The organism is Xanthomonas sp. BRIP62415, from assembly GCF_003993515.1.
GTDB classification, from domain to species: Bacteria; Pseudomonadota; Gammaproteobacteria; order Xanthomonadales; family Xanthomonadaceae; genus Xanthomonas; species Xanthomonas euroxanthea.
This window is the reverse complement of record NZ_QEZH01000004.1, coordinates 1-57,671: the sequence shown is the minus strand read 5'-3', so window position 1 is coordinate 57,671 and position 57,671 is coordinate 1. Positions and strand designations below refer to the sequence as shown.

Below are 57,671 nucleotides of genomic sequence, written 5' to 3'. Positions count from 1 at the left end.
CGTGCTGCCGCATGAAGTGAGTCTGGAAGAAGGCAACCTGCAGGAAGAGCGCCGGCTGCTGTATGTGGGCATCACCCGTGCCAAGGAGCAGCTGTGGATGAGCCACAGCAAGTTGACGCGCAAGTTCGGCGAGCATGTGCGGCTCAAGCCCAGCCGCTTCTTCGACGAGATCCCGGCCGAAGAATTGCAGCGCGACGGCGCCGACCCGGTGGCCGATGCCGAGCGCAAGAAGGAGCGTGCCAGCGCGGGCCTGGCGGCGATCCAGGCGTTGTTCGACTAGCGGGTGTTGCGTACTACGCAGGCTTGCCAGCGACACGTCTGCACGGCAGGCTGGGTTGCCCTGATGCCGGAGTGCGCCGTGACCGTCGTGATCGAAACCCCGCGTTTGCGCCTGCGCACGCTCGACCCCGAGCGCGATGCCGATGCGGTGCTGGCATTGGTCAACGACCCCGGTTTCATCGCCGGCATCAACGACCGCGGTGTGCGGACCCGCGAGCAGGCGCGTGATCATCTGCGCGAGTGGGCGCAGGCGCACCAGCAACGCTACGGCTTTGCGCACTGGGCGGTGGAGACGCGCGCCGAGGGCGCCTTTGCCGGCACATTGGGCTTGTTGTGCCGCGATACCTTGCCGGTGCCGCATATCGGCTTTGCACTGCTGCCCGAACATCGCGGCAAGGGGTTTGTGAGCGAAGCCGGGCGCGCGGTGCTGGCGCATGCGCGCGATGTGCTGGGGTTGTCGCAGCTGTGCGCGATCGTGTCGCCGGGCAATGTCGATTCGATCCGCGCGCTGGAAAAACTCGGGCTGCAGCGGCAAGGCCTGCGCGTGTTGAGCCAGGAGGCCGATCCGGTGCTGTATTACACGATCGAGCTGGGTCCCGTCGACATGGACAGCCGGGCAGGCCTGCGGCACTCTGGCGGCGACGCTCACCGCTGAACGCGGCCGGCACAACGTAACGAGCAGTCGTCAGCGCAGCCTGGACGGCGCGGAAGAACTCCGGTGCACACCTGGCACAGGAGACTGCGCGCACCGACCGCAGCTGCCTGGCGATGAGCGCCGCCGTGGTGTCCGTCGCCCCAACCAGGACACGTGCATGCCATTGCTGGTCAACGCCTATTCCACGCTGCGCGAGCCGGTGTGGCCGGATTTCCTGCCGCGCGCCGCCGTGCAGCACCGCGACCACGCCGATCCGGAACTGGCCAATCATCTGCACGGTTTTGTCGGCTACGTGAACCAGGCCGGCGACGGCCAGATGACCCAGCCGCGCTATCACCTGATGCGGCATGTACAGCGGGTGCGTCAGCACTTCACATTCGAGGTCGACGATGCGGCGTTCGGGGAGTTGGCGCAGTGGGCCGAGCAAGCCAATGCGGTGTGTTTCCTGGCCGACGGCAGCGTGCGCGATCCGCACGGGCGGGTGCTGATCAGCCAGGGCGAGCCGGCGATCGATGCGCAGGCGCAGGTGCCGTATCCGCCGGATGCCTTGCAGCGGCGTGCGCAGCAACTTGCGCAGCTGACCACGCAAGGCATCCGCGTGCCAGCCGGCCTGCCGCCGGTGCCTGGCGAGGCCGAAGCGCGGGTGCGCGATGCTGCGACGGTGACGCAGCGCATGCTGGGCCTGTTTGCGGTGGCCTTGCGCGCGGAGATGCTGGCCGCCGGCGATACGCCGCCCGCGTTGGAAGAGATGGACGCCCGCCTGCCCGGCGTGGCGGCGGCACTGTCGCCGCAGGAGTGCGCCTTTTTTGCCCAACCCGCGCCGGAGCCGCAGCAGCTCGCCAACTTCGGCTGGCGCTACGAGAGCCTGGCCGTGCTGCAGTGGGCCCTGGGGCTGGCCGACGCGCTGCCGGAGCCGACCGACCTGTGCGATGTGCCCCTGGCTGCCCAGCGCGCGCTGGAGCATGCCGACGCCGCGACGCGGCCGTCGCTGACGCTACGGCCGGTGCCCGAACTGCTGGATGCGCTGGACCGGCACTTGCGCCTGCACTGGGCAGTGCGCCAGGCCGGCCAGAGCGAGCAACCGCCACCGGCCGGCATCGTGCCGGGCGTGGTCTACGAGCGGCACTACGCCCTCAACTGGCTGCTGCACTTCGAAGACGCCGACTGGGACGAGGTGGATACGCCGACGTAAGCGGGGCCGGGGCGCAACCTGCGCCATCACCGTCCGGCAGGGCCCCTCGTCCGGTAGCCGGGCCGGTCGGTGCGTGCACTGCGATCGGCGTGGGCGGCGACGTGCAGCGGGCATCTCCAGGCGCAGACCGTCGCGCTCAGGCGCCCGCCGCCTCCAGGCGCGCCTGCACCGCGGCCAGCGCATCCTGCAGCTCGGCGACCGTGGCTTCTAGTGTTTGTACGCGCGCTTCCAGCTCGCTGCTGTCGGCGTTGCTGCGAGGGCCTGGCGCAGCGCGCGCGGCCGCAGCCTGCAACGCCTCCACATCCAGCTCGCCACTGAGCAGATGCGCATAACGCTCTTCGCGCTGGCCGCTGGCGCGCGGTAGTTGCACGGCCAGGCCGCGCTGGATCAGCCGGTCCAGATGGTGGCGCACGTCGTCGGCATCGTTGAAGCGTGTCAGCCGCTCGCTGCGCGCGAACAGCTCGCCCAGCGTCTGCGGGCCGCGCAGCAGCAACAGACCGATCAGGGCGACCTGCTGGCGGGTCAGGTCCAGCACGCTGCCCAGCCGGTGCTCGTAGCGCTCGGCGCGCGAGGAGAACTGCTGGCGCACCAACCCCAGGGTCTCGAGTTGACGCAGGGCGTGATGCACCACGCCGGTCTGCAGGTTCAGCACCGGCTCGCGTGCGGTCTTCTGGTTGGCGGCCACCTGCGCGGCGTTGACCGTGAGCGGATACGCATCCGGCGTGGTCGCCTCCTTTTCGATCAGGCAGCCGAGCACGCGGGCCTGGGCGGTGTCGAGGACGGGCGGGGAAGGTGTCTCTGTCATGGGGGCGACTCCGGGGCAATCAGCGCACAAGGATATGCCGTTCCTGCATCGGCGTTCTTCAGGCCACGATCCCGCCGGCGATGCCGGCACCGGCAGCGGGAGCGAAGAGGCGGTCAGGTGCGGAGGCGGTCGGTTGCCCGCAGCGTGCGCAGGCGCATGCAGCACTCGCGCATCGCCATGAACCCCGCGATCGCGATGTCTTCTTCCATGCGCCTGCGGCACTGCCATCAGCTGGAGCGGGCGGTGCGGCGCGAACCCGCTAAAATCGCGGTCTTCATTGCCGCTCCTGTTCTGGTGGATGCCATGCGCCCCTCGCTTTACGCACCCTTGTCCCTGCTCGCCTGCACCGCGCTGGCCCTGAGCGCCTGCAAGCCCGCCGACAAGGAGCTGGCCCAGCGCGCGCAGGACGCCGCCGTGTCCGCCAATGCGGCCGCCAGCGCCGCCGCCAAGACCACCCCGCAGCCCGCAGCCGCCAGCGCACCGGCCGGCGACGACAACCTCAATGCGGTGCTGTGGATGCAGCGCTCGGAGGAGTACCGCGCGGTGGCCGAGCAGACCTATCGCGCTGCTGCCGACAAGCTGGACGCTGCGCTGAAGCAGCCCAACTGGGATGCGCTGGTGCCCGAGGAGCGCGGCAATGCCGCCAGCGGGCTGAAGCCGGCGGTGGTGCTGGACGTGGACGAAACGGTGCTGGACAACTCGCCCTACCAGGCGCGCCTGCTGCGCGACGGCAAGGAATACGACGAGCTGAGCTGGGACCAGTGGGTGGCGGAGAAGAAGGCCACCGCGATCCCGGGCGTGGTGGACTTCGCCAAGGCCGCCAACGCGCGCGGCATCACCCTGATCTACATCTCCAACCGCGCGGTGCACCTCAAGGACGCCACGCTGGCCAACCTGCGCAGCGTCGGGCTGCCGGTGGCCGACGACAGCGTGTTTCTGGGCCTGGGCACGGTGGTCAAGGGCTGCGAGCAGAACGGCAGCGAGAAGAACTGCCGGCGCCAGCTGGCCGGGCAGACGTACCGCGTGCTGATGCAGTTCGGCGACCAGCTCGGCGACTTCGTGCAGGTCACCGCCAACACCGGCCAGGCGCGGGGCGCATTGCTGCAGCAGTACCACGACTGGTTCGGCGAGCGCTGGTGGATGCTGCCCAACCCCAGTTACGGCGGCTGGGAGCCGGCGCAGTTCAACAACGACTACGGCCAGCCCTGGCAGCAGCGCCACGACGCCAAGCGCGCCGCGCTGGAGGTGGCCCGATGAGCCGCGCACCGCTGCCGCTGGCCGCGCATGAGCGGCTGATCTTCGCGCTGGATGTGCCCGGCCACGACGAGGCGATCGCCTGGGTCGACCGCCTGGGCGAGTCGGTGTCCTTCTACAAGATCGGCATGGAACTGCTGGCCTCCGGTGAGTACTTCCAGGTGCTCGACGCCCTGGCCAGGCGCGACAAGCGCGTGTTCGTGGACCTGAAGTTCTTCGACATCCCCGCCACCGTGGCCGGCACCATCCGCCGCCTGGCGCAGTGGCCGGTGAGCTATTGCACCGTGCACGGCTGGCACGCCGGCATGCTGCAGGCCGCCGCCGAGGCCAACCACGGCGACATGCGCCTGCTGGCGGTGACCGTGCTGACCTCGATGGGGCGCCCGGACCTGGCCGCGATGGGCATCGACCGCGAGCCGGTGGAGGTGGTGGTGGAGCGCGCGCTGGCCGCACAGGCAGCCGGCATCGACGGGGTGATCGCCTCCGGCCAGGAAGCCGGCCCGATCCGCAGCGCCACCGGCGCCGGGTTTTCGATCGTCTGCCCGGGCATCCGCCCCGGCGGCCCGGTCGGCGACGACCAGCAACGCACCGTGGGCGTGGCGCAGGCCTTCAACGATGGTGCCGATGCCATCGTGGTCGGCCGCCCGATCCGCCTGGCCACCGATCCGGCCGCCGCGGCGGCTGCGATCCAGGCCGAGATTCAAGCGGCGGTGGCGCAGCGCTGACGGAGCCTCCGGCGCGCGCCGGCCATGTCTACGCAAGCAAAATCAATAAGTTAAAGCGATAGAATTAAAGTGTTGCTTTAACGTTAAAGCCTGCGTACGATGCCCCTCGTCCGATGTCAGTCGGAAGCTGTGCCACTCATTGTCCACCGGGCTTGTCCCGGTTTTCGAAGGGATCGGGCCTTGTGCCCGATCCTTTTTTTTGCCTGCCGATCGGTGCATGTGGCGATTGCGCCTGCCGTGGCGTCGCTCAGCGCGGCGCAGCCGCCTTGCAGTAGCGATCGATGAACTGCTGGTGGGTGGGCATGACATCCACGCAGTGGCCGATGGTCTGCGCCACGCTGGCCAGGAAGCGTTCGGCGTCGTGATCGGGTACCTGGTCCACCAGCGGGTGGTAACCCTGCGGCAGGATGCCCTGGCCGACCATCACCTGCACCCAGCTGATCTCGGCAAACATCTCCTCGGCATTGCGGTAGAAGCGCCCGCTGTCGCGAAACAGGTCCAGCGTGGTCTGCAGCTCCGGGGTGATCGGCATCGTGCGGCAGTGCCGCCAGAACGCGCTGTCGTCGCGCTCGGTGGCGTGGTAGTGCAGCACCAAAAAATCGCGGATGCGGTCGAACTCGAACGCCAGCCGGTCGTTGTAGCGCTGCACCAGCACCGGGCTGATGCCCTCGCGCGGAAACAGCTCCAGCAGCCGCGAAATGCCGGCCTGGATCAGATGGATGCTGGTCGATTCCAGCGGTTCCAGGAAGCCGCTGGCCAGGCCCAGTGCGACCACATTGCGGTTCCAGAACTGCTTGCGCCGGCCGGTGGTGAAGCGCAGCGGGCGCGGGTCGGCCAGCGGCGTGCCCTCCAGGTTGGCGAGCAGGGTGGCGGCGGCTTCGTCGTCGCTGATGTGCGCGCTGGAATACACATAGCCGTTGCCGGTGCGGTGCTGCAGCGGAATGCGCCACTGCCAGCCGGCCGCGCGCGCGGTGGAGCGCGTGTACGGCGTGGGCGGGCCGACGTTTTCGCTCGGCACCGCCAGCGCACGATCGCACGGCAGCCAATGAGTGAAGTCGTGGTAGCCGGTGTGCAAGGCTTCTTCGATCAACAGCCCGCGGAAGCCCGAGCAGTCGATGAACAAATCGCCGCTGACGACCTGACCGGAGGCCAGCTGCAGCGATTGCACGTGGCCGGTGTCCGCATGCAGCTGCACCTGTTCGACCAGGCCCTCGAGACGGGTGACGCCGCGCTGTTCGGAGTAAGTGCGCAAGAAGCGCGCGTACTGCGTGGCATCGAAGTGGTACGCGTAGGCGATGTTGGCCAGCGGCGAATTGGCCGGCACATCGCCGGCCGAGGTCATGAACTTGCCGCGCACCGCAGCCACGGTGTTGAGCGTGTAGGCGCCCAGCGGCTGCGCCTTGCCGCGCGCGTGCTGCTTGATCCAGTACTGGTGGAACGGCAGCAGCCCGAGCGGGTGCCCGATCTGCGTGCCGAAGCCATGGATGTACGAAGTGCCGGGCCGCTGCCAGTCGACGAACTCGATGCCGAGCTTGAAGCTGCCCTGGGTCTGGCGCACGAACTCGGCCTCGTCGATGCCGAGCAGATTGTTGAAGGCCTTGATGTGCGGCACGGTGGCCTCGCCAACGCCAACGGTGCCGAGCTGTTCGGATTCGATCAGCTGCACCTTGAAGCCGGGGCCAAGCACGCGCGCGAAGGCCGCGGCCGCCATCCAGCCGGCGGTGCCGCCGCCGACGATGACGATGTTGCGCAGTGGAGCGGGGAGCATGCGGCGTTCGATCCTGTACGAGAGTGGGAACCGCCAACAAGCGAACGGGGCCAGCTGGCCCCGTCCGGATCATCTGCCTGCACAGCGCAGACAGATGGCGTTGGGCTGCATCAGAACTTGGCGCCCACTTCCAGCACGACACTACGGGGCACATAGCTGATTTCGCCGTTGTCGACCACGGTGATGTCAGGCTGCAGGCGTCCGTTGCTGCCGAAGCTGTTGTACTGGTACTGGGTGAAGTTCTTGAAGTTGAAGGCGTTGAGCACGTTGATGCGTGCGTTGAGCTTGAAGTCGCCCACCACCGTGAACTCCTTGTTGGCCTGCAGGTCCACGGTGCGGTAGCCCCAGATCTTGCCACCCAGCAGGAACTTGCCATTGCCCGGCGGGGTCACGCCCACGGCCTGGCAGGTGCCGCCATCGGGATCGGTAAAGCCGTAGCAGGCGATCGTGTTGATCGGCTCGGGCGTGGCCAGCACCAACTTGGCGCCGAAGGTCACTCCCCACGGGCCATCGATCGAGCCGGACGCGACGAAGCGATGCGCCGACACGGCATCGGACTTCACGAACGGGTAGTCGCGAATGGTGGCCTTGTCGAACGCGAATGGCTCGTCGATGGTGCGGTTCTGGCGCGCGCTGGTGTGGGTGTAGGACAGGTTCAAGCCCCAGCCCGATTCCTTGGTGTAGGGCTTTTCGGCCGACAGCAACACCTGGCTGCTGCGCTGCTCCAGACCGTTGTAGCCCAGGATCGTATTGCGGTAACCCGGCACCGGCTCGCCCCAGGGCACGCTGCCGGTGGCGTCGAAGTACGCACCATCCGGGTAGCGGTTGACCAGGCTCATCACCAGGCCGTCATAGGCCAGCACGCGCTGGAAGGTCACGTCGGTCAACCAGTCGCCGACCTGGTTGCTGATACCGATGCTGTACTGGTCGCTGTACGGGGTCTTGAGCTTGTTCTTGAACATGAAAAGCTCGGAGCTGTCACTGGTGCCATCGATCGTATTGAGCTGATCGATGCCGGTGAAATATGCCGGGTTCCACGCCGTGCACGCACGGTCGTCGCGGAAGCAGCTTTGCCCGCTGGCAGCATCGCTGAAGTACACCACCACCGGTGACAGCGCCGCCTTGACCGATTCCAGTGCGAGCTGCTCGAACAGGTTGCGATCGTAGGAGCGACCGGCGCCGCCATGCAGCACCGCGCTCTCGTCGCCGAAGAAGTCATACGAGAAGCCGAAGCGCGGTGCCCAGGCGTCCTTGAAATTTTTGCGGTTGTTGCCGGTGCTGATGTAGTCGGCCACGTTGATGCCGCTGGGCAGCAGACGGTTGGCCCACGGTTGACCCGGGTTGTCGGGGTCGTCCGAATACAGCGCATTGATGAACGGCTGCGAGGTCACGAAGTCGGTGTAGGCCGGGGTGTCCTCATAGTCGTAACGCACGCCGATGTTGAGCATCAGCTTGTCGTTCACTGCCCAGTCGTCCTGCAGGTAGATGCCGTACTGCTTGGACGGCGATTCCACCACCGGCACCTGACCGGGATTGTCGAACGCACGGATATAGCGCACCTGGAAGGGAACCGGCGCAACACCGTTCTGACCGACTTCATAGCTGAACTGCGGGTTGAGCGAACTGGACTCGCGCGACGTCAGCTTGATGTCGCGATAGGTCACACCGGTCTTGATGGTGTGCTCGCCATGCCACTGCAGTGCGTTGAAGGTCAGATCGTTCTGGAACGACCAGCCCTTCTGGCTACGTAGCTTGAAGTCTTCGCCGCTGGCGGCGCCGGTGTTGAGGAAGACCCACTGGCGCGGATCGGCCTGCGTCCGGTCGATGTAGGTATAGATGGAGCCGTTGCCGATGCCGCGCGGTGTCGGCACGTTGCGCGAATCCTCGGTGGTGAGGATGGCTTCGTTGAACCAGCTGTCGGCGCTGTGCTGCCAACGCAGGCTGGTGCGCTTGTCCTTGTTGATCTTGTCCACTGCGCGGACGGGCGCGTTCTGGCCGCCGACGTTGCTGACCTGGGTTTCGTCGCGGTACTGCGTGGCCAGCTCGATGCGGTCGTTATCGGTCGGCTCGAAGTCGATCTTGCCGAAGTACAGGTCTTCGGTGAACGGCATGTTGGACGCGCCGTACTGGTCGCGCAGATTGGACGGCAGCAGGCCGACGAACGGCGCCGCTTCGGCGCTTGGCTGCACGCTCTTGGGCGCCACGTTGTCCTTGCCTTCGTAGGCGAAGAAGAAATGCATGCGATCCTGGATCAGCGGGCCGCCGATCGCAACGCCGTATTCCTTGGTCTGCGAGTCCACCTTTCCATCTTCTTCGTCCGGGCGCTTCTCACGCAGATCCTGATTGGTGAAGCGATAGAACGCCTCGCCATGGAACTCGTTGGTGCCGGACTTGGTGGCCGCGGTGATCGCCGCGCCACTGATCTGGCCGTATTCGGCCTTGTAGTTGGAGGTGATCACCTTGTACTCGCCGATGGCGAGCTGGGGGAACGGATTGCCCTGGGTCTCGTCCTGCCCGGCAATACCGCCACCGGAGACATAGCTCTTCTGGCTCACGCCGTCGATGTACAGGTTGCTGGAACTGGCGTTGGACGCACCGCCGCGCAACTTGGTGTTGCCGTCCTGGTCGATGGTGAACACCATGCCCGGCACGGTGTCGGCGAACTCCAGGAAGTTGCGCGTGGCCTGCGGCAGCTGCTGGATCTGCCGCAGCGAAACCGTATTACCCACCTCCGATGTCTTGACGTCGCGGATCATCGGCGCGCTGACCGTCACCGTGTCCAGCGTGGTCGCATCGCCGGCCGGCGCTGCCGCCGCCTCGGTGCCGAGATCAACGGTGGCGCTGGAGGCCACCGACAGGGTCACCGTGCGGCTGACGCCGTTGGATTCGACGGTGTAGGTGCCCGGTTGCAGGCCGACGATGGTGTAGTTGCCGTTCGCATTGACCGGCGCACGTCGCACCGAGCCGGTGGCGACATTGGTGACGACGACCTCGCTGCCGCTCTGCGCGGAAGCGACCTGGCCGCGCAAGGTGGCGTTGCTGGACTGTGCCATGGCCGGGGTGGTGGCGAACAACGAGGCAGCCAGGGCGCAGCACAACAGGCTGCGTGCCGGCAGGGTGGAGACGGTGCGGTGAGTCTTCATGACTTTCCCCCTCCCAGGGGTAAAGCGCGAACCAGTGAAGTGACTGGCGCGTCGAGGTTGGTGCTTGGTGTGGATGGAACGGGTACAGCGGCAACAGACAGCAGGGACGGCAAACACAACAAAAAACGAATCGCCAATGGGAGCGTGCTGGCTGCAGCATCGCGCGCATCGCGCGCATCGCGCGCCGCGCCACAGCAACACACCGCAATCGGGACGATGCAACAAGCCTGCAGGCGGCCCCTCCCCATTGCCGTGGGGCCGATGCAGCTTAGGCAGCGGGGGTGGCACCGGCGCCGGGACGCCGGATGCCGCCAACGCTGCCGTTACCAGATGATGCGTGCGCTCATGAACAAGGTCCGTGGCGGGGTGGACATCGCGCCGTACTGGTTGATGCGCACGCGCGGGTCGTACACGCCGGCACTGCCCCAGTCGATGCTGTACTGATCGTAGTTGCGGAAGTTCAGCGCATTGATCAGGTCGCCGCGCACCTGCACGGTGACCGCGTCGGTGATGTGCATGTCCTTGGACAACGACAGGTCCAGCTGGCGGGTGCCGAAGATGTCGCCGCCAGCGATGAACTTGCCGCCGGGCGCATCCACCGACACCACGCGGATATTGTCCGAACTGGGGCCGCCGTACTGGTCGTAGGAGATCGCCTCGTTGCGTGGCGGCACCGTGGCCAGGGTCAGCTTGGCCGAGCCGCTGATGCCCCAGAACAGGTCGTAGATGCCGGTCAGTACCAGGCGGTGGCGCGGTACTGCATTGAGGTCCAGGAACGGGTAGTCGGCGATGGTGGCCGCATCGAAGCCGTAGCGATCGTCGTTGCCGCGATTGCCGCGTGCACGCGAGAAGGTATACGCCGCGGTCAGGCCCCAGCCGCTTTCCTGCGTATAGGCCTTGTCCGCCGACAGCAGCAGCTGGCCGGTCTTGGTCTCCACACCGTTGTTGCCGATGATCAGGTTGCCGAAGCCCTGGGGCCGCTGCTCGAACGCCTGGGCGCCGTTCTGGAAGAAATCGCCGTTGGCATAGCGGTTGCCCAGGGTGAAGATGAAGCCGTCCTTGCTGTGGATATAGGACAGCGTGGCCGAGGTGTTCCACTCGCCCAGCTGGGTACGCAGGCCCAATGAATACTGGTCCGCGTACGGCGTCTTCAGATCGTTGTTGAGCAGGTTGATCTCGCCGTTGCGCACGCGCGCATCGACCAGGTTGCCCAGGCTGTCGGGGTTGCTCACATACGCCGGATCGAACGCGGTGCAGGTGCCCGGCGCCGGGACGCAGTCGGTGGGTCCGGCAAAGCGGATCGTGTACTGCGCCAGCGCGGATTTGATCTGCTCCAGGCCCATCACGTCGAACAGGTTGCGGTCGTAGCTGCGGCCGGCACCGCCGAACAGCACCAGCGACTCGTCGCCGCGGAAGTCGTAGGAAAAGCCCAGGCGCGGTGCGAAGTTGTTGTTGTCCTGCTTGCGATTGCGGCCGTTGCTGATGTAGTCGTTGATATTCACCCCGCCCTTGGCCAGCTGCTCGGCGTAGGTGGCGCTCACCGCCGGATCGGTGCCGGGGCCGTTCAAGGCCGCCACCACTTCCGGCGGGGTCACGTTGTCCAGGTACGAGGGAATCTTTTCGCCATCCCAGCGCACGCCGAGGTTCAACTGCAGCTTGTCGTTGACGTCCCAATCGTCCTGGATGTACAGGCCCAGCTGCTTGCTGGTGGTGGTCACCGACGGTGCGGCGCCGGCGAAGGGCAGGTTGAAGCGCACCTGGTAGGGAACGGCCGAGGTGCCGACGCCATCGCCCACTGCGTAATAGAACGACGGATTGGCTGCCGAGTTCTCGCTCTGGGTCAGCTCCACTTCCTTGTACTTCACGCCCATCTTGATGACGTGGTTGCCGTGCCACTCGAGGTTGTTGAAGGTCAGGTCGTTCTGGAAGCTGGGACCCTTCTGGCCCTTGCGCTGGATCGCCAGGCCGCTGGTGGCGCCGTCGTTGAGCAGCACGTCGTCTTCGGCGATGCCGCGCGTGTACACGGTCTGGCTGCCCAAGGTATAGGCGGTGGGATTGAACAGCACGTCCTCGTAGGACACGCGCGCCTCGTTGACGTAGCGCTCGCCGTAATGCTGCCAGCGCAGGTCGAAGCGTTTTTCGGTATTGAGGTTGATCTTGGAGGCGATCGCGGTGGTCTGGCCGCCAACGCTGTCGCGGCTTTCCTCGTCGCGATACTTGCCGGTGAGTTCCAGACGATCGTTTTCACCGATGTCCCAGTCGACCTTGCCGAAGTACAGGTCTTCGTTGAACGGGCGGGTCACCGAGCCCAGCCGGCCCTGCACGCCGGCCGGCAGGTCGTCGCTGAGCGCGCTGAAGCGGTCGGGCACGGCCACCGGATCGGCCGAGACCTCGAAGCCCTTGCCTTCGTAGCTGAAGAAGAAGTGCGCCTTGTCCTGCACGATCGGCCCGCTCAGCGCGAAGCCGTATTCGTCCTGGTGGGTCTTGCGCTTGCTGCCGTCGGCGTTGGGCGCGCCGGCGCGCTCGTCGGGCTGGCGCGCGCGGAAATCGGTGTTGCTGGTGCGCCCGAAGATCTCGCCGTGGAATTCGTTGCCGCCGGACTTGGTCGAGGCCACGATCGCCGCCGAGCCGACCTGGTCGAACTCGGCCTTGTAGTTGGAGGTGATGACCTTGTACTCGCCGATGGCCAGCTGCGGGAACGGATTGCCCGCGCTCTGCTCCTGCCCGGACACGCCGCCGAACAGGTAGCTCTTCTGGCCGACGCCGTCGATGTAGACGTTCACCGCCGAGCTGCCCTGCGCGCCGCCGCGGATCTGGCTGTTGCCGTTGGAGTTGGTCTCGAACTGCATGCCCGGCACGGTGTCGGCGAACTCCAGGAAGTTGCGCGTCAGCTGCGGCACGGTGCTGATCTGCTTCAGCGACACGTTGGTGCCCACTTCGGAGGTCTTGACCTCCTGCAGCGTGGTGGCGGTGACCTGCACCGCATCCAGCGTGGTGGCATCGCCGGCAGGCGCCGCCGCCGCGCCGCCGCCCAGGTTCAAGGTGACCGACGAGGCCACCGACAGGGTCACGGTCTGTTCGCTGCCGGGGCCGGCGTCCACCTTGTAGGTGCCCGGGGGCAGGCCGACCAGCGCGTAGCTGCCGTCGGCGCCGGTGGGCACGCGCCGGACGGCGCCGCTGGCGACATTGGTCGCGGTCACGGTGGTGCCGGCCTGCGCCGCGGCGACCTGGCCGCGCAAGGTGGCGTTGCTGGACTGGGCCATGGCCGGGGTGCTGGCCAGCAACGAGGCGGCAAGGGCGCAGCACAACAGGCTGCGCGCCGGCAGGGTGGAGACAGTGCGGTAATGCTTCATGACTTTCCCCCTCCCAGGGGTAAAGCGCGAACCAGCGAAGTGGCTGGCGCGTCGGTACGGCGTAAAGCGGGACAGCTGGCAACAACGGCAGGGACTGCAAGCAACACACGTTCGGCAAGGCGCGGTGGCGCGTCTCAGGTGGGAGGCGCCGCACGCGGCGCGCTGGATGCGCGCACGATCAGTTCGGGCACCATCTCCGAGAACGCCGGCGGTGCGGCGTCGGGGGGCGGTGCAGGCGCATCGGCCAGTTGCTGGCCCAGCAGCAACTGCAATGCGCGTGCGCCCAGCCCGGCGATATCCACCCGCATGGTGGTCAGTGCCGGCAGCACGTAGCGCGCCATCGGCACGTCGTCGAAGCCGGCCAGCGCGATGTCCTGCGGCACCTTCAGCCCGGCATGGCCAAGCGCGAACAGGCAGCCCAGCGCCATCATGTCGTTGGCCGCGAACACCGCATCCGGGCGGGTGTCCTGCGCCAGCGTCTGGCCGGCGCGGTAGCCGGACTCTTCGTCGAAGTTGCCCGGCAGCACCCACGGCTGCGCGTCGGCATCCAGCGCCAGCTCGTCGCGGTAGCCGCGCAGACGCTCGTGCGCATCGAAGTTGTCGGCCGGCCCGGCGATGAAGGCGATGCGGCGGTGGCCGCTGTCGCGCAGATGCCGCGTCATCATCCGCGCGCCGCCGTAGTTGTCCACGTTGAGCACCGGGCGCTGGCTGGCGGTGCCGGCGCAGTTGAGCAGCACCGCGGGCAGGCCGCCGGGCAGGGCATCCTCGTGCACGCCAGAGTCGCCCAGCGAGGGCGACATCACCACCACCCCGTCCACGCGCCCGGGCAGGCGTTCCAGCGCCTTGCGCTGCGCCTGCGGGTCGCCGTGCGAGCTGGACACCAGCAGGTGGTAGCCCTGCTCGCGCGCCACCTGGTCGATGCCGCGGATCAATTCGGAAAAGAATTCGCCATGCAGGTCCGGCAGCACCACCCCGATGGTGTGGGTGCGCCGGCTGCTGAGGCTGCGCGCGGCGTGATGCGGGATGTAATGCAGCGCACGGGCCACCTGCAGCACGCGTTCGCGCACCGATTCGGCCACGTGCTGATGCCCGTTCATGGTGCGCGAGACCGTTGCCACCGACACCTGCGCTTCGCGCGCGACGTCCTTGATGGTGACGCTGCCGCCTTCGGAGCGTGGCCGACTCATGGCAAAACCTCCAGGACAACGCGGTTGCCGGCGCGCGCCGGGTAGGGGCGCACGGTCCGCTGGCGCAGAACGTTCGTGTCACACATGCACATGAATGACATCGGCCCCAACCGATGGCGACCTCAGAGCGAGATGGCGCGCACGCTAGCAGGAACTGCAAGCGCTTACATGATGCGCTGCACCATTGCGCCAAATGCACGTGGCACAAGGGCTTGGCGACATCGCCTGGACAAGTTTGTCCGCAAGGGACAACAGCAGTCAATGTCGGACACCGGACGACATCGTGCGTGGAACTACGAAAACCTAACATTTTGTACCGTACCCGGGCGCACGGTTGTCGCGCGCCTTGCCGCCAGTGCGTTCAGCCAGCAAGATGCGCCGATCGATCAGGGGGAACAGCGTGCGCATGTCGCCATCCACCGTCCGCGCCGGCCGGTTCCAGTCCATCGCGTGGGTGCTGCTGGCAGCGCTGTGCGTCAGCAGCTGCCAGCGTACGGACAAGACCGCCGCATTGCCGGGCGCCAGCGCCGAGCCGGCTGCGGCGATGCAGTCGATGACCCTGCCATTGCGGCGCAACGACCTGGTCGCCTATGCGCGGATCCGGGTCACCCCTGCGCAATACACCCGGCTGGAAGCGGCCTGGCGCAGCGGGGCCAGCCGTTGGCCGCTGACCGAGCTGCCGTTGCCCAACGAGGTCGGCAGCCTGCTCGGGACTTTGTCGGCGCCCGGCGCCGAGCGCCAGCTGCAGCAGGCCTTCGATGCGCAGCTGGCCGGCCAGGCGCAGGGCATCCGCCAGGCCGCGCAGTCGCTGGGCCAGTTCGGCGTGCAATACCTGCGCAGCCGCAGCGACTACCAGCCCGAGCAGCGCGCCCACTACGTGCAGCTGGTCGATGCCCTGAGCGCCTGGGCCGCCACGGCGCCGCTGGCCGATCGCGCGCGCGCCAAGGCCAGCATCACCGACCTGGTGACCGCCGCCCGTGCCACCGGCATCGGCTCGGATGCCGATCTGCAGCGGCTGGGGATGGAAGAGAGCCTGCGCCGGCTCGGGCCGTTCTGGGCCGCGGCCAAGCAGGTGCTGGAGCGTTACGGCCTGTCGCTGGACGGCAGCCTGGATGCGCTGCGCACCGGCCTGATCAGCCAGGACGGCGACCGCGCCCAGGTGCGGTTGCGCTATCCGCTGGCCGCGCACGACATCGACCTGAGCATCGCCCTGATCAAGCGCGACGGCCACTGGTACCAGCAGCAGACCCAGGACGAGGTCCAGGCGCTGCTCGACGCCGCGCCGCCGGCCACGCCCGTACCCGATGCCGCGGCGACGCCTGACACCCCGGCGGCCGCGCCCGCCACGCCCGCCGCCACCGGGCAGCGCCCGGCTGGGCGATAATGACCGTGATGCCAGACCAGAATCCCCTGCCGTTCCCGGACGGCCAGCCCGCCCCGCCCAGCGCTGCCGCCGCCGATCTCGGCGCCACGGCCGCCGCATTGCCGACCGCCACACCGGTTCCGCCGGAGGTTGCGCCGTCGATCGCGCCCGCCGTCGCCGCCGCCCGCAACGCCAAGCGCCCGTGGTGGGCGCGCCTGCTCGGCCGGCTCGCCGACCCCTGGCTGAGCCTGACCATCGAACCGGACCAACCCAGCCGCTACGACGACGGCACGCCGGTGGTCTATGTGCTGGAGGACTACGGCCTGTCCAGCGCGCTGATCCTGGACAAGGCCTGCCGCGAAGCGGGGCTGCCCTCGCCGCTGGTGCCGCTGCCGGGCGACCCGCTGCAGCGCAAGCGCGCCTACCTGGCGCTGTCGCGGCGCAGCAGCAGCAACTCGCTGATCCCCGAGCAGCGCGGCGGCAAGACCCATTCCGATTCGCTGGCCAAGCTGCTGCAGGCGCACCGCGTGCGTGCCGACCTGGACGTGCACCTGGTGCCGGTGTCGATCTTCGTCGGCCGCGCGCCGGACAAGCAGAGCGGCTGGTTCGCGGTGCTGTTCTCGGAAAACTGGGCGCTGGTCGGCCGCTTCCGGCGCCTGCTGGCGGTGCTGCTCAACGGGCGCACCACCATCGTGCGCTTCGCCCCGCCGATCTCGCTGCGCCAGACCATGGCCGAGGGCCTGCCGCCCGAGCGCACCCTGCGCAAGCTGCAGCGCGTGTTGCGCACCCACTTCCGGCGCATCCGCGAGGCGGTGATCGGGCCGGACCTGTCCACCCGACGCCTGCTGGTGGACCAGGTGCTGGCCGCCGACTCGGTGCGCGAGGCCATCGCCACCCAGGCCAAGCGCGACAACTCCAAGCCGGTCGATGCCTGGCGCAAGGCGCACGCCTACGCCTGGGAGATCGCCGCCGACTATTCCAGCCCGGTGGTGCGCTCGGCCAGCTTCCTGCTCACCCACGTGTGGAACCGCATCTACGCCGGCGTGCTGGTGCACCACCTGGACAAGCTCAAGCAGGCCGCGCCCGGGCACGAAGTGGTCTACGTGCCCAGCCACCGCAGCCACATGGATTACCTGCTGCTGAGCTACCTGCTGTACGAGCGCGGCATCGTGCCGCCGCACATCGTGGCCGGCATCAACCTCAACCTGCCGGTGGTGGGCACGCTGCTGCGCAAGGGCGGGGCGTTCTTCATCCGCCGCTCCATCAAGGGCAACGCGCTGTATTCGGCGGTGCTGAGCGAATACGTCGCCCAGCTGGTGGCCGGCGGCTATTCGATCGAATACTTCGTCGAAGGCGGGCGCTCGCGCACCGGCCGCCTGCTGCAGCCCAAGGGCGGCATGATCGCGATGACCTTGCGCGCTTACCTGCGCCAGCCGCGCAAGCCGGTGCTGTTCCAGCCGGTCTACATCGGCTACGAGAAGCTGATGGAAGGCAACAGCTACCTGGACGAGCTCACCGGCCGGCCGAAGGAAAAGGAATCGATCTGGGGCCTGCTGTGGTCCATCCCCAAGGTGCTCAAGCAGAACTACGGCCAGGTGGTGGTGAACTTCGGCGAGCCGATCGCGCTCAACGACGTGCTGGCCAGGCACGCGCCCGACTGGGACGGCCAACCGCTGCCCGACGACGAAAAACCCACCTGGCTGGCACCGGCGGTGGACACGCTGTCCACCCAGATCCAGACCCGCATCAACTGCGCCGCCGACGTCAATCCGATCAACCTGCTGGCGCTGGCGCTGCTGTCCACGCCCAAGCATGCGATGGGCGAGGCCGACCTGATCGCGCAGATCGAGTTGTGCAAGAAGCTGCTGGCGGAAATGCCGTACTCGGACCGCGTTACCGTCACCCCGCACACCCCGGCGCGCATCATCACCCACGCCGAAGAGATCAACGTGCTCACGCGCGTGTCGCATCCGCTGGGCGATGTGCTGAGCGTCAGCGGCGACACCGCGGTGCTGCTGAGCTACTTCCGCAACAATGTGCTGCACCTGTTCACCGCGTCCTCGTGGGTGGCCTGCTGCTTCCAGAACAACCGCCGCATGAGCCGCGCCGGCCTGATCCGCCTGGGCCGCACGGTGTACCCGTTCCTGCAGGCCGAACTGTTCCTGCCATGGAGCGAGGACCGCTTTGCCGAGCGCATCGAGCAGACCATCGACATGTTCGTGCGCGAGGGCCTGCTGCTCAACGTCACCGACGACGATGGCGGCATCCTGGCGCGCAACACCGGGCAGACCGATGAAGTGTTCCGCCTGCGGGCGATCGGCCATTCGCTGCAGCAGGCCTTCGAGCGCTATTACATCGCCATCTCGGTGCTGGTGAAGAACGGCCCCGGCGTACTCGGCGCCGGAGAACTGGAAAGCCTGTGCCAGCAGGCCGCGCAACGCCTGAGCCTGTTGTACGCCCCGGCCGCCCCGGAGTTCTTCGACAAGACCCTGTTCCGCAGCTTCATCCAGAAACTGCGCGAGTTGCGCCTGGTGTGGCCGGACGAGAACAGCAAGCTGCTGTTCGACGAGCGCCTGGATGCCTGGGCCAAGGACGCCAAGTTCATCCTTGGCCGCGAACTGCGCCACACCATCGAGCGGGTCAGCCCCGAAGCGGTCAAGCCGGATGTGGTGCTGCCGCCGGCCGAGTGAGGCGGCGCTACAGACGCCAGCGTCTCCCTGCGGTAGAAGGCGGCGCTACAGACGCCAGCGTCTCCCTGCGGTAGGCGGACAACGGTAGCGCACCAGCAAGGAAAGGAAGCGCAGGTGCGCACGACGCCTCCCTTCTCCCTCCGGGAGAAGGTGCCCGAAGGGCGGGTGAGGGCAGTCAGCATGCAACCCCCCGGCGCTGCAGCAGACCAGAGTCACTTCTGGCGTCCTCCACTGACGCCCGCAACTTCACACAACAGTTCCGCCCGTTTCATCCTCCGCTTGCGGCCGTGCCGATAGCATCGCGCCACCTTTCATCACGATCGGGTGCGTTGGACCACTGGCGTGCCCGGCAGGAGATTCCATGCGCGCAGCCATCCACACCCAATTCGGCGACCCTGCCAAGGTGCTCGAACTCGGCCAGCGGCCCACCCCGCAACCCGGCAAGGGCCAGGTGCGCATCGCCATGCGTCGCTCGCCGATCCACAACCACGACCTGTGGACCGTGCGCGGCAATTACGGCTACAAGCCCGAGCTGCCCGCCATCGGCGGCAGCGAAGCGGCCGGCGTGATCGACGCACTCGGCGACGGTGTCGACGGCCTGCAGATCGGCCAGCGCGTGGTCGCCGCCGGCGTGCATGAAAGCTGGGCGGAGTACTTCCTCGCCGACGCGTCCGGCGTGGTGCCGCTGCCCGACGCGCTCGACGACGACCGCGGCTGCCAGCTGATCGCCATGCCGCTGAGCGCCTTGATGCTGATCGAATTCCTGCAGGTCGAAAAAGGCGACTGGATCGTGCAGAACACCGCCAACGGCGCGGTCGGCAAGACCGTGGCCATGCTCGCCGCCGTACGCGGCATCAACGTGATCAACCTGGTGCGCCGCGATGCCGGCGTGGACGAGTTGCAGGCGCTGGGCATTGGCAATGCAGTCTCCACCGCGCAGGAAGGCTGGCAGGACACCGCCCGCGCGCTGGCCGGCGACGCACCCATCGTACGCGCGATCGACTCTGTCGCCGGCAGCGCGGCCGGTGAGCTGATGGGGCTGCTGGCCGAAGGCGGCGAGCTGGTCTCGTTCGGCTCGATGACCGGCGAGCCGTTGCAGATTTCCACCGGCGATGTGATCTTCAAGCAGGCCAGCGTGCGCGGCTTCTGGGGCAGCAAGGTCATGGCCGCCACCAAGCCCGAGGACAAGCGCCGCATGATCGGCGAACTGCTCAAGGCCGCCGTCGATGGCAGCCTGGCCCTGCCGGTGGAAGCGGTGTTCGACCTAGAAGACGCCGCCAAAGCGGCAGCGGCCAGCGCCGAGCCGGGCCGCCGTGGCAAGATCCTGCTGCGCGCAGGCTGAGCGCTGCACGCAGGAGTCTGATTGTCTCGCCTTGGCGCTTCCTTCCCCCGCTGGCGGGGGAGGTGCCCCAAGGGCGCATGCGGGAAACGCAGCGACAGTTGGTCAACGTCTGCGGACTCGCAGTCAGGCGGTTACGTGCGCGCAACGCCACGCCAAGGCCACGCTTGCTCCACCAGCCATGACACGCCGCGTCCCCCCTCGCGAATCACATGTCGCGCATTCGCAGCCCCGCCAGCCAATCTGCTCACAGGCACCGTAGAAGCACGCCTGAGCGCGACGGGCCTTCCAGGGGGACGCCTCATCGCGCCCAGGTGCGCTCCTACGCAGGGGAATTGGCCCCAAGAGCGGGCAGCCGCCGCGATCAGCGCGCCGGTGTCGACAAGCGAGCCCAACTGCAGGCATGGCCTCACGCCGGCTCGTCAGGCACCAGCTCCATCTCCAGCCGTGTGATGCAGTCCTTGAGATGCAGCTTGCGCTTCTTCAGGCGCTTCATCTGCAGCTCGTCCTCCAGGTTCGCGGGCACGCGCTGGATCTCCTCGTCCAACGCGCGGTGGGCGCGTCGCAACTCGGCGATCTGCTCGGCGATCTCGGCGGGTGAGAGGGTTTCCACGGCTCCGAGCATACACAACCGCGGCCCGGTCGCGTCACCTGCTTGCCAGGCAGCTTGAGGCTGCGACAACGCCGACGCGCCGCCGGGGAAGCGGGCGGCGCACCCGATCCCCTCATTGCCGCGCGGCCACGGCCGTCGAGAAAGGAGTCTTACGATGCGCCTGCGGTCTTCCCTGCCGGCCCTGAGCCTGCTCGCCGCCGCCAACCCGGCCAGCGCCGCCGACAACGCAATGTCTGACAATTTCGACCTTGTGGATAAGGCAGCGGTGCGCCTATCGTCCACAAGCTGATGAAAGGTCTGGTAACAAGGCAGGATGATGTCACGCCCACGATGTGGAGCGTGGTCAGAGACCTCACAAGCAGTGGCGACCGGAGGACATGCCCAACCACAATGGAGTTTTCACCATTGTCTGAAGTGACCTGTGATCAGCATGGATGCTCAGTCGGTTGCTCTGGATGGCGCCCACCCTGCATGCGGTTGCATGGTCACCACGCGACTCCAGTCGCGTGTCTGATTGGATTCGGGTGCTGAAGCCGGCGGCCAGACGACGGGTCTTGCTGCCTCCGCCCTACCTGCGATAACCGCGCTGCTCAGCGAGCCTCCTGCTCTGCCTGAGTACCTGCTCTCCAGTGCCGCTGGCGGCGCGCCATTGCTACGTCACATATGAATACCTGGTGAGAGCCAGGCGCTAGAATTCCTCCTCGGCCAATTGGCCGCCAAAATCCAAACCCTCATGCAACGACATCCGGACCTGTATCCCAACGACGACAACGGCGACACTCTCTGGCACATCGCCCAGCAAGGGGTGGATCTATCCAAGCCACGCGAGATTGCGTTCTCCGTGGTCTTCCCCACGAAGGAGTCGGCACTGGAGTTCTCGGTGACGCTGCTGCGCTTCGAGCAGAAGGTGCGTTGCTGCCACTACCCGGACAACACGGCGTTTCCGATGGACGTGACGGTGTATCCGACCATGATCCCAACGTACAAGGCGATTTCGGCGTTCGAGGAAGAGCTGGCAACCGAAGCCAAGCCCTTGGGTGGCTTGAATGACGGTTGGGAATTTTCCGTGCACGACAAGGACGTCTGACGCGCGCGGCGTACACGCGCTTGCGATGCGGCCACTGCGCCGCTGGGCGCGGTCGCAGTTTTGTTACCGCAGCGGCGCTTTACCGCGTCAGCGCTGCGACTGCGGGACGCGGCGCAGCTGCGAGACGTCGTAGCCCATGGCGGCGATACGTTGGACGGCCTGCTGATAGTCGGCCTCGGAGACCTGCGGCGTGCGCGCCATATACCAGACGTAATCGCGCTTGCTGCGTGCCACGATGGTCTGCGAATAGTCTGCATCGCGCCAGGCGATCACGTACTCGGCCTTGAACGGCCAGAAGAATTGCATGCTCCACAGCGCGCCATTGCCCTCCTTCGCCACCCGGCCGATCGGATGCATGGACTTGAGCGGTGCCTGGAAGCTGCCCTTGCGAAAGGTAAAGGTGGTCTGGATGCGGCCGTCCGGGCGCAGTGCATAGCTCTCCACCGCATCGTAGGCCTTGCGCTCGGGCCGGGTGGGAATGTGCGCGATCACGTACCAGTCGCCCATGAAGCGTGGCACGTCCACGCTGTCTGCGCGCGGCAAGGCGGAACGCGACTCACCGCCGCTGGCACTTCCGTGGGCCGCGAGCGTCAGTAACAACAGCATCGAACCATGTCGCATGACAATCTCCAGCTAAAAGAAACACGTACATGCCCTACGGAGTTGCCATGCGTGCGGATGCAACCCCATGCGATGCAGTTCCGCACTGGCGCACGCCGGCCTGCCGTGCCAGTGAGGCGACGGTAACGTCCAACATGTCATGGCCGCGTTGAAGCGTGAGGCCGACGCGTCGCGCACGCCAGGAGATGCTCGATCAAAGACTTGAGCGCTGGGGCGACGATCGGCCGCAGTAAGGATCACGACGTGCTTTGAAAGCATCGCGGTGACAGGACGTGTCGTTCAGTGCCGGCGGTGGAGCCATGACGCGCTGGTGGACGCTCCGGGAAGCAGAAGCGCAACGGCAGTCACCAGGGCGACACCGCGTCTTCGCCATATGGATAAATCGTCGCGATCCTTCCGTCGGCATCATGCTGCAACGGTGCCATCTTGATGCTGCGCAGATGTGTCTGCCCGCCCGACAAGACAGCGTCGTGATAGAACAGATACCACTGGCCTTCGAACGCACAGATGGAGTGATGCGTGGTCCAGCCGATCACCGGTGCGAGCAGCACGCCCTGGTAGACGAATGGCCCGTACGGGGAGTCGCTGGTGGCGTAGCAGATCAGGTGGGTGTCGCCGGTGGAATACGACAGGTAGTAGCGGCCCGCATGGCGATGCACCCAGGGGCCTTCGAAGAAGCGGCGGGCGTGGTCGCCGGCGCGGAGCGGGGCGCCGTGTTCGTCGAGGATGACGATCTCGCGGGTGGGCTCTGCCAGTTGCGTCATGTCCTCGCGCAGGCGGGCGACGCGCGGGCCGAGCGCAGGCGCAGCGTCGTCAGGTTCCTGATGGGTCGGCGCGTAGACATTATTGCGGTAGTGCTGCAGCTGGCCGCCCCAGATGCCGCCGAAGTACAGGTAGTGCGCGCCGTCGTCGTCGGCCAGGACGGCCGGGTCGATCGAGTAGGTGCCGGCGATGGGTTCGGGCTCGGCGACGAACGGGCCTTGCGGGCCATCGCCGACCGCCACGCCGATCTGGAAGATGCCGTCGGCACGTTTGGCGGGAAAATACAGGTAGGTCTTGCCGTCGCGCTGCGCGGCATCCGGTGCCCACATCTGTCGCTGTGCCCAGGGCACGTCGCGCACGTGCAGCACCTGCCCCAGGTCTTCCACCGGCGCGTGCGGATGCGCCATGCGCAGCACGTGGTAGTCGGCCATGTCGAAGTGCGAGCCGTCGTCGCTGAAGGCAACGCCGGCATCGATGTCGTGGGAGGGGTAGATGTACAGCGCGCCGTCGAACACGTGTGCGGACGGGTCGGCGGTGTAGAGGTGGGTGACCAGCGGTGCGGAAATGGCGGTGCGCGCCAGCGCCTGCAGTGCAGCGGTGTGCAGTTCATCGGACATGCGCGTACCTGTGCATGAGGTGGAAGGAGGGAGTCAGGGCGAAGCGAGTGGTGCGGCCTGACGGCGCAGGCCCAGCTCGTGTTCGATGCGGGTTTCCAGCGTCTTGTCGATCTCGTACAGCGCCAGCAACGCGGTGCCGAGCAGGAACGGGATGGACGCATACACGCTGATGGCCAGGCGAATGCCGCTCGTCACCGCAGCGCCTTGCAGCGGCAGGGCGGCGTCGTAGCCATAGAAGGCCAGGATGCCGGCCACCAGGGCGCCGCCGACGCTCAGGCCGATCTTCAGCCCGCACAACATCGCCGAGAAGATGATCGCGGTGGCGCGGCGGTGGTTCTTCCACTCCGAGTAGTCGGCCACGTCGGCGATCATCGCCCACAGCAGCGGGATGGTGATGCCGTAGAAGAAGCCATGCAGCACATAGGAGGCGAACACCCAGCCGATCGCCGCCGGCGGATACACATAGAACGCCAGCAAAAACAGCGTGGAAACCAGCAGCGCGCCGCCGAACACATTGCGCTTGCCGTAGCGGTCGGCCAGGCGTTTGGAAAAGCCGATGCCCACGATCATCGCCAGGATGCCGCCGGCGCTGAACACGCTGAAGGCCGAGGTCGGTGCGTCCTGCGGCCATTGCAGTGCGCTCATGCCAGCGCCGGTGAGCACGCTATTGATTGCAGCGATGAAGCGGTTGAAGCCGGCATTGTCGAGGAACTGCGCCAGCGCGCCGGCGTCGAGGTAGTACTTGAAGTAGTAAATGTACATCCCGCCCTTCATGGCGAGATTGATGAAGACCAGGATGGTCAGCGCCAGCATCACCAGCCAGGGCTTGTTGCGGACCAGATCGCCCAGGTCCTGGCGCACGCTGCTGCGTTGTTCGCTGATCGGCAGCACCCGCTCGCGGGTGGTGAAGAAGGTGATCAGGAAGCACAGCGTACCGACGGCGGCGAACAGCGCCATGGTGTTGCGAAAGCCCTGCGCCTTGTCGCCATTGCCCAGGATCAGCACCAGCGGCAGCAGCAACACCTGGATGATGAACTGCGCGAAGGTCACCGCCAGGAAGCGATACGCCGACAGGCTGTTGCGCTGCTCCATGCTGCCGGTGAGCACGCCGCTCAATGCCGAATAGGGCAGGTTGTTGGCCACGTATACCAGCATCAGCAGCGTGTAGGTGGCGAAGGCATAGGCGATCTTGCCCTGCTCGCCGAGGGCGGGCGTGTTGAATGCGGCCAGCGACAACGCACCGAACGGCACTGCCGTCCACAGGATCCACGGGCGGAACTTGCCCCAGCGCGTGCGGGTGCGGTCGGCCAGGATGCCGATGATGGGCGTGAACACGAACGCGCCAAGCATGCCCACCACGAAGATCAGCGTGGCGGCTACGCCCGCCGGGATGCGGAACACATCGGTGTAGAAGAACGCCAGGAAGGTGACCAGCGTCTGGAAGATCAGGTTGGCGGCCAGGTCGCCCAGGCTGTAGCCGATCTTTTCGCGCAGGGAGAGCTGTTGTGACGGATCGTTCATGAGGCGGGGCGGGCTCGAGAAGTGCTGCGGGAAACGCCGCGGCGCGCGCCATGCCGCCGACCGCGATCGGTCCGGATCGCGCCGGCAGGCATGGCGCCTGAAGTGTCCGGCAAAACCGCGCGCGCCGTCGCCAGGGCAGCGGCAGCGGCATGCGGTGCGCGTGCCATGCAACAAGGCCACGCGCGCTCCACGGGTCGGCCACACCCGCCTGGCCTCTGTGCGGTCGTGTCGATGACCACGCTCAGAACGTGCCGCGGATGCCGAGCATGACCGTGCGGCCGGGCTCGTACAGATCGTAGGTGGCGTTGGGCCAGGCGTAGGTGGTGCGCAGCGGCTCGTCGGTGAGGTTGGTGACGTTGAGGGTGAGCTGCGGCTTGGACGGCAGCCAGTCCAGTGCATAGCTGGCCGACAGGTCCAGCTGGCCACGCGCATCGGCGTTGAGGCGCGCATACGGAATGCCGTTCTGGTTGGCGCCGGAGATCACCATGTCGTCGTTCCAGGTGTAGGACAGGCGCACCGAGGCGGCATCCTTTTCCCAGTACACGGTGCCGTTCCACAGGTTGGGCGCGACGCCGACCGCCACTGCCGGAATGCCTTCGCCTTCGGAGGATTGGGTAACGTGCGTGTAGTTCACGCTGAAACCCATGCCGTCGACCAGCTTGTCCAGCGGCTGCACCCAGATCGCCTCGGTGCCGCGGATGTTGAGCACGCCGTCGGCGTTGACCTGGGTCTGCACATCCACGGTGGCTGCATTCGGGCCGCCGCGCTGGTCCAGGCCGGCCTGCTGGATCGGCAGCAGGCTCTCGTACGGCACGCCCAGGTCGTTGAAGGGAATGCGCCGCACGCCGTTGACGGTGAAGCCGCTGATGCGCTTGTTGAACAGCGTCAGGCCCACATAACCTTCGCCGCCGGTGTACCACTCGCCGCCGAAATCCACGTTGGTGGACAGATACGGCGCCAGGTTCGGATTGCCCTGGGTTGCGGTCTGCGCGGAGGGGTCGCTGAAGTTGGTGTTGGGCAGCATCGCGCTGGGATCGGGGCGGGTGAGCGTGCGCGAGCTGGACAGGCGCAGCACCACGTTGTCGGCCACGTCCCAGGCGGCGTTGAACGAGGGCAGGGTTTCCTTGTAGTCCGAATCCAGCACCTGGATGCGGCGGATGCCGTTGATGGTGACCGGGCCGGTGATGGTCTGGTCGGTGGTCACGTAGCGCACGCCGGCGTTGAAGCGCAGCGTGCGGTTCCACACCTCGGTTTCGGCGTTGGTTTCGATGTAGAAACCCCAATTCTTTTCGCGGATGCCGCCGGCCGAGGCACCGGTGTTGGCGGAGTTGGTTTCCGGGGCGGAATCGCGTAGCGCGTAGTAGTTGGTGTCGCCCAGGAAGCGGTTGAAATCGGCGGTGATGAAGCCATCCGGGCCGGGGCGCAGATAGCCGGCCAGGGCCGCATTCGGAATTGCCGAGCCGGGGCCGCCGTTGCAGATGGTGCCGCCGCCGCCGCGGCAGACCACCTGCTCCCAGGCGATGCTGTTGTCGAAGCCGCGAATGGTGCGCTCGGCCTGGTCGTAGGCGGCGCCGATCTTGATGTTGCGCTTGTCTTCGCCGAATTGCAGGTCGGCACGTCCGCCACGTGTTTCGGTCACGCGTTTTTCGTTCTGGATATTGACCCGTCCCCCGTTCCAGCCCCAGCCCAGGTTCGGGTCGTTGAGATCGAGCGGGCTGCTGATCGACGGGCGGTCGTCGCCCTCATTGCGGTAGTCGACGGTGGTGAACGGCGAGGTGACCAGGATGCTGGGCGATTCGCGATCCAGCCAGCTGCGCGTGGCATTGGCCTGCACGTTGAGCTTGATGTCCTGGTCCGCGCCGAACAACAGTTCCGCACCCGGGTTGACGCTCCAGAACTTGACCTCTTCCCGGTACGGGCGCGCTTCCAGGAAGTACTGCGCATTGGCGAAGGTGGCGCTGGTGACCACGTTGTTCTGGTCCAGCTGCATGCCCAGCGGAATCATGTTGCCGTTGCGGCCGATCAGATTCATGCTGATGCGCTCGGTGGTGCGCTTGGCTTCCGAATACAGCGTATCCAGGTAGAAATGCATGCTGTCGGAGGGGCGCCATTCCAGCGACATCACCGAGGCATCGCGGTCGCGGTCGCCATTCATGTAGACGCTGCGGCCCAGCCGCGGAATCAGCGCGTCGCTGATCTGGTCGATGCTCAGGCCCGGGTTGCGCGCCAGCAGCCAGGCCGCATCGATGGTCTCGCCGGTGGTCAGGCTGCTGCCGGCGGTGGCCGGCACGCGGTCGGGAATGCGCCAGTTGCCGCCGCCATTGACGTTGCAGGCGGCCGGCTGATTGGTGGCCGGCGTGCCCGCAGGCGGGGTAAGGCCGCACTGGGTGTAGGTCAGGCCGGGGTTGGTCCAGCCCACGCTTTCGAAGCCACGCACGCCCAGCTTGCTGCGCACCGAGGCCACGCCGAACAGCGCGCCGAAGGTGCCTGCCTCGTTGGTCCAGCTGCCCATGAAGGCGCCGCGCGGGGTGGTCTTTTCGCTGGTGCTGTTCCAGTCGGCCTGGGCCTGGTAGGTGAAGTGCACCCCGGGGCGATCGAACGGGCGCGCGCTGCGCATGTCCACCACACCGGACACGCCACCTTCGAGCATGCTCGCGGTGGGCGTCTTGCTCACGGTGAGCTGGGTGAAGAATTCGGTGGGAAACAGGTTCAGATCAACTTCGCGGTTCTGGTTCTGCGCGTTCAGGCCGATCGAGGCGGTGGCGATGCTGGCGCCGTTGAGCGTGGTCTTGGTGAAGCTGGTGCCCAGGCCGCGGATGGCGATGTTCAAGCCCTCGCCATTGACGTCGCGCGAGAGCTGCACACCGGGGATGCGGTTGAGCGACTCGGCGATATTCATGTCCGGGAACTTGCCGATGTCCTCGGCAAACACGGTGTCGGCAAAGCCCACCGAGTCGCGCTTGGCATCGGTGGAGAACTGGATGCTGCGTCGGTAGCCGGACACGGTGACGGTGTCGAGCTGGGTCACCGCATCGCCGCCGGCAGCGGTGGCCGGTGGCGGTTGTGCGGCAGGCGCGGCGCTGCTGGCATCGCTGGACTGCGCCCAGGCGGCAGTGCTGGCCATGCCCAGCAGGATGGACCCCAACGCGCAGGACAACGCGGTTCGTGCGTAGCTGTTCTTCACCGTAATCCCTTCCCTAACAGGTGAGCAGATGTCCCACGCATCGCCCCTGCGCAGGGAGTGCCGCTGCCGATGCCCGGCGCGGCGATGGTGCGGTGGGGAAGAACGGGCGATCAGTGACGCCGGATGGTAGCGCTACCAAATTCAGAACATCACGCTGCAGGGCAGCATAGGCGGCGGGGGCATCGCGGCGGCGGGCAACAACGGCGCTGATCGAGACCGTGCCGGCTGCACAGCACGCACTGGCGTGCTGCACTGCGCGATGGTTTTTGCCCGATGGCGTGGTAATGGTAGCGCTATCACCCGTGGCGCAAGGCCACCTTCGTGCAGGTGCAGTGCTCGATGAATCGAACCGAAGAACACGGCAGCCAGAGGCCGGGCTACCCCGGGCATGCGGCAGTGCCTAGCAGTGGTCGCTGCGCGTGCCCCGCGCATGCTGCGCGCAGCAGCGCTGCGGCGCGCGGGCACATGAGCCAGTTGCCGCACGCCGCAGCGCCCGCCGGCACGCTGGCGCGCCTGGGCCGCATGCGGTGGCGCGTGTGCGCACTGCTGCTTGCCGCCACCACCATCAACTATGTCGACCGCCAGGTGCTGGGCGTGCTGGCGCCGTTTCTGCAGACGCAGATCGGCTGGAACGAGATCCAGTACGGCTATATCGTCACCGCCTTCCAGGCCGCCTACGCGCTGGGCCTATTGTGCAGCGGTGCGGTGATCGACCGCTTCGGCACGCGCGTCGGCTACGCGCTGGCGATCGGCATCTGGAGCCTGGCGGCGATGGGGCATGCGCTGGCCACCAGCGTGGTGGGCTTTGCGATCGCGCGCTTCTTCCTGGGGCTGGGCGAGTCCGGCAACTTCCCCGCTGCGTTGAAGACGGTGGCCGAGTGGTTTCCGCGTCGCGAGCGCGCCCTGGCCACCGGCATCTTCAATTCCGGCTCCAACATCGGTGCCATCGTCGCGCCGTTGCTGGTGCCGCTGATCGCCACCGCCTGGGGCTGGCAGGCGGCCTTCCTGTTCACCGGCGTGCTCAGCGCCACCTGGCTGCTGGTGTGGTGGCTCAGTTATCACCCGCCGGAGCAGCAGCCCGGCCTGTCGGCGGCAGAGCTGGCGCATATCCGCAGCGATGCGCACGAGCCGGTGCAGCGGCGGCTGTCGTGGCTGCAGGTGCTGCGGCACCGGCAGGCCTGGGCGTTCGTGCTGGGCAAGTTCATCACCGACCCGATCTGGTGGTTCTTCCTGTTCTGGCTGCCCAAGTTCCTGCATGCCGAATACGGTTTGAGCCTGTTGCAACTGGGCGCGCCGTTGATCGTGATCTTCGTGCTGGCCGACATCGGCAGCATCGCCGGTGGCTGGGTCGCCGGGCGCTTCATCGCGCGCGGCTGGAGCGTCAACCGCGCGCGCAAGACCGCGATGCTGATCTGCGCCGTCTCGGTGGTGCCGATCGTGTTCGCTGCACGTGCCGATAATCTGTGGCTGGCGGTCGGCCTGATCGGCCTGGCCACCGCCGCGCACCAGGGCTGGTCGGCCAACCTGTTCACGCTGCCCTCGGACATGTTTCCGCGGCATGCGGTGGCCACGGTGGTCGGCATCGGCGGCTTTGCCGGTGCGGTCGGTGGCATGCTGATCGCCACCTTCATCGGGTTCCTGCTGCAGGCCACCGGCAGTTATGTGCCGGTGTTCCTGATGGCAGGCTCGGCCTACCTGCTGGCGCTGGCGGTGGTGCACGCGCTGGTACCACGCCTGGAGCCGGCGCAGCTGCCGGCAGCGGCCTCACCGGCCGCCACCGCATCGTCCTGAGGGAAGCATCATGCACTTACGCACACTGGCAGTCGGCGTGTTGTTTGCAGCGAACATCGCAAGCCTGGCGCAGGCCGCGCCGCTGGCCGCCGGCGCCCCCAAGTTCCTGGGCAGCGCCTACAGCCCGCAACAGGCGCCAGGATTCGCGCAGTACTGGAACAAGCTCACCCCGGAAAACAGCGGCAAGTGGGGCAGCGTGGAAGCGGTGCGCGACCAGATGGATTGGAGCGGGCTGGATACGGCCTATCGCTTTGCCAAGGCCAACGGAATGCCGTTCCAGATGCATGTGATGGTGTGGGGCAACCAGCAGCCGGAGTGGATCAAGTCGTTGCCGCCGGCCGAGCAACGCCGCGAGATCGCGCAGTGGTTTGCTGCGGTTGCGCAGCGGTATCCGGACATCGACCTGCTGGAAGTGGTCAACGAACCGCTCAACGACCCACCCAGCAAGGACGACACCGGCGGCGGCAATTATCTGCAGGCACTCGGCGGCAATGGCGCCAGCGGCTGGGAATGGGTGCTGCAGTCGTTCCGGCTGGCGCGCCAGCACTTTCCGCGGGCGCGGCTGATGATCAACGACTACAGCATCACCAACAGCGCCCAGGCCACGCAGAAGTACCTGCAGATCGTGCAGCTGCTGCAGCGCGAGCAGTTGGTCGATGCGATCGGCGTGCAGGAGCACGCCTTCGAAACCACCCCGAATGTGGCGATGTCGGTGCATCGTGCCAATCTCGATACATTGGCCGCGACCGGCCTGCCGATCTACATCACCGAGTTCGATCTGGACGGCCCCAGCGATGCGCAGCAGCTGGCCGACTACCAGCGCGTCTTCCCGGTGTTCTGGGAGCACCCGGCGGTGCGCGGCATCACGCTGTGGGGGTTCCGCCCCGGCCTGTGGCGCGACAAGGAGGCGGCGTACCTGATCCGTGCCGATGGCACCGAACGGCCTGCGCTGACCTGGCTGCGCGATTACGTTGCCAGCCGTCCCGGCACGCGCGCGCCATGAAGCGTGCAGTCGCTGGATTTCGTTTTCAGTCTCTTTTGGTGCATTGATTCCATGTCCACGCCTTCTCCCCTGACCTTGCACGACGACCGCCTGCTGCCCGCCGACCCTGGCACGCGCGCGATCGCACGGCGCCTGTATGCGCAGGTCGCCGCGCTGCCGATCATCAGCCCGCACGGCCATACCGACCCGGCATGGTTCGCCACCGATGCGCCATTCGCCAATGCCACCGAGTTGCTGCTGGTGCCGGACCATTATGTGTTCCGCATGCTCTACAGCCAGGGCATCGCGTTGGACGCATTGGGCATCCCGCGGGCGGACGGGTCGCGCGCGGCGGTGGACCCGCGCGCGGCGTGGCGCGTGTTCGCCGAGCACTACACGTTGCTGCGTGGTACGCCGTCAGCGTTGTGGCTCAACCATGTCTTCCATGACGTGTTCGATTTGCGCATCCGGCTGGATGCCGGCACCGCCGATCATTACTACGACCACATCACCGCCGCCTTGCAGACAGCGGCGTTTCGCCCGCGGGCCTTGTTCGAGCGTTTCAACATCGAGGTGATTGCCACCACCGAATCGCCGCTGGACACGCTGCAGCACCACGCGGCCATTCGCGCCAGCGGCTGGAAGGGACGCGTGCTCACCGCGTACCGGCCGGACCCGGTGGTCGATCCCGAACACGAACAGTTTGCCGGCGCGCTGCAGCAGTTTGGCGCGCTCACCGGCGAGGACGTGCTGAGCTGGCAGGGCTATCTGCGTGCGCATCGGCAGCGCCGCGCGTTCTTTGCCGCACACGGCGCAACCTCCACCGACCATGGCCACCCCAGCGCGGCCACTGCCGATCTGCCGCCGGCCGAGGCGCAGCGCCTGTTCGACACCGTGGTGCGCGGTGCGGCCACGCCGGCGCAGGCCGAGCTGTTCCGCGCGCAGGTGCTGACCGAGATGGCGGCGATGAGCCTGGACGATGGCCTGGTGATGCAGCTGCATCCGGGCTGTTTTCGTAATCACAACCGGCAGCTGTTCCAGACCTTCGGGCGCGACAAGGGCGCCGATATTCCGATGCGCACCGACTACGTGCACGCGCTCAAGCCCTTGCTGGACCGGTTCGGGAACGACCCGCGCCTGCACCTGATCGTGTTTACCCTGGACGAGACCAGCTACAGCCGCGAGCTGGCGCCCTTGGCCGGGCATTACCCGTCGCTGTTGCTGGGCCCGGCCTGGTGGTTCCATGACGCGCCGGAGGGCATGTGGCGCTTCCGCGAGCAGACCCTGGCCAGCGCCGGCTTCTACAACACCGTGGGTTTCAACGACGACACCCGCGCCTTCCTGTCGATCCCGGCACGCCACGATGTGGCGCGACGCGTGGACAGCGCGTTTCTCGCCAGGCTGGTTGCCGAGCATCGCCTGGATGAGGATGAAGCGGTCGAGGTGGCGATCGATCTGGCCTACCGCTTGCCCAAGCGGGCCTACCACCTGTGAAGGTGGGCGAGGCAGCAGGCAGCGATGCCCACCCGTGTGCACGAGGGGCGGACATGCCGTGGGGGCATAGATGGCAGAAGGGTGCCGCGCCATGACGCGTGCCGGCAGGCAGGCACCGGTGATGCGCGATTTGAGGCGCTGCGCAGGTGTTGCACGTGTGGCGATGCTCTGCATCTTCATCGTCATGCCCGCGCTGGCAGCACCACCGGCGCCTACCGAACTGCCACGTGAGCGCATCTCGCTCAACGCGCAATGGCGCTTCCACCGCGGCGATCCCCCTGGCAATCGCCAACTCCTGGATTACGACGTCCGCCCGCAGGTGCTACGCAGCGAAGACGGCAAGGTGGCCGATGCCCGGCCCGAGCAGGCGCAGCACCTCGATGCCACCGCAACACGCGTGCTCAAGCCGTGGATCCTGCCTACGGCCAATGCGTTGATTGCAGACCCGGCAAACAGCCACGTGCGCCCGCCCGGGCATCCGGGCAGCAGCGTGGCCTTCGTGCAGCCGCAGTTCGACGACAGCGGCTGGGAGCGCGTGGATCTGCCGCACGATTGGGCCATCGCCGGGCCGTTCCTGGCCGATGGCCCGTACGGCGGCATGGGGCGCCTGCCGAGCTGGGGCGTGGGCTGGTACCGCAAGACGCTGGACATTCCGGCCAGCGATCGCGGACGTTCGCTGTTTATGGATCTCGATGGCGCGATGGCCTATGCCACGGTCTGGCTCAACGGCAAGCTGGTCGGCGGCTGGCCGTATGGCTACAGCTCCTGGCGCGTGGACCTGAGCCCGCACGTGGTGTTTGGCGCCAGCAACCAGCTGGCGATCCGCCTGGACAACCCGCCCGACTCGGCGCGCTGGTATCCCGGTGGCGGGCTGTATCGCAATGTATGGCTGACCAGGACCGCGCCGCTGCATGTCGCGCACTGGGGCACGCAGCTGACCACGCCGCAGGTGTCGGCCGACAGGGCGCAGCTGCAGCTGGCAGTCACGCTGGACAATGCCGCCCGCAGTGCGGTGCAGGCGCAGGTGAGCACCGCGATCTATGTGCTCGACGCTGCACGCGGTACGCGCAGTGGCGAGCCGGTTGCGCGCATTGCCGCCATGCGGGTTGCGGTTCCCGCGGGCGGGAGCGCCCGCGTGCAGGGCAGCACGCAGATCGACCATCCACGTCTCTGGGGCCCGCCGCCCACCCAGCGCCCACATCGCTATGTCGCAGTGACCGAGGTCCGCCACAATGGCCAGCTGGTGGATCGCTACGAAACACCGTTCGGCATCCGCAGCATCGTGTTCGATGCCGAGCAGGGCTTGCTGGTCAACGGCGAACAGGTGCCGATTCGCGGCGTGAACAATCATCACGACCTCGGCGCGCTGGGCGCGGCGTTCAATGTGCGCGCCGCCGAGCGGCAACTGCAGCTGCTGCAGCAGATGGGCGCCAACGCCATCCGCATGAGCCATAACCCGCCCGCGCCGGAGCTGCTGGAGCTGACCGACCGCATGGGCCTGCTGGTGATGGACGAGGTGTTCGACAGTTGGGAGATGAAGAAAACCCCGCTGGATTTCCACCTGGTGTTCCCGCAGTGGCACGAGCCGGATCTGCGCGCGATGCTGCGGCGCGACCGCAATCATCCCTCGGTGATGCTGTGGAGTGTCGGCAACGAGGTGGGCGAGCAATACACCGGCGAGCAGGGCGCGGCGATCGCACGCACACTGCACGCCATCGTGCATGAGGAAGACCCCTCGCGCCCGGCCACGGTGGCGATGAACTACGCCTCGCCCGAGATGCCACTGCCCGCTGCACTGGATGTCATCAGCCTCAACTACCAGGGTGAGGGCATCCGCGACACACCGGAATTCGCCGGCACCGAGCGCATCCGCAAGCAACCGCAATACCCGGCGTTCCATGCGACGTTTCCGCACAAGGCCATCCTCAGCAGCGAGACCGCCTCGGCCTTGAGCAGCCGCGGTGTATATCTGTTTCCGGTGACGCCGGACGCCAGCGCGCCGGTGCGCGATGGGCGCGGCGGCGATTCGGTCGCGCACCAGGTCAGCGCCTACGAACTGCACGCGGTGGACTTCGGCTCCAGCGCCGACAAGGTGTTCGCGGCCCAGGACCAGCATCGGTATGTTGCCGGCGAATTCGTCTGGACCGGTTTCGATTATCTGGGCGAGCCCACGCCGTACTACAGTTCGCGCAGTTCCTACTCCGGCATCTTCGATCTGGCCGGTTTTCCCAAGGACCGCTACTGGCTGTATCAGTCACGCTGGCGCCCCGACCTGCCGATGGCGCATCTGCTGCCGCACTGGACCTGGCCCGGCCGCGAGGGCCAGGTCACGCCGGTGCATGTGTTCACCTCCGGCGACGAGGCCGAGCTGTTCGTCAATGGCGTCTCGCAGGGGCGCAAGCGCAAGGGCCCGCTGCAGTACCGGCTGCGCTGGGACGATGTGGTCTACCAGCCCGGCGAGCTGCGCGTGCAGGCGTACAGGCAGGGCAAGCCCTGGGCCAGCGACCGCGTGCAGACCGCTGGCAGCGCCGCGCGCATGCAGGTGATGCCCGACCGCAGCCGCATCCGTGGCGACGGGCAGGATCTGAGCTTTGTCACCGTGCGCCTGTTCGATCGCGCCGGACGTCCTGCGCCGACCGCTGGCGACCGCCTGCGTTTCCGCATCGAGGGCCCGGGCGAACTCGTCGCTACCGACAATGGCGACCCCACCAACCTGGAGTCGTTCGCCGCGCCGCAGCGCAACGCCTTCAACGGCCTGTGTCTGGCGATCGTGCGCGGCAAGGCCGGCGTGCGGGGCACGATCACCGTCCATGTCGAGTCCGACAGCTTGCAGGCGGCCAGTGCGCAGGTGGTGGTGGAGTGATGGGGCTGCTGCTCGGCAAGTGTGTGGCACGTGCAGGTGAGCTGTCGCGTGCGGATGGCGATGCGGTGCCTGCACGCAACAGATGCGATGGACGCAAACGTGCTCCCGCGTTCGCTAGCGTGGTTGCTGGATTCACACGCACCTGGCAACGCATAAGCTGCGATCCCGCATTGGCGCGCATCGCCAGTCACGGTCAGCCGCGAAGAGAACAGAAAACGCATCCGATCAGGACGCCTGTCATGCAAGAAAACAGTACGCGCGCATCAACCTGCCTGGGCATTGCGTTCGCCGTCATCAGCGCCGTCACTGCACTGCCAGCCTCCGCTGCCTGCGACACCCGCAGCACGTCGCTCCGGCGCGCCTACGCCGACGGCTTCCTGATCGGCACCGCCGTCAATGCCGACATCGTCTCCGGCAAGGATGCCGCTTCTTCCGCGCTGGTCGCCTGCCACTTCAATGCCGTCACCGCCGAAAACGTGATGAAGGCCGAGGTGGTTGCGCCACGTCCGGGCGTGTTCGACTTCAGCGCTGCCGACGCCTTCGTCGCCTACGGCCGCAGCCGCGACCTGTTCGTGATCGGCCATACGCTGGTCTGGCACAACCAGACGCCGGACTGGTTCTTCGTCGATGCACAGGGCAAGCCCAACACCGCCGATGCGCAGCTGGAGCGCATGCGCGCGCACATCGAGCGCGTGGCAGGGCGCTATGTCGGCAAGGTGCAGGCCTGGGACGTGGTCAACGAGATCATCGACGAAGACGGCAGTTACCGCGATACCAACTGGGTGCAGCGGGTCGGCGACGGTGACACCGTGGTGCGTAACGCCTTCGCCTTTGCCCAGCGCTATGCACCGGATGCGCAGCTCTACTACAACGATTTCAACGCCTGGCGGCCGAGCAAGCGCGACGGGATCGTGCGCATGGTCAGGATGCTGCAGCAGGCCGGCATCCGTATCGACGGCGTCGGCATGCAGGGACACTGGGGGCTCAACTACCCCAGCCTGCGCGACATCGAAGACGCCATCGATGCCTACGCCGCGCTCGGCATCAAGGTCATGATCACCGAGCTGGACATCGACGTGTTGCCGCTCACCAGGGAAGGCCAGGTCATCGGCACCGGCCTTGCACACAAGCAGTTCCAGCTGCCGGAATTCAAGCGCTTTCTCGACCCGTATCGCGATGGCCTGCCAGCGCAGGTGCAGGCGCAACTGCGTGATCGCTACGCCGAATTGTTCGCGCTGTTCTGGCGCAAGCGCGACAAGCTCGCCCGCGTCAGTGTCTGGGGCGTCACCGACGGCATGTCATGGAAGAACGACTACCCCGTGCCGGGGCGTACCAATTATCCGCTGCTGTTCGATCGCAATCACCAGCCCAAGCCGGCAGTGGATGCGATATTGGCGGTGCCGGCGCATGCTGGCGAGCGCTAGCATGGTCGCCAGCGTGCGCAGCAGACCTGCACACGCATGGTGGCATCATGGCCCGACTTCCTTACTGGACTGACCGATGCGCTTACCGCCCTATCTGCTGTTGGCCGTTCCGCTGCTGGCCATTGTCGCTGCCTGCACGAAAAAGGAAGCCCCACCGCCGCGCTTCACGGCGATCGGGCACCTGGAAACCTTCGACCAGCGCTTCGGTAAGGTGGTTGCGGCCGACGCGCGCATCGAGAAGCTCACCGAAGGCTTCACCTGGTCCGAAGGCCCGGCCTGGGTGCGCAATGGCGGCTATCTGTTGTTCACCGATGTGCCGGAAAATAAGCTTTATCGTTGGTCCGAAGACGGAGGCTTGTCGGTGTTTCTGTCGCCCTCCGGCTATAGCGGCCCGGAGCAGGCGACCTTACGCGAGGCCGGCGCCAATGGTCTGTATGCCGAACCTGGCGGCACCGTGCTGCTGGCCGATTCCGGCACGCGCATCGTCGCCAGGCTCGACCCGGTCACGCGCAAGAAGACACCGCTGGCAACGCAGTTCGAAGGCCACCGCTTCAACAGCCCTAACGATCTGGTCCGCCGCAGCGATGGCGTGGTGTTCTTCACCGACCCGCCGTATGGCCTGAAGGGCATGAACGACTCGCCGGTCAAGGAACTGCGCTTCAACGGCATCTACCGCCTGGACACCGACGGCAGCGTGCACCTGCTGGACGACGGCCTCAGCCTTCCCAACGGCATCGCCCTGTCGCCCGACGAGCGCACCTTGTATGTGGCCAACTCCGATCCGCAGCGCCCGATCTGGATGGCCTACGCGCTCGACGCCAACGGTGCGGTGACCGGCAAGCGCGTGTTCGCCGACGCCTCCGATCTGGTGGCCAAGGACGCGCCCGGCCTGCCCGACGGCATGGCGGTCTCCGCCGACGGCCACCTGTTCGCCACGGGCCCCGGCGGCGTCATCGTGTTCGCCCCCGACGGCCGCAGGCTGGGCCGCATCGAAACCGGCGAGGCCATCTCCAATTGCGCCTTCGGCGACGACGGCCACACCCTCTACATGACCTCGCACGCGATGCTGACGCGGGTGCGCGTCAAGGCGCAGGGCCTGGAGTTTGCAAGGTAGCACCCGATAGCCCACCACACCCAGTCGCCGCTCTTGTAGGAGCGGCCCTGGCCGCGATGGAGCGTGACCGATCGCCCAGTACGACAAGTCGCTTTCCCTTCGAGCCAAGACTGCGATCCGGCTCGGATGCTCCCCACCTCGCTTAGCGTGTGGCTTCCGCCCCGCCCAACACCAACACATCATCCAGCTCCGGCCCGCCGCCACGGTTGCCGCTGCCCGCAACGATGTACAGATCGTCACCGACGGCGGCAACCTGGGTGCCATGCCGCCCTTGCGGCAATGCTGCCAGCGTCGTCCAGGTGGACGCGGCTGGGTCGTAGGCTTCCACCTCGTCGTGCGCCTTGACCTGCCGCATGCTCTCGCCACCGATGACCAGCAGGCGGCCATTGCGTGCGATGGCCGCAGTGCCTGCGCGCTGCGTCGGCAGCGCAGCCGGTGCTACCGACCAGGTGCCGCGCTGGATGTCATACACATCGACGTCGGGGATCGTTTGCGCCAGGGTATTGCCGCTTTCGTGCGCCGACCTGCGGCCACCGGCGGCATACAGTTTTCCGTCGAGCACCACTGCATGGAAATGATCGCGGGCACGCGGTGCGTCGGCCAGCTGCGTCCATTGCTGCGTTCTGGTGTCGAACGCATCCAGCCATGGCACATAGCCGCTCATATGGCCGCGCGTGTTGCCGCCGACCAGGTACAGCACGCCGTCGTGCTCCACCGCGCCTGCCGCGCCGCGGCGGCGATGCTTGGGAATCTCCGGCCCCACCTGCCAGTGGTCGGTGCGGGGATCGTAGATCAGCAGATTGCTCAGCGACGCTTCCTCGGGATAGTCGCCGGTAAACCCGCCCACGACGTACAGCTTGCCCGACGACACCACCGCCTGCGCGTGGCTCACCATCAGCGGCGGCGCACTGCCTTGCGACCAGCGGCGCGTGCGGGTGTCGAAGATCTCCAGCGGGCGCTGATCGCGTCCGCCGACCAGATACAGGCGATCGCCAATGGCCACCAGGCTGTTCTCATGCCGCGCATGCGGTTGGTTGCGTGTGCTCAGCACCTGCCACTGGGGCGACTGTGTCGATTGCGCCGACGTGGTTGCCGGCGCCGCTGCGTCGGCAGCCTGCGCAAGCACGGGAAGCATGCCGATTGCGGCAGCGAGCAGGCCCGCGTGGAACGAGGTCTTCAACAGGCGCATGCAGCACTCTTGCGATAGCCGTGGCAGGCCAGTGTAGCGACACATGCACGGCGATCCACCTTCCCAAGCAGGCTGATCTGCGGTCGCGCCTGGCGCGGCGGATGTCGCTTGCCGGTGCATGCTGAGCGAGAGCTCGCCTTGGCGACCGCGCAAACGCGCGCCGCGTGGCGTGCCTGCATGTCGCCGAGTCACGTCCATCGGCGTGTGGCGTGCGCAGGCCCGGCTGCCAGCCTCTTCACATGCAGCAGCACGGCGCATGCGAACACTACGGCAACTCGATGCGACAGGAGCAACCCGTGCCACGCACACCAGCAAAGCAGGCGATTTCCACACTGCCACCCAGGAACGTTGCCAACGCAGCGGCACGCGGACTGCGCTTGCGCGAGCAGCACGGGCGTGGCGGCACCGCGATCGGCGTTGCGCGCGCGCGCGACCTGTCGGCACAGACGTCGCTGTCCACGCAGACCATCCGGCGCATGCATGCGTACTTCGCGCGCCACAGCGTGGACAAGAATGCCAAGGGCTGGGCCGATCGCAGTGCACCGTCTGCAGGCTACATCGCCTGGCTGCTCTGGGGCGGCGACGCCGGCCAGCGCTGGGCAGCGCGGCTGTACCAGCGTCTGCAGGATGCAGCCAGCGCGAAGACCAAAGCAGGAAAGGGCACAGGCACCAGCAGCACGGCCGCCGCTGGCGCCAGTGGTACGAAGACACGCACCGCCGGGAAGACCGCAGCAAAACGCACCGCAAGGAAAACCGCCGCAAAGAAGGCCGCAAGGAACACAACCGCAACGGCCTCCGCGAAGAAACCTTCGGCGAGAAAAGGCGCAGCCGGCAAAGCAGTGGCCGGTAGCGCGGCGACATCAACGTCCAGGTCGTCGACCGGTGCCCGCAAGGCCACCGGCACGACGGCAGCCAACAAGGCGGCTGTAAAGAAGACCGCAGCAAGGAAGACCACAGTCAAGAAAGCGACGGCGAAGAAAAGACCTGCAAAGAAGACTGCGACTAAAAAGACCGCCGCTCGCCGACCTGCGGCCAGCAAGAGCGCCTCCACGCGCAGTACTGCGAAGAAAGGCGAGGGCAAGGCCTCAGCGCCATGGAACAAGCCCAACCCGAAGCGTACCCCGCGCTCAAGTTCGCTTTCTCCAGCGCAGAAGACGCAAGCCAGACAGCGCGCCAAGGCAGCGGGCCGGCCCTATCCCAACCTGGTCGACAACATGGCCGTGGCACGTAAGGGCAGCGCTGCCAAGCGGGCAGGCGGAGCGGGCGCTGCGAAGAGAACCGGCACGCATTAGCCGCAACCGGGTGTGGGGATGGCCGCCCCTGGCTGGCCCGGAGCGCCGGTGAAAGCTGCGCGCGCAGTGTCTATAGTGGACAAGCTCGCCCGTGCAGATGCGATCCGGAGCTCCGGAAGAGCACACGCACACTCGCCTCATCCTGGACAAGGACGCTCGTGAAGATTTTTCTACCCGTGTTATCGGCCCTGCTGTACGGCGTTGCGCTATGCCTGCCTGCATTGCATGGCGGCAATGATCACCTGGGTGGCTTCGTCATCCTGCTGCTTGGCTGGATGCAGGTGGTCGATGGCCAATGCGTGGCCTGGATGAGCAATCCGTTGTTCTTCCTGGCGTGGCTGTGTTACCTCTTCAAGGTGGACAAGGTGGCGGCGGCGCTGTTGGTAGCGGCGTGCCTGATCGGGCTGGATACCTTTCGCGCAACCCGGTTCGACAAGAACGAGGCCGGCCACCAGGTCATGATCGACCACGTGGGTATCGCGTTCTATGTGTGGGAGTTGAGCTTTGTTGCGCTGCTCGTCGTGGTGCTGATGCGCCTGTTCGGCACCGCTGGTGCCGTGCAGGGGCGGCAGGAAAAGTGATGCGCAAGCAGGCCGAAGACGCCTGGGCAATGCGGATATTCGTCCGGCCGGTACGCCGCCGCCGGCATCAGTGCAGCAGCATCGACAGCAGCCACGTGCAAAGACAGACATACGCCAGCAATCCCAGGCTGGCGGCCAGGGTGGTCCGCATGATTGCCGACTCCTGACCCACCAGCTTGACCGCAGCGGCGGCAATGGCGATCGACTGCGGCGAGACCAGCTTGGCCATCACGCCGCCGGCGGTATTGGCCGCCACCAGCAATGCGGCCGGCACGCCGATCTGTGCCGCCGTCACCGCCTGCAGATGCGCAAACAGCGTATTGCTGTTGACCACCGAGCCGGTGATGAACACCCCCATCCAGCCGATGACCGGCGACAGCAGCGGGAACACGCCACCGGCCTGCGCCAGCGCCAGACCGATGCTCGACGATGCGCCGGAATAGTTGGTGACATAGGCCACCGCCATCACCAGCGACACGGTGGCCAGCGGTCTCCACATCTCCCTCGCCGATTGGGCCAATTCGCCGGTTGCCGAGCGCAGGGTCAGGCGCGGCGACAGCAGCACCGTCAGCACTGCGGCGATCAGGATCGCCGTGCCGGACGCGTTGAGCCAACCGACATTCCACACCGCAGGCAGCGTACGCACGCTGGCCACCAGTGGCGGCACTTCCTGCACGCGTTGATCGAGCAGGCCGATGGGCAGATGCAAGACCGTGGCGGCAAGCGCGCCGTCTGCGGCAAACAGTGCCTTGAACGCAGGCAGGCTCCATACCAGGATCGCGCCGGTCAGGATGTAGAACGGCGACCACGCACGCAGCACCTGGGCAAGCGTCCAGCGCTGGGTGGAGCACGGCGGCGCCTGTGCTTCGCGGTAGATGCGCCTGGGCCGCCAGAACCGCATGAACAGGGCCAGCCCCCCCATGCCGGCCAGCGGGCCGACAATGTCCACCAGTTCCGGACCCAGCAGGGACAAGGTCACCGTTTGCACGCCGCTGAACACCACGCCGACAAACAGCAGCACCGGCCAGGTCTCGCGCACGCCACGCCAGCCATCGAGCATCGCCACCAGCCCCGCCGGCACCAGCAGTGCGCAGACCTGCACCAGCGCGATCAGCATCAGCGACATCTCGTCCAGGCGCACGCCGCCCTGCTGCGCGCCCACCAGCACCGGGATGCCGATCGCCCCGTAGGCACCCGCCGCGCCATTGGCCAGCAGGCACAGCATTGCCGCCTTGAGCGGACGGAAGCCCAGCTCCACCAGCAACGCCGCGCAGATGGCGATCGGCACGCCAAACCCGGCCGCACCTTCCAGAAATCCGCCAAAGCAGAACGCGATCAGCAACACCTGGATGCGCTGGTCTTCGGACACCGTGGCAATGCTGCCGCGGATCACCTCGAACTTGCCGCTGCGGATTGCCAGCTTGTACAGCCACACCGCCATCAGCACGATAAAGCCGATCGGGAAGATGCCGTTGGCAATGCCCAACAGCGCGGCGCCCACGATGCTGGCCATCGGCATGCCGAACACCAGCGACGACACCGCCACCGAGACCAGCACCGCCAGCGACGCGGCGGTCAGCCCCTTGAGCCGCAGCAGCGTCAGCGCCAGCAAAAAGAACAGCACCGGCAAGGCCGCCAGCAAGGCCGAGAGGTTGGCGTTACCGAGCGGGTCGTAGAGTTGTTGCCACATGGTTGGGCCTGCGCGGGTGGTGAACGGGAAAGGGGACGCTTACGGTGTCGGAACAAGATTGGCGCACGGCGAGCCCGCACTGAAATCAGCGAGGTTGCGCAGGGTGATTTCGGAGATCTCCTGCAGCGCCTCGGCGGTGAAGAATCCCTGGTGCCCGGTGACCAAGACATTGGGGAAGGTCATCAGGCGCTGGAACGCCTCGTCGTCGATGATCTCGCCCGAGCGGTCCTGAAAGAACAAGGCGCTTTCCTGCTCGTAGACATCGATGGCCAGATGGCCGAGCTGGCGGGACTTGAGCGCGCGGATCACCGCATCGGTATCCACCAGTCCACCGCGCGAGGTGTTGACCAGCATCGCCCCCGGCTTCATCGACGCCAGCGCCGCATCGTCGATCAGGTGCTGCGTGGCCGGTGTCAGCGGGCAGTGCAGCGAGACGATGTCTGCACGTGCTAGCAGCGTCTCCAGTTCCACCCGCTGCCCGATCGCAGCGAAGCCGGGTGTGGGATAGGGGTCAAAGCCCAGCACGTCGCAGCCCATCCCGTTGAAAATACGTGCAGTCGCCAGCCCGATCTTGCCCAGCCCGACCAGGCCCACCGTCTTGCCATGCAAGGTGCGGCCGAGCAGGCCGTTGAGCATGAAGTTGCCCTCGCGCACGCGGTTGTAGGCGCGGTGCGTCTGCCGGTTGAGCGTCATGACCAGCGCCAGGGTGTGCTCGGCCACCGCTTCGGGCGAGTAGGCCGGCACGCGTGCCACGAACAGGCCAAGTGCGGTGGCCGCGGCAAGGTCCACATTGTTGAAACCGGCGCAGCGCAGCAGCACCGCGCGCACACCGCCGGCGTGTAGCGCCTGCAGCACAGCCGCATCGAGCTGGTCGTTGACGAACACGCACACCACCTGGCACCCCTGCGCCAGTGCGGCCGTCTGCAGATCCAGCGTTGCCTCGAAGTAAACGAACTCGGCTGCACATTCCGCGCCCAGGCGCAGTTTTGCTTCGTCGAGAAAGCGCTTGTCGTAAGGGCGCGTGCTGAAGACAGCCATTTTCATGCGGAAAACTCCATAGGTGCGGGAATACGGTAGCTCACCCAACCGGGCCTCTTCCACCGCGTTTGGCCAATCGCTGCGACCACGACCAGCTCCAGTGGCGATGCGGACATCGAACCGGCGCCGAGGTTCGTTACTGCACAGCGCGCACCCACACTACGCGAGTGCGCTTGTGTGCGACGGTCTGGCGCTGGCGCGCGCGCGTGATGGTGACCGGTAATGCGCACATCGTGCAGGTCACGGAGGCGGACGCGTTCGCTTGCTTTCGCCACGGCAGCGGTCGGAGCAGTACTTCACCTGGTCCCACACACGCTCCCACTTCTTGCGCCAACGAAACGGCCGCCCGCAGTGCATGCAGGGTTTCTCAGGCAACTCGTGTTTCTTGCGCATGGCCATGCGGCGCGTGAGCCTAACCGGAGGTGGGTGGAGCGTGGATGAGGCCAAGCATGTCATGTCGCGCGGTGCCCTGCAGATGCCGGTGCAGGCAACACGCTCCGTGCCGCTGGCGACCCACGTGCAACGCGGCCTTGCTTCGCTGCCCCGTCTCGGAACAGACATGTTGCTCTCGCGTGCGGACGGCACAGGCAGCCTTCTGTCTCCAACGCAAGCAGGATCGGGCAGGCTTCCTGCTCCAATCCGGACCAGGGCAATAGCGCACCTGCTCCCGTGCAAGGGGAGCAGATACCGCAAGCGCCACACCAGGGCGCTTGGCCCATACGGGTCACCTTCGGCGTGATTTCACCGCAGCCAGCGCAGGTGCCACGCGGCTGATCAACAGCACGCCGCGTCCCACCGTGACCTGCAGCGCATCGCCAACCGCGAAACCGCAGTGTTCCAGCCAACGTCCGGACAGCCGCAGCTTGGGCACCGCGCAGCCGACGACATCCTCGGCCCGCCGCACATCGTAGTGCTGGCAGCTCATGGTGACCCGCTCGGGAATACGGAAGCCGGGCTTGCGCAAGGGCGGGGTGGGCGCTGGCGATGGATCTGCCGCCGACTCCATGTCGGTCACGGCGGACACCGAGCTCTGCCTTGATCCGGTACGTGCGACAACAGAGCGCTTGGCCGGCGATGCAGGGCGTGCATGGGCGGTTACGTGGGGATGGGTCATATCGAACTCCTTGTGCGATAGGAAGTCCGCCACCTCGCTGCTAAACAAGGGTGGCGAACGATGCGCGGTTAGCAGACCGGTCACAAGGAACCGGCAGACCTTGCGGTCTCCGCGCACCGCCCGCCGTAAAGCGAGCACGCCTGCCCACGCGACACGTCGGGCAAAAGAAAAGCGCCGACATCGTGCAATGGGCGCTGGTGCGCCTTGTGATTACAGGCTGCTAAACCCGGCTGCGGAATGTGCCGCAGCACAGGGATCTTGCTACTCGCCAACACAGCGAGTCAAGACAGGACGGCACGGCGCTCAACCGATCTGTCGGATATGGCGTATCGTTGCGTCCAACGGCGACTTCGTTCTCCCACTACGAGAAAGCGATGACTTCCAGTGCCCAGACGCCAGACCGTACGATTCCGCTGCTACCGGCTCGCTCCATCGAGCGCACCGTCGCCTTCTACCGGCGGCTGGGCTTCGTTGGCGATGCGCATCCGCACGATGCAGGCTACGCGATCCTGACCCGTGGCGAGGTGGAACTGCATTTCTTCGCGCACCCGGACCTGGATCCTGCTGCCTGCTATGCGGGGTGCTACATCCGGGTTGGCAATGTCGAGGCGGTCTACGCCGCCATGCGTGCGGCGGAGCTTTCGCTGCACGGCATCCCCCGGCTCGATCCTGTCGGCGACAAGCCCTGGGGAATGCGGGAATTTGCGCTTGTCGACGAGAATGGCAACCTGCTCAGGATTGGGCAGGTGATCGGCAAGTAGGCATTCAATCGCCCGCTGCATCTGCGCGCCTGCCTATCCGCAACAGGCCGGGGATCGGGTAGCTCAATGGGCGGTGTTCTGCGCACTGCTGCCCGCCAATCGCCCCCTGCAGACATCGGACCTTTGCATGCGATGTCATCGGGCGACGCAGTGCGATGCATCACCCCAAGTCAATGGCCCGCTGTATCTCTGCTGGTGTTGCTTCGCCCAGCGCAGCGTAGGCAGCGTGCAGCGCCTGCACGAAACGCACATCGCCGGAAAGCGACGCGAACACCGCATCCACGGTGAGGAATGCCGCGATGTCATGGGCGGCATCGCCGGTGGCCGAGCGGCCGATGTCGCTCAACTCTTCGCTCAGCGGATCGACCAGTGCCGCTCCATGACCAGCCTGCCTGCGCACGAACTGCAGCCAGGCCGCTACCGGAATGCAGAGCCGGTCGATCCGCCGCCCGGCAGCCAGCGCGTCGCCGATGACGCCGAGCAGGCGTACCGGGATCTTCTGCGAGCCGTCCCAGGCGATCTGGGCGAGCAGGTGGCGGATGGCGGGGTTGCCGAAGCGGGCCAGGATGGCGTCGATGTACTGCTGCGCATCGAAACCTTGCATGGGTTGTAGAGTGGGGGCGATGTCTTCGCGCATCAGGGCTTCGACGAAGGCGGCCAGTGGCCGGTGGCGCATGGCGTCGGCGACGGTTTCCAATTCGAGCAGGCTGCCGAGATAGGCGAGTGCGGAGTGCGGGCCGTTGAGCAGGCGCAGCTTGGCGCGTGCATAGCCGGCGATATCGTCGCTGAGGATCACGCTCGCCCGCTCGAAGGCGGGGCGGCCGTTGCAGAAGCGGTCTTCGATCACCCACTGGCTGTAGCGCTCGCGCTGGATCGGCCAGGCGTCGTGCAGGCCGGTCTGCGCTTGTACTTGCGCGCGCAGTGCGTCGTCGGTGGCGGGGGTGATGCTGTCGACCATCGACCGTGGGAACGTTGCGTGCTGGCCGATCCACGCCGCAAGCGCTGGATCGTGTTGCTGGGCGAGCCGCAGCACCGCGCGGCGCAGCAGGCTGCCGTTGTCGGGCAGGTTGTCGCAGCTGAGCACGGTGAACGGCGCAATACCCTGCTGCCTGCGCTGGTGCAGGCCGGCGACGAGATAGCCGATGGCGCTGCGCGGTGTGCCGGGGTGGGCGATGTCGTGCGCGATGTCGGGGTGCGCAAGGTCGAGCGTGTCGCCAGCCAGGCAGTAGCCTTTTTCGGTGATGGTGAGGGTGACCAGCCGCACGGCGGGATCGGCCAGGCGCGCGAGCACGGCGGCCTGTTCGTCGGCGGCGCACAGCACCTCGCGGATGGCGCCGATGATGCGCAGTTGCGGGTGCTCGTCGAGCAGGGCGAGGGTGTACAGGCCGTCCTGTGGGCGCAGCGCGTCGCGCACGCCTGGGCTGTGCAGGGAGACGGCGCAGATGGCCCAGCTGGGATCGTCTGCGAGCAGGTCATCGATGTAGACGGCCTGGTGGGCGCGGTGGAAGGCGCCTGCGCCTAGGTGGACGATGCCGATGGTGGTTGCAGCTGTGCCATAAGCGGGCCTTAAAACTACTGGCGGCAGGGTGGCAAGGGTGTCGAGCGAAAGACGTGGGGCTTGCATTGTGGTGTCTGCGCATTAGGGATGTGTGGTGGAGTCGCCTGCGGCGTACCCTCACCCCAACCCCTCTGCCGAGGGGAGTGGGGCTTAGGGCAATCGCGGCCGGAGGGTTTCTTTGCCCACGTCCGCAGAGCGAGGGGCTTTGCAAGGCGCTACTTGTCGGTGACGGTGAAGCGTTGCCTGCTGCGGATGTCTGCGCTGGAGGCGCCGATCTGCACCTCGTAGGCGCCTGGGTCCACCGCGTAGGCCTCGCGCTGCTCGTCGTAGATGCGCAGGGCGTCTTGTGCCTTGATGGTGAAGCGCAGCTGGCGTTGTTCGCCCGGCTGCAGGGTGATGCGTTGAAAGCCGCGTAGCTCCTTGCCGGCGCGTTCGCGTTGCGGCGTGAGCGGATGCAGATACAGCTGCGCCACTTCATCGCCGGCGCGTTGGCCGGTGTTCTTCAGCGTGACCGTGGCCGTGAGCATGCCGTCGGCCGCCAAGGTGGTGCGATCGAGGCGTAGATCGGAATAGGCGAACTGTGTGTACGACAGGCCATGGCCGAACGGGTACAGCGGCTTGCCGGCAAAGTAGCGATAGGTGCGCCCGCGCATGGCGTAGTCGTCGAAGGCGGGCAGGCGCTCGTCTTCGCGGTAGAAGGTGATCGGCAAACGGCCGCCGGGGCTGGCCTGGCCGAACAGCACATCGCCCACCGCGCTGCCGCCGCGCTGGCCGGGGTACCAGGCCAGCAGGATGGCGGGCACATGCTGCTGCGCCCAGTCGATGGCCAGTGCCGAGCCGGTGGTCAGCACCGCGACCACCGGCGTGCCGGTGGCCTGCAGCGCCTGCAGCAACTCGCGCTGTGGTTTGGGCAGGCGAGTGTCGGTGCGGTCGCCGCCGGCAAAGCCGGGATAGTTGACGTCCATCTCCTCGCCTTCGACATCGCCGGTGAGCCCGCCCACGAATACCACCACCTCGGCATTGCGTGCGGCGTCCACCGCCTCCCGCAGCGGCGGTTTGGCGCCGGGCATGCGCCAGGCCAGGCGCACGCCGGCATCGCGGGTGGCCTCGTAATACTCCACGCACAGGTCGTAGGCCCTGCCGCCTTCCAGCGCAACGCTGGCATTGCCGCCGCGCATGCGCGGCGCATCGCTCCATTGATCGATCAGCAGCTTGCCGTCCAGATACAGGCGCACGCCATCGTCGGCGGCAATCTGCAGCTCGTAGCTGCCCGACACCGGCGGCAGCAGCTGGCCATGCCAACGGACGCTGAAGTCGTCCTTGGCCAGCGCACGCTCGGCCTGCAGTTCACCGCGGCCCACTGCATCATCGGTGGGTGCGTTGCGGTCCCAGCGGAAGGCGATGCGCGGGTCGATGCGGGTCAGCACCGGCTGGCCGGCCAACGCACGTCCACGGAAGTACTCGCCGGTGAGGCCGTTCTGCTTGGCATCCGGCGACGGGCGCAGATAGCGCGTGTCGATCGGTGCGGCGGCGTTGGGATCTTCGCGCCCCTCCACCAGGTCGCTGCCGCGCGCGTAGACCACCTGCGCCTGCGGTGCGGCATCGCGAATGCCCTGCAGGATGGTGACCGGCGCGGCAGGCGTCCCGTAGTAGTTGCCCAGCAGCGACATCGGGTCGTCGGCGGTGGGGCCGATCACGGCGATGCGCTTGAGCGTGGGTTTGAGCGGCAGCAGGCCATCGTTCTTCAGCAACACCAGCGATTCGCGCGCGGTGCGGCGCGCCAGTGCATCGTGCTGCGGCGATTGATTGGCCGAGGGCGGAATCTGCGCCCACGGCACCTTGGCCGGCGGGTCGAACATGCCCAGCCGCATGCGCGTGGTCATCAGCCGCTTGAGCGCGGTGTCGATGCTGGCTTCGTCGATCAGGCCCGCCCGCACCGCCGCCGGCAACGCGGCATAGGTGTCGCCGCAATCCAGGTCGGTGCCGTGCTTGACGCCGAGTGCGGCGGCGGCCTCGGGCGTGGGCACGATCTTGTGGTTCTGCCAGATGTCGCGGACGGCGGCGCAGTCGCTGACGATATAGCCCTCGAAGCCCCAGTCGCGGCGCAGGATGTTTTCCAGCCGCGTGCTGGCGGAGGCGGATTCGCCGTTGACGCGGTTGTAGGCGCCCATCACCGCGGCGACCTTGCCTTCCTGCACCAGGGCCTGGAAGGCGGGCAGGTAGGTCTCAAACAGATCGCGTTCGCTGGGATGCACATCGAAGTGATGGCGGTCCGCCTCCGGGCCGCTGTGCACCGCGAAGTGCTTGGCGGTGGCATCGAGCTTGCGGTACGGGCCCTGTTGCGCCTGCAGGCCCTGCACGAAGGTCACGCCCATGCGCGCGGTCAAAAACGGATCTTCGCCGTAGGTTTCCTGACCACGGCCCCAGCGCGGGTCGCGGAAGATGTTGATGTTGGGCGACCAGAAGGTGAGCCCCTGGTAACGCTTGTGCTCGCCGCGTGCCAGGAACGCGTGATGCTTGGCGCGCGCCTCGTCGCCGATGGCGGTGGCCACCTCGGCCATCAACGGCGTATCGAAGGTGGCCGCCAGGCCGATCGCCTGCGGAAACACGGTGGCGCCGCCGGCACGCGCCACGCCGTGCAGCGCCTCGTTCCACCAATCGTATTCGGGCACCTGCAGGCGCGGGATCGCCGGGGTGGCGTTCTGCATCTGCCCGGCCTTTTCCTCCAGCGTCATGCGCGCCACCAGGTCGGCCGCGCGCGCGTCGAACGGGCGCTGGGTGTCCAGGTATGGCGGCGGCGTTGCGGCCTGCGTGCCGGTGGCGGCAAGCGCCATCGCCAGCAGTAAGCCGCGTGCGAGTGCGCGCTGTGGGGCGGTGGCGAGGTGGGCGGGGTGGGAATGCATGGTCAGTCCTCCTGGGTGCGGTGCGGTTCCAGCTGGGCAAACGGCCCGATCATGCTGCCGACGAAACCGCCGGCCTGTGCGGTGCTGAGCATGCCTGCATCGTCGTTGCGAGAGTGGAGCCAGTCGAAGGCGACAGCGGCCTGCGCTTGTGCCGTCGCGGGCGCGGGGATGGCGATGACAGCAACCAACAACGCGTCGCGCGTCAGCATCAGATAAGTGCGGGCGGCGCGCAGAAGCCGCAGTGTCGGCCTGGCAGATGCGGGTTTCGCACAGCCGCCAGGCTCGCCTGGCCGCTGCACAGCGCCTGCATCTGCCGCGTCTGCGCGCGTCGCACAGGCGCCCATGACGGCCCGCATCACCAGTCCCACATCGCGCCGTCTTCCAGCCGCGCCACCGGCAACTGCTTGGGCACGTACGGGTACTTCGCCGCCAGGGCTTCGTCGATGTCCACACCATGCCCGGGTGTTTCGCCGCAATGCAGGCGTCCATCGCGGAACACGTAATCGTGCGGGAACACCGCATTGGCCTCGTCGGAATGGAACATGTATTCCTGGATGCCGAAGTTGGGCACCCAGGTGTCGAAGTGCAGGGCCGCGCCCATGCACACCGGCGACAGATCGGTGGCGCCGTGGAAGCCGGTGCGCACCTGATGCAGCGCGGCGAAGTCGGCCAGCCGGCGCACGTGGGTAATGCCGCCGGCGTGGACGATGGTGGTGCGGATGTAGTCGATCAACTGCTGCTCGATCAGGTGCTTGCAATCCCAGAGCGAGTTGAACACCTCGCCCACCGCCAGCGGCGTCACCGTGTGCTGGCGAATGATCTCGAACGCGCGCTGGTTTTCCGCCGGCGTGGCATCTTCCAGCCAGAACAACCGGTACGGCTCCAGGTCGCGGCCCAGGCGCGCGGCTTCGATCGGTGTGAGCCGGTGATGCGCATCGTGCAGCAACTCGATCTCATCGCCGTGGTCGGCGCGCAGCTGCTCGAACAACTTCGGCACCACACCCAGATAGCGCGGCGTGGACCACACGGTTTCGGTGGGCAGTTCGCTTTCGGCCGGTTCGTACGGCTTGCCGCCGCTGGAAATGCCATAGGTCTTCTTGATGCCGGGCACGCCGCACTGCGCGCGGATCGCGATGAAACCCCGCTCGCGAAAGCGGCCCACCTCATCGCTGGTTTCGGCGATGTCGCGGCCATTGGCATGGCCGTACACCAGCGCGCCCTCGCGCGAGCGCCCGCCCAGCAGCTGATACAACGGCAGGCCGGCCATCTTGCCCAGGATGTCCCACAGCGCCACGTCCACCGCGGCGATGGCGCTCATCGTCACCGGGCCGCGCCGCCAGTACGCGCCGCGATAGAAGAACTGCCAGATGTCCTCGATGCGGCCGGCATCGCGGCCGATCAGGTTCGGCACCAGGTGTTCCTGCAGGTACGCTGCCACCGCCAGCTCACGGCCGTTGAGCGTGGCATCGCCCAGCCCGGTGATGCCCGAGCGGGTGCGGATCTTCAAGGTGACGAAGTTGCGCCCGGGGCAGGTGACGATGACGCGCGCCTCGACGATCTCGCGATCGCGGGCCGAGCCTTGCAGCGGAGCAGGGGAGTCGGGAGTCTGTGACATCGTGGTCTCGCTCAGGGAGAAGTGGCGGCAGTGATGGGAAGTTCGAACGGGCCGGCCGGCAGGCCGCTGCGGTCGTACAGCGTGCAGACCGGGCTGTCGGCCCAGCAGTAGCGCACGCGCGTGGGGTCCAGGCCGGGAGGAACGCGCAGAGCGATGGCGTGGTCGTGCACGGTGGCGACGGCATAACGACAGGTGCCGGGGGCGGCGGCACAGACCTCGAAACCGATCGGTGCATCGTTGCCATAACTCAGCAACGTGGTGTCCACGGCATCGAAGGCGATGCGCACGCCGTCGCCTGCGCGTTGCGCGCTGCGCGGTACCGGGCCGGAGGGCGCAAGCGCCTGCCCATACACCACCTGCCGCGCCGCGCGCGCCAGGCGCCGGCCCAGTTCCTGCTTGTTGGCCGGATGGATGTCGTAGCGGTCGCCGATGTCGATCGTCACCGCCAGGCCCGCGTGCGCATCGTCGGCGACGAAGCGGCGCTGTGCCTCGCGCAGCTGCGCCCAGCCGCTTTCCACCGGCTGGGTGGGCGGCGCGCCATAGTTGGCCAGCTGCACGATCAGCAGCGGCAATTGCGCACCGAAGCGCTGCCGCCAGTCGCGCTGCCATGCGGTGAGCAAGGCCGGGTAATGCGCGGCATCGCCGGCGTTGGATTCGCCCTGGTACCAAAGCACGCCACGCAGGCCGAGCTGGCCGAGCGGGGCGATCATGCCGTTGTACAAGGTGGTCAGCCCGGCCGCCGACGACCATGGCGCGCGCGGTGGCGAGCCCAGTTGCGGCGGCACGATGCGGTACTGCCAGGGTGCATCCAGCGGCAGCGTGCTGCCATCGGCGAACTGCAGCGCATGCGATTGCGCATCGCCCAGCAACCCGCCACGCCGATAGGTGTTGAGCACATTGAGCACGATGCTGTTGCGCCCGGCGTGCAGGCGCCCGCGCGGCAAGCGGTAGCGGCGCGGCTGATCGGCGCCGTAGCTGCTGCCCACGCCGCGCCCGTTGACCCAGGTCTGGTCCAGTTCGTCCACCGGCCCGAGCAGCAGGCTGGCGTCCTGCGCGGCCTGCGCCTGCGTCAGCTCCACGCTGGTGCGGTACCAGACCATGCCGTTGAAGCCGACCAGCTGCGGCACGCCCCAGTCGTCCCACGCGCCCAATGCCGCCGGTGCGGTTTGCCAGGCGCCGGGCGCGTCCGGTTGCCAGGGCTCGCCCTGGCCGTGCGCCTGCCACCAGGCTTCCCAGAGCGCGGCCCAACGCGGCGCCGCATCCACCGGGTCGACGGCGTATCGCGCCAGCACATCCAGTGCCGGGCCATCGTCGCCGGCGGCGCGCAAGGCTGTCTCGCCGATCCAGGCCTGCAGTTGCGAGCCGCCCCAGGAGGCGTTGATCAGGCCCATCGGCACATCGACGGTCTTCTGCAACTCACGTGCGAAGTAATAGCAGGCGGCAGAAAACTCCTTCACCGTCTCCGGCGTGGTGCGCTGCCACGCGGCAGCACCACCGAAGCCGCGCTGCGGTGTCGGGCTGGACTGCGCCGGCACCTTGAACATGCGGATGCGCGGGTTGTCGGCATCGGCGATCTCGCTGCGTGAGTCCAGCGTGCGATGCACCGGCAATTCCATATTCGATTGGCCCGAGCACAGCCACACATCGCCGATCAGCACGTCGTTGACCTGCTGCGTCACGCCCGTGCCGGCGCGTGCGCTCAAGGTGTACGGGCCGCCGGCGGCGTGCGCAGGCAGGCGCGCTTCCCAATGGCCCTGCCGGTCTGCGCGCGCCTGCACCTGCTGCGCATCCAGTTGCACGCTCACGCGCGCACCCGGGGCCGCATCGCCCCACACCCGGATCGGCGCATCGCGCTGCAGCACCACATGCTCCTGAAACAGCGCATGCAGCAGCGGCGCATCGGCCGCCTGCGCCAGGGGCGGCAGCAGCGCTGCCATGACGGCCAGCAGCGTACGCGCGCTCATTTCGGATTCCCCGGCGCATACGGAAATTTCAATGCCTGGTAATACGCCAGCGGATGCGCCGGCGGCGCCGTGCCGGCAGGCAACGGCCGCCCGGACACGCTCTGGAAGTAGGCGATGCTGGCATCGCGCCACCACTGCGCTTCGTCCTGCTGGATCGCCAGGAAACTTGCCACCTGCTGGTAACGCGGTGCATCGATCCTGCCGGCCAGGCCCTGCCAGGTCGCGCGCATCGCACGCACCTCGTCAACGCCGTGGTCGTAGTGCCACACCAGCTCGTCCCACAGCGGCCGCCCGGAGGCCATGCGGTGCTCCCAGGGCACATGGTGGAACCACAGCAGGTAACGCTCCGGCACGCGCTGCACATCGCCGAACGCGCGCGCCACCGGCCTGGCGTATTGCGCCACCGCATTGCTGCCGCCGGCACTGCGGTCAAAGCCAATCCCGTGACGGTCGGCGCGGTGGTAGTAGACCGGGTCCCAGTCCGGGCGCTCGCTGCCGGCATCCCACGGCGCCGGGCCGTAGTGATGGCCACGCCCCATCAGGTGATGCAGGCCGAGCGGGGTCATGTAGTCCACCACCGCCTCGCGCGAGCGCAGCAGCATGTCGACCACAGGCATCACCACAGCAGTGTCATTGGAGAAGGTCATGCGCACCCAGTCCTGCGCGATCGCCTGCGGCGACACCTGCGGGTTCCACGCCAGCCGCCCGTAGGCGTACCAGTTGGCCTGGTCGAAGACCGAGCCACTCCAGTTGCGGTCCGCCCCGATGTTGGCCACCCCGGCGATACCGGTCAGCCGCGTGCGTTTCGCATCGTTGAAGAGCGTGCCGTCCACGGTTCTGGCAACCGTCGAGCCCTTGCCGCGCGCGTAGGTGTCGGCCTGCAGGGTTTCGGCAAACAGCGTGCCCAGGTAGGCCAGGTGGGTGGAAAAGCCCAGATACTCCTTGGTGATCTGGAATTCCGGCATCAACGGCGTCTTGCGCATCGCGCCGAACAGCGGATGGAATGGCTCGCGCGGCTGGAAGTCGATGGCACCATTTTTGACCTGCACGATCACGTTGTCGCGGAACCGGCCATCCAGCGGCAGGAACTCGCTGTAGGCCTGCTTTGCGCGATCGTCCGGCTGCTCATGCGAATAGACGAATGCGCGCCACATCACCACCCCGCCATGCGGTGCCAGCGCATCGGCCAGCAGATTGGCGCCATCGGCATGGCTGCGCCCGTAGTCCTGCGGGCCTGGCTGGCCTTCGGAATTGGCCTTGACCAGAAAACCGCCAAAATCCGGAATGCGCGCGTAGATGGCGTTGGCGGTGTCGCGCCACCACCGCTGTACCTGCGGATCCAGCGGGTCGGCGGTCGGCAGGCCACCGATTTCGATCGGCGCACTGAAGCGCGCGCTGAGAAACACGCGAATGCCGTAAGGGCGAAACACGCTGGCCAGTGCCGCCGCCTTGTCCAGGTACTGTGGGGTGAGGCTCCAGGCCTTGGCATTGACGTTGTTGAGCACGCTGCCGTTGATGCCCAGCGATGCATTGGCGCGCGCATAGTCGGTGTAGCGTGGATCCAGATACCCGGGCAGGGTCTGCCAGTTCCACAGGGACGCACCGGCATAGCCACGCTCGACCACCCCGTCCAGGTTGTCCCAGTGATTGAGCAGGCGCAGCTGCAGCCGCGGCGACTCGTGCAGATCCAGCGCAGCCAGCGATTGACCGGTCTGCAACAGGCGCAGCAAGTGGAATGCCCCATACAGCGCACCGACATCGCTGCCGCCGACGATGGCGGTGGCGCGATGCCCGTCCACGCGGACACTGCGGATCAGATAGCCGTCGCGGCCCAGGCCGGTGGTCTGCAGGTGCAATGCCGCGATCTGCGGCGCAGCGGCCGCACCCAGCACGATCGCACCATCGCGCGTGACCGTGGCAGACGACAGCGGCGCAGCACCAAGCAGGCCCGACAGCCCGCGCTGCAATTCGTCGCGTGCGGCCTGCAACGTGGGCGAGTCGCCGGCGACGATCAATTCGCTTGTGCTGCCGCGCACCTGCGCCGCGTTGGCCAGCGGGTGGTAGCGCAACCACAAGTCGTAGCCGTCCTCGGCCCGCGCCCCGGCACTGACCAGCACCAATCCACACAGCAACGTCAGCGCCAGCCACCACGGCTGCACCAACGCACCGCAATACGCGACGCAGCGCCGCATTGCATGCGCGCTCATGCGGCATGCTCCATCGACATCCACGTACACGGCGGCGTATCGCCGCTCTGCCTGCTTCCCGGTACCATGCGTCGCATCGTCGTGCACGCAGTGAGCGCTTGCGTTATCGCAGCGGTTTGTGTGCATCGTGCAGGTTCGCCACCCACTTGAAGAGGCCACGCTTGGAGAAGGTCAGGAAATCGGTCCGCCGCACCAGCCGCGCGACCACCATCGACGAGGTGGCGGCGCTGGCGAAGGTCTCGCCGATGACGGTCTCGCGCGTGGTCAACAACAACGGCAGCGTGCGCGATGCCACCCGCGCACGCGTGCTGCGCGCGGTCGACAAGCTGGGCTACACGCCCAACCTGGCGGCCAGTGCGCTGGCCGCCGCGCAGAGCACGCGCATTGCGTTGATCTACAGCGACCCCAGCGGCGCCTACCTGCGTGAGCTGCTGCTGGGCGTGTTGCGGGTTGCCTCGCGCACGCCGATTCAGCTGGTGATCGATTGCTGGGACGACCTGGATGCAGACGCCGAACGCCGTGCCGCGCGCAAGCTCGCCAAGGGCGTGGCCGGGGTGATCCTGCCGCCGCCGCTGTGCGAATCCAAGGCCGCGGTCCTGGAACTGGTCCGCGCCAAGGTGCCGGTGGTGGCGATCGCCTCCAACCATTTCAGCCCGGATGTGGCCTGCGTGCGCATCGACGAATTCGCCGCCGCCAAGGAAATCACCGAGCATCTGATCGCCCAGGGCCACACGCGTATCGGCTACATCGCCGGGCACCCCAACCTGTCGGCCAGCACGCGTCGCTTCGAAGGCTTTCAGGCGGCGCTGGCCGATGCCGGCCTGCGGCTGGATCGGCATCTGGTGCAGCCGGGCGACTACACCTACAAATCCGGCCTGGTCGCCGCCGAAAAGCTGCTGGCGCGCAAGCGTCGCCCCAGCGCCATCTTCGCCAGCAACGACGATATGGCCGCCGCTGCAATCTCGGTCGCGCATCGGCGCGGGCTGGATGTGCCACGCGATCTGTCGGTGGTCGGCTTCGACGACACCTCCGCCGCCACCGCGGTCTGGCCCGAACTCACCACCGTGCAGCAGCCCATCGCCGCCATGGCCGACGCCGCGCTGGACATCCTGTTGAAGACGATACGCGCCAAGGAGCGCACGGCGAAGATGGTCGATCATGTGGTCGCGCACCTGCTGGTCAAGCGGGATTCGGTGGCCGCACCGGCGGCGCCGGATGCAGCGGAACAGCCCTGACGCTGCACGCGGTTCTGCGCGCAGGCCGCCGGTGATCGCCTGCGCGTGCAGGCGGTCACCGGCACGGCATCAACGCGTCAGATACTGGTTGATCAGGTTCTCGTAGGCTTCCTGGCGGCCGCTGAGTTGCTTGGGCGCGTTGCCGGCCGCGTACTGGGCCAGATCCACCAGCGTGCTGCTGCCGTTGGCAAACTCCGCACCCGCGCCGCTGTCGAAGCTGGCGTAACGCTCGGCGCGCCACTGCTCCAGCGGCGAGGACGTCAGCAGCGCATTGGCCACTTCCAGCCCGCGGGCGAACGCGTCCATGCCGCCGATGTGCGCCAGGAACAGGTCCTGCGGATCGGACGACTCGCGGCGCACCTTGGCATCGAAATTCAGCCCGCCCGGTGCCAGCCCGCCCTGGCGCAGCACCACCAGCATCGCGCCGACGGTGTCGTACAGGTCGGTCGGGAACTGGTCGGTGTCCCAGCCGTTCTGCGGGTTGCCGCGGTTGGCATCGATGCTGCCGAGCAGGCCGGCATCGGCTGCCACCTGCAGGTCGTGCTCGAAGCTATGGCCCGACAGCGTGGCATGGTTGGCTTCGATATTGAGCTTGAAGTCCTGGTCCAGGCCGTGCTGGCGCAGGAAGCCGATCACCGTGGCGCTGTCGAAGTCGTACTGGTGCTTCATCGGCTCCATCGGCTTGGGCTCGATCAGGA

41 protein-coding genes, 1 other RNA gene and 1 pseudogene (1 of these 43 running past the window's edge) are annotated in these 57,671 nt (G+C 67.1%); 19 read left to right on the top strand and 24 right to left on the bottom strand.

What is annotated here, in order from left to right; genetic code table 11:
- Both rep and EO141_RS00220 read left to right on the top strand, forming a co-directional pair.
- Nucleotides 1-280, top strand: partial view of a DNA helicase Rep gene (gene rep / locus EO141_RS00225; RefSeq protein ID WP_016904281.1) — the 3' portion only. 1,697 nt of this gene lie to the left of the window's left edge; the window shows 280 of its 1,977 coding nt (coding positions 1,698-1,977); its start codon lies off the left edge, out of view; it ends in the stop codon at nt 278-280.
- 63 nt (nt 281-343) lie between these two features.
- Nucleotides 344-934 carry a GNAT family N-acetyltransferase gene (locus tag EO141_RS00220; protein ID WP_127168221.1) on the top strand — a complete coding sequence of 197 codons (591 nt, stop codon included), beginning with the start codon at nt 344-346 and terminating at the stop codon, nt 932-934.
- A 4-nt stretch (nt 935-938) separates the two neighbouring features.
- Here the strand turns inward: EO141_RS00220 and EO141_RS00215 are convergent.
- Nucleotides 939-1,014: non-coding RNA, sX9 sRNA (locus tag EO141_RS00215), on the bottom strand.
- Nucleotides 1,015-1,091: 77 nt separating this feature from the next.
- On the opposite strand from EO141_RS00215, the gene EO141_RS00210 reads away from it, so the two are divergent.
- Complete coding sequence (locus EO141_RS00210) at nt 1,092-2,126, top strand: DUF4272 domain-containing protein (protein WP_127168220.1); 1,035 nt, start codon at nt 1,092-1,094, stop codon at nt 2,124-2,126.
- A 136-nt stretch (nt 2,127-2,262) separates the two neighbouring features.
- Here the strand turns inward: EO141_RS00210 and EO141_RS00205 are convergent, their stop codons facing one another.
- Entirely contained in the window at nt 2,263-2,931 is a 669-nt protein-coding gene (locus tag EO141_RS00205; RefSeq protein ID WP_127168219.1) for a DUF480 domain-containing protein, read from the bottom strand.
- Between the two features lie 294 nt (nt 2,932-3,225).
- On the opposite strand from EO141_RS00205, the gene EO141_RS00200 reads away from it, so the two are divergent.
- On the top strand, nt 3,226-4,188 hold the full coding sequence (locus tag EO141_RS00200; RefSeq protein ID WP_127168231.1) for a 5'-nucleotidase, lipoprotein e(P4) family: 963 nt from the start codon (nt 3,226-3,228) through the stop codon (nt 4,186-4,188).
- Nucleotides 4,185-4,910 carry an orotidine-5'-phosphate decarboxylase gene (pyrF, locus tag EO141_RS00195; protein WP_016904023.1) on the top strand — a complete coding sequence of 242 codons (726 nt, stop codon included), beginning with the start codon at nt 4,185-4,187 and terminating at the stop codon, nt 4,908-4,910. The genes EO141_RS00200 and pyrF overlap by 4 nt, the downstream gene beginning before the upstream one ends.
- Nucleotides 4,911-5,157: 247 nt before the next feature.
- On the opposite strand, the gene EO141_RS00190 is transcribed toward pyrF, so the two are convergent.
- The 4 genes from EO141_RS00190 to EO141_RS00175 all read right to left on the bottom strand — a co-directional run bounded on the left by EO141_RS00190 (nt 5,158) and on the right by EO141_RS00175 (nt 14,361).
- Nucleotides 5,158-6,678, bottom strand: coding sequence for a tryptophan halogenase family protein (locus tag EO141_RS00190; RefSeq protein ID WP_127168218.1), 1,521 nt, complete (start codon nt 6,676-6,678; stop codon nt 5,158-5,160).
- A gap of 110 nt (nt 6,679-6,788) precedes the next feature.
- Nucleotides 6,789-9,821 carry a TonB-dependent receptor gene (locus EO141_RS00185; RefSeq protein WP_115678155.1) on the bottom strand — a complete coding sequence of 1,011 codons (3,033 nt, stop codon included), beginning with the start codon at nt 9,819-9,821 and terminating at the stop codon, nt 6,789-6,791.
- A gap of 323 nt (nt 9,822-10,144) precedes the next feature.
- Entirely contained in the window at nt 10,145-13,174 is a 3,030-nt protein-coding gene (locus EO141_RS00180) for a TonB-dependent receptor (protein WP_127168217.1), read from the bottom strand.
- A gap of 134 nt (nt 13,175-13,308) precedes the next feature.
- Entirely contained in the window at nt 13,309-14,361 is a 1,053-nt protein-coding gene (locus tag EO141_RS00175) for a LacI family DNA-binding transcriptional regulator (RefSeq protein WP_119129925.1), read from the bottom strand.
- 406 nt (nt 14,362-14,767) lie between these two features.
- Between EO141_RS00175 and EO141_RS00170 the strand changes: the two genes are divergently transcribed.
- From EO141_RS00170 to EO141_RS00160, 3 genes are all read left to right on the top strand, one after another.
- Nucleotides 14,768-15,745 carry a hypothetical protein gene (locus tag EO141_RS00170; protein ID WP_164738978.1) on the top strand — a complete coding sequence of 326 codons (978 nt, stop codon included), beginning with the start codon at nt 14,768-14,770 and terminating at the stop codon, nt 15,743-15,745.
- Nucleotides 15,745-18,414, top strand: a complete 2,670-nt coding sequence (plsB, locus tag EO141_RS00165; protein ID WP_115678152.1) for a glycerol-3-phosphate 1-O-acyltransferase PlsB — start codon at nt 15,745-15,747, stop codon at nt 18,412-18,414. The genes EO141_RS00170 and plsB overlap by 1 nt, the downstream gene beginning before the upstream one ends.
- Nucleotides 18,415-18,775: 361 nt before the next feature.
- Entirely contained in the window at nt 18,776-19,756 is a 981-nt protein-coding gene (locus EO141_RS00160) for a zinc-binding dehydrogenase (RefSeq protein ID WP_127168216.1), read from the top strand.
- A 406-nt stretch (nt 19,757-20,162) separates the two neighbouring features.
- On the opposite strand, the gene EO141_RS00155 is transcribed toward EO141_RS00160, so the two are convergent.
- A complete protein-coding gene (locus EO141_RS00155) occupies nt 20,163-20,366 on the bottom strand; it encodes a YdcH family protein (RefSeq protein WP_164738977.1) in 204 nt (67 codons plus the stop codon).
- A 154-nt stretch (nt 20,367-20,520) separates the two neighbouring features.
- Here EO141_RS00155 and EO141_RS21815 point away from each other — a divergent pair, with 154 nt between their 5' ends.
- On the top strand, nt 20,521-20,655 hold the full coding sequence (locus EO141_RS21815; protein ID WP_256359907.1) for a hypothetical protein: 135 nt from the start codon (nt 20,521-20,523) through the stop codon (nt 20,653-20,655).
- A gap of 444 nt (nt 20,656-21,099) precedes the next feature.
- Nucleotides 21,100-21,453, top strand: coding sequence for a ribonuclease E inhibitor RraB (locus EO141_RS00145; RefSeq protein WP_127168215.1), 354 nt, complete (start codon nt 21,100-21,102; stop codon nt 21,451-21,453).
- An 87-nt stretch (nt 21,454-21,540) separates the two neighbouring features.
- On the opposite strand, the gene EO141_RS00140 is transcribed toward EO141_RS00145, so the two are convergent.
- The 4 genes from EO141_RS00140 to EO141_RS00125 form a co-directional block, all read right to left on the bottom strand.
- A complete protein-coding gene (locus tag EO141_RS00140; protein WP_115678150.1) occupies nt 21,541-22,074 on the bottom strand; it encodes a lipocalin family protein in 534 nt (177 codons plus the stop codon).
- A 344-nt stretch (nt 22,075-22,418) separates the two neighbouring features.
- Nucleotides 22,419-23,453, bottom strand: a complete 1,035-nt coding sequence (locus EO141_RS00135) for a glycoside hydrolase family 43 protein (RefSeq protein WP_127168214.1) — start codon at nt 23,451-23,453, stop codon at nt 22,419-22,421.
- Nucleotides 23,454-23,486: 33 nt separating this feature from the next.
- Entirely contained in the window at nt 23,487-24,974 is a 1,488-nt protein-coding gene (locus EO141_RS00130) for an MFS transporter (protein WP_127168213.1), read from the bottom strand.
- A gap of 241 nt (nt 24,975-25,215) precedes the next feature.
- Nucleotides 25,216-28,158: a TonB-dependent receptor gene (locus EO141_RS00125; RefSeq protein ID WP_164738976.1), complete on the bottom strand. Its 2,943-nt coding sequence runs from the start codon at nt 28,156-28,158 to the stop codon at nt 25,216-25,218.
- A gap of 465 nt (nt 28,159-28,623) precedes the next feature.
- On the opposite strand from EO141_RS00125, the gene EO141_RS00120 reads away from it, so the two are divergent.
- From EO141_RS00120 to EO141_RS00095, 6 genes are all read left to right on the top strand, one after another.
- Complete coding sequence (locus EO141_RS00120; protein ID WP_119132121.1) at nt 28,624-29,949, top strand: MFS transporter; 1,326 nt, start codon at nt 28,624-28,626, stop codon at nt 29,947-29,949.
- Between the two features lie 10 nt (nt 29,950-29,959).
- Entirely contained in the window at nt 29,960-30,952 is a 993-nt protein-coding gene (locus EO141_RS00115; protein ID WP_127168212.1) for an endo-1,4-beta-xylanase, read from the top strand.
- A gap of 51 nt (nt 30,953-31,003) precedes the next feature.
- Nucleotides 31,004-32,425: a glucuronate isomerase gene (uxaC, locus tag EO141_RS00110; protein WP_126943313.1), complete on the top strand. Its 1,422-nt coding sequence runs from the start codon at nt 31,004-31,006 to the stop codon at nt 32,423-32,425.
- A 184-nt stretch (nt 32,426-32,609) separates the two neighbouring features.
- The gene (galB, locus tag EO141_RS00105; RefSeq protein WP_127168229.1) at nt 32,610-35,288 is read left to right on the top strand and encodes a beta-galactosidase GalB; all 2,679 of its coding nucleotides are present in this window, start codon (nt 32,610-32,612) and stop codon (nt 35,286-35,288) included.
- 239 nt (nt 35,289-35,527) lie between these two features.
- Complete coding sequence (locus EO141_RS00100) at nt 35,528-36,712, top strand: endo-1,4-beta-xylanase (RefSeq protein ID WP_164738975.1); 1,185 nt, start codon at nt 35,528-35,530, stop codon at nt 36,710-36,712.
- Nucleotides 36,713-36,788: 76 nt separating this feature from the next.
- Nucleotides 36,789-37,826, top strand: a complete 1,038-nt coding sequence (locus EO141_RS00095; RefSeq protein WP_127168211.1) for an SMP-30/gluconolactonase/LRE family protein — start codon at nt 36,789-36,791, stop codon at nt 37,824-37,826.
- A gap of 142 nt (nt 37,827-37,968) precedes the next feature.
- Here EO141_RS00095 and EO141_RS00090 read toward each other — a convergent pair whose 3' ends face one another.
- Both EO141_RS00090 and EO141_RS21875 read right to left on the bottom strand, forming a co-directional pair.
- Entirely contained in the window at nt 37,969-39,015 is a 1,047-nt protein-coding gene (locus tag EO141_RS00090) for a kelch repeat-containing protein (RefSeq protein WP_127168210.1), read from the bottom strand.
- Between the two features lie 553 nt (nt 39,016-39,568).
- Entirely contained in the window at nt 39,569-40,180 is a 612-nt protein-coding gene (locus EO141_RS21875) for a hypothetical protein (protein ID WP_127168227.1), read from the bottom strand.
- Nucleotides 40,181-40,465: 285 nt separating this feature from the next.
- On the opposite strand from EO141_RS21875, the gene EO141_RS00075 reads away from it, so the two are divergent.
- Nucleotides 40,466-40,888 carry a hypothetical protein gene (locus EO141_RS00075; protein WP_127168209.1) on the top strand — a complete coding sequence of 141 codons (423 nt, stop codon included), beginning with the start codon at nt 40,466-40,468 and terminating at the stop codon, nt 40,886-40,888.
- 67 nt (nt 40,889-40,955) lie between these two features.
- Here EO141_RS00075 and EO141_RS00070 read toward each other — a convergent pair whose 3' ends face one another.
- The 4 genes from EO141_RS00070 to EO141_RS21570 all read right to left on the bottom strand — a co-directional run bounded on the left by EO141_RS00070 (nt 40,956) and on the right by EO141_RS21570 (nt 44,730).
- Nucleotides 40,956-42,578: a lactate permease LctP family transporter gene (locus EO141_RS00070; protein WP_127168208.1), complete on the bottom strand. Its 1,623-nt coding sequence runs from the start codon at nt 42,576-42,578 to the stop codon at nt 40,956-40,958.
- A 39-nt stretch (nt 42,579-42,617) separates the two neighbouring features.
- Nucleotides 42,618-43,622, bottom strand: coding sequence for a 2-hydroxyacid dehydrogenase (locus EO141_RS00065; protein ID WP_127168207.1), 1,005 nt, complete (start codon nt 43,620-43,622; stop codon nt 42,618-42,620).
- 234 nt (nt 43,623-43,856) lie between these two features.
- Complete coding sequence (locus EO141_RS00060) at nt 43,857-44,015, bottom strand: DUF2256 domain-containing protein (RefSeq protein WP_104584391.1); 159 nt, start codon at nt 44,013-44,015, stop codon at nt 43,857-43,859.
- Nucleotides 44,016-44,340: 325 nt separating this feature from the next.
- Nucleotides 44,341-44,730: a SymE family type I addiction module toxin gene (locus EO141_RS21570; RefSeq protein WP_241236589.1), complete on the bottom strand. Its 390-nt coding sequence runs from the start codon at nt 44,728-44,730 to the stop codon at nt 44,341-44,343.
- Between the two features lie 374 nt (nt 44,731-45,104).
- Here EO141_RS21570 and EO141_RS00050 point away from each other — a divergent pair, with 374 nt between their 5' ends.
- Nucleotides 45,105-45,491, top strand: coding sequence for a VOC family protein (locus EO141_RS00050; protein WP_127168226.1), 387 nt, complete (start codon nt 45,105-45,107; stop codon nt 45,489-45,491).
- A 160-nt stretch (nt 45,492-45,651) separates the two neighbouring features.
- On the opposite strand, the gene EO141_RS00045 is transcribed toward EO141_RS00050, so the two are convergent.
- The 6 genes from EO141_RS00045 to EO141_RS00020 all read right to left on the bottom strand — a co-directional run bounded on the left by EO141_RS00045 (nt 45,652) and on the right by EO141_RS00020 (nt 55,723).
- Complete coding sequence (locus EO141_RS00045) at nt 45,652-47,115, bottom strand: mannitol dehydrogenase family protein (protein WP_127168206.1); 1,464 nt, start codon at nt 47,113-47,115, stop codon at nt 45,652-45,654.
- 149 nt (nt 47,116-47,264) lie between these two features.
- Nucleotides 47,265-49,952, bottom strand: coding sequence for a glycoside hydrolase family 3 protein (locus EO141_RS00040; RefSeq protein ID WP_127168205.1), 2,688 nt, complete (start codon nt 49,950-49,952; stop codon nt 47,265-47,267).
- Nucleotides 49,953-49,954: 2 nt separating this feature from the next.
- Nucleotides 49,955-50,161 (bottom strand): hypothetical protein, encoded by a 207-nt coding sequence (locus EO141_RS00035; RefSeq protein ID WP_119129910.1) that lies wholly within the window; start codon nt 50,159-50,161, stop codon nt 49,955-49,957.
- 146 nt (nt 50,162-50,307) lie between these two features.
- The gene (manD, locus tag EO141_RS00030) at nt 50,308-51,567 is read right to left on the bottom strand and encodes a D-mannonate dehydratase ManD (protein ID WP_126943296.1); all 1,260 of its coding nucleotides are present in this window, start codon (nt 51,565-51,567) and stop codon (nt 50,308-50,310) included.
- 11 nt (nt 51,568-51,578) lie between these two features.
- Nucleotides 51,579-53,531: a sialate O-acetylesterase gene (locus tag EO141_RS00025; protein ID WP_127168204.1), complete on the bottom strand. Its 1,953-nt coding sequence runs from the start codon at nt 53,529-53,531 to the stop codon at nt 51,579-51,581.
- Nucleotides 53,528-55,723 carry an alpha-glucuronidase family glycosyl hydrolase gene (locus EO141_RS00020; protein WP_127168225.1) on the bottom strand — a complete coding sequence of 732 codons (2,196 nt, stop codon included), beginning with the start codon at nt 55,721-55,723 and terminating at the stop codon, nt 53,528-53,530. Before EO141_RS00020 ends, EO141_RS00025 begins: the two co-directional genes overlap by 4 nt.
- A 176-nt stretch (nt 55,724-55,899) precedes the next feature.
- Between EO141_RS00020 and EO141_RS00015 the strand changes: the two genes are divergently transcribed.
- Nucleotides 55,900-56,973, top strand: coding sequence for a LacI family DNA-binding transcriptional regulator (locus EO141_RS00015; RefSeq protein WP_161960193.1), 1,074 nt, complete (start codon nt 55,900-55,902; stop codon nt 56,971-56,973).
- 69 nt (nt 56,974-57,042) lie between these two features.
- Here the strand turns inward: EO141_RS00015 and EO141_RS00010 are convergent.
- A pseudogene (locus EO141_RS00010) lies at nt 57,043-57,671 on the bottom strand (xylose isomerase); the annotation flags it as partial.

Coding starts and splice junctions, on each gene's coding strand:
- EO141_RS00170 (WP_164738978.1), top strand. CDS start 14,768: ATGTCGCCATCCACCGTCCGCGCCGGCCGGTTCCAGTCCATCGCGTGG.
- EO141_RS00140 (WP_115678150.1), bottom strand. CDS start 22,074: ATGCGACATGGTTCGATGCTGTTGTTACTGACGCTCGCGGCCCACGGA.
- EO141_RS00130 (WP_127168213.1), bottom strand. CDS start 24,974: ATGAACGATCCGTCACAACAGCTCTCCCTGCGCGAAAAGATCGGCTAC.
- EO141_RS00180 (WP_127168217.1), bottom strand. CDS start 13,174: ATGAAGCATTACCGCACTGTCTCCACCCTGCCGGCGCGCAGCCTGTTG.
- EO141_RS21570 (WP_241236589.1), bottom strand. CDS start 44,730: ATGACCCATCCCCACGTAACCGCCCATGCACGCCCTGCATCGCCGGCC.
- EO141_RS00185 (WP_115678155.1), bottom strand. CDS start 9,821: ATGAAGACTCACCGCACCGTCTCCACCCTGCCGGCACGCAGCCTGTTG.
- EO141_RS00020 (WP_127168225.1), bottom strand. CDS start 55,723: ATGCGGCGCTGCGTCGCGTATTGCGGTGCGTTGGTGCAGCCGTGGTGG.
- EO141_RS00120 (WP_119132121.1), top strand. CDS start 28,624: ATGAGCCAGTTGCCGCACGCCGCAGCGCCCGCCGGCACGCTGGCGCGC.
- EO141_RS00190 (WP_127168218.1), bottom strand. CDS start 6,678: ATGCTCCCCGCTCCACTGCGCAACATCGTCATCGTCGGCGGCGGCACC.
- EO141_RS00040 (WP_127168205.1), bottom strand. CDS start 49,952: ATGCATTCCCACCCCGCCCACCTCGCCACCGCCCCACAGCGCGCACTC.
- EO141_RS00145 (WP_127168215.1), top strand. CDS start 21,100: ATGCAACGACATCCGGACCTGTATCCCAACGACGACAACGGCGACACT.
- EO141_RS00220 (WP_127168221.1), top strand. CDS start 344: ATGCCGGAGTGCGCCGTGACCGTCGTGATCGAAACCCCGCGTTTGCGC.
- galB (WP_127168229.1), top strand. CDS start 32,610: ATGCCCGCGCTGGCAGCACCACCGGCGCCTACCGAACTGCCACGTGAG.
- EO141_RS00090 (WP_127168210.1), bottom strand. CDS start 39,015: ATGCGCCTGTTGAAGACCTCGTTCCACGCGGGCCTGCTCGCTGCCGCA.
- EO141_RS00115 (WP_127168212.1), top strand. CDS start 29,960: ATGCACTTACGCACACTGGCAGTCGGCGTGTTGTTTGCAGCGAACATC.
- uxaC (WP_126943313.1), top strand. CDS start 31,004: ATGTCCACGCCTTCTCCCCTGACCTTGCACGACGACCGCCTGCTGCCC.
- EO141_RS00025 (WP_127168204.1), bottom strand. CDS start 53,531: ATGAGCGCGCGTACGCTGCTGGCCGTCATGGCAGCGCTGCTGCCGCCC.
- EO141_RS00135 (WP_127168214.1), bottom strand. CDS start 23,453: ATGTCCGATGAACTGCACACCGCTGCACTGCAGGCGCTGGCGCGCACC.
- EO141_RS00100 (WP_164738975.1), top strand. CDS start 35,528: ATGCAAGAAAACAGTACGCGCGCATCAACCTGCCTGGGCATTGCGTTC.
- EO141_RS00205 (WP_127168219.1), bottom strand. CDS start 2,931: ATGACAGAGACACCTTCCCCGCCCGTCCTCGACACCGCCCAGGCCCGC.
- plsB (WP_115678152.1), top strand. CDS start 15,745: ATGACCGTGATGCCAGACCAGAATCCCCTGCCGTTCCCGGACGGCCAG.
- pyrF (WP_016904023.1), top strand. CDS start 4,185: ATGAGCCGCGCACCGCTGCCGCTGGCCGCGCATGAGCGGCTGATCTTC.
- EO141_RS21815 (WP_256359907.1), top strand. CDS start 20,521: ATGCGCCTGCGGTCTTCCCTGCCGGCCCTGAGCCTGCTCGCCGCCGCC.
- EO141_RS00065 (WP_127168207.1), bottom strand. CDS start 43,622: ATGAAAATGGCTGTCTTCAGCACGCGCCCTTACGACAAGCGCTTTCTC.
- EO141_RS00060 (WP_104584391.1), bottom strand. CDS start 44,015: ATGGCCATGCGCAAGAAACACGAGTTGCCTGAGAAACCCTGCATGCAC.
- EO141_RS00070 (WP_127168208.1), bottom strand. CDS start 42,578: ATGTGGCAACAACTCTACGACCCGCTCGGTAACGCCAACCTCTCGGCC.
- EO141_RS00175 (WP_119129925.1), bottom strand. CDS start 14,361: ATGAGTCGGCCACGCTCCGAAGGCGGCAGCGTCACCATCAAGGACGTC.
- EO141_RS00095 (WP_127168211.1), top strand. CDS start 36,789: ATGCGCTTACCGCCCTATCTGCTGTTGGCCGTTCCGCTGCTGGCCATT.
- EO141_RS00160 (WP_127168216.1), top strand. CDS start 18,776: ATGCGCGCAGCCATCCACACCCAATTCGGCGACCCTGCCAAGGTGCTC.
- manD (WP_126943296.1), bottom strand. CDS start 51,567: ATGTCACAGACTCCCGACTCCCCTGCTCCGCTGCAAGGCTCGGCCCGC.
- EO141_RS00050 (WP_127168226.1), top strand. CDS start 45,105: ATGACTTCCAGTGCCCAGACGCCAGACCGTACGATTCCGCTGCTACCG.
- EO141_RS00045 (WP_127168206.1), bottom strand. CDS start 47,115: ATGCAAGCCCCACGTCTTTCGCTCGACACCCTTGCCACCCTGCCGCCA.
- EO141_RS00035 (WP_119129910.1), bottom strand. CDS start 50,161: ATGCTGACGCGCGACGCGTTGTTGGTTGCTGTCATCGCCATCCCCGCG.
- EO141_RS00210 (WP_127168220.1), top strand. CDS start 1,092: ATGCCATTGCTGGTCAACGCCTATTCCACGCTGCGCGAGCCGGTGTGG.